Source organism: Corynebacterium macclintockiae (genome assembly GCF_027570165.1).
GTDB lineage: Bacteria > Actinomycetota > Actinomycetes > Mycobacteriales > Mycobacteriaceae > Corynebacterium > Corynebacterium macclintockiae.
This window is the reverse complement of the sequence record NZ_JAKMUV010000003.1, coordinates 57,549-115,219: the sequence shown is the minus strand read 5'-3', so window position 1 is coordinate 115,219 and position 57,671 is coordinate 57,549. Positions and strand designations below refer to the sequence as shown.

47 protein-coding genes and 1 tRNA gene (2 of these 48 cut by a window edge) are annotated in these 57,671 nt (G+C 61.2%); 14 read left to right on the top strand and 34 right to left on the bottom strand.

What is annotated here, in order from left to right; genetic code table 11:
- Positions 1–283 carry the start of a Ppx/GppA family phosphatase gene (locus tag L8U58_RS03990; RefSeq protein ID WP_034971016.1) on the bottom strand. The gene continues 653 nt to the left of window position 1, outside the view, so the window shows 283 of its 936 coding nt (coding positions 1–283); the start codon lies at positions 281–283; its stop codon lies off the left edge, out of view.
- A 33-nt stretch (positions 284–316) separates the two neighbouring features.
- Between L8U58_RS03990 and L8U58_RS03985 the strand changes: the two genes are divergently transcribed.
- Complete coding sequence (locus L8U58_RS03985; RefSeq protein ID WP_269954744.1) at positions 317–1,273, top strand: DUF3109 family protein; 957 nt, start codon at positions 317–319, stop codon at positions 1,271–1,273.
- Here the strand turns inward: L8U58_RS03985 and L8U58_RS03980 are convergent.
- The 5 genes from L8U58_RS03980 to mshA form a co-directional block, all read right to left on the bottom strand.
- Complete coding sequence (locus L8U58_RS03980) at positions 1,270–1,962, bottom strand: response regulator (protein ID WP_269954743.1); 693 nt, start codon at positions 1,960–1,962, stop codon at positions 1,270–1,272. The two genes, L8U58_RS03985 and L8U58_RS03980, sit on opposite strands and share 4 nt — an antisense overlap.
- Positions 1,963–2,050: 88 nt before the next feature.
- A complete protein-coding gene (locus L8U58_RS03975; protein WP_051873829.1) occupies positions 2,051–3,211 on the bottom strand; it encodes a sensor histidine kinase in 1,161 nt (386 codons plus the stop codon).
- A gap of 83 nt (positions 3,212–3,294) precedes the next feature.
- Positions 3,295–4,059, bottom strand: coding sequence for a phosphoglyceromutase (locus L8U58_RS03970; protein WP_034980216.1), 765 nt, complete (start codon positions 4,057–4,059; stop codon positions 3,295–3,297).
- 57 nt (positions 4,060–4,116) lie between these two features.
- Positions 4,117–4,710, bottom strand: coding sequence for a type III secretion system chaperone family protein (locus L8U58_RS03965; RefSeq protein WP_034980214.1), 594 nt, complete (start codon positions 4,708–4,710; stop codon positions 4,117–4,119).
- Positions 4,711–4,816: 106 nt separating this feature from the next.
- Positions 4,817–6,076, bottom strand: a complete 1,260-nt coding sequence (gene mshA / locus L8U58_RS03960) for a D-inositol-3-phosphate glycosyltransferase (protein WP_034972532.1) — start codon at positions 6,074–6,076, stop codon at positions 4,817–4,819.
- 159 nt (positions 6,077–6,235) lie between these two features.
- On the opposite strand from mshA, the gene L8U58_RS03955 reads away from it, so the two are divergent.
- Positions 6,236–7,969 carry a long-chain-fatty-acid--CoA ligase gene (locus L8U58_RS03955; RefSeq protein WP_034971010.1) on the top strand — a complete coding sequence of 578 codons (1,734 nt, stop codon included), beginning with the start codon at positions 6,236–6,238 and terminating at the stop codon, positions 7,967–7,969.
- 70 nt (positions 7,970–8,039) lie between these two features.
- Here the strand turns inward: L8U58_RS03955 and L8U58_RS03950 are convergent, their stop codons facing one another.
- Together L8U58_RS03950 and L8U58_RS03945 are read right to left on the bottom strand one after the other, a co-directional pair.
- Positions 8,040–8,267: a YdeI/OmpD-associated family protein gene (locus tag L8U58_RS03950; protein WP_269954810.1), complete on the bottom strand. Its 228-nt coding sequence runs from the start codon at positions 8,265–8,267 to the stop codon at positions 8,040–8,042.
- A 323-nt stretch (positions 8,268–8,590) separates the two neighbouring features.
- Complete coding sequence (locus tag L8U58_RS03945) at positions 8,591–9,949, bottom strand: UDP-N-acetylmuramate dehydrogenase (RefSeq protein ID WP_420839827.1); 1,359 nt, start codon at positions 9,947–9,949, stop codon at positions 8,591–8,593.
- A 23-nt stretch (positions 9,950–9,972) separates the two neighbouring features.
- Here L8U58_RS03945 and L8U58_RS03940 point away from each other — a divergent pair, with 23 nt between their 5' ends.
- The 3 genes from L8U58_RS03940 to L8U58_RS03930 all read left to right on the top strand — a co-directional run bounded on the left by L8U58_RS03940 (position 9,973) and on the right by L8U58_RS03930 (position 12,645).
- Positions 9,973–10,470 carry a DUF2505 domain-containing protein gene (locus L8U58_RS03940; RefSeq protein ID WP_034971009.1) on the top strand — a complete coding sequence of 166 codons (498 nt, stop codon included), beginning with the start codon at positions 9,973–9,975 and terminating at the stop codon, positions 10,468–10,470.
- 50 nt (positions 10,471–10,520) lie between these two features.
- Complete coding sequence (locus L8U58_RS03935) at positions 10,521–11,369, top strand: class I SAM-dependent methyltransferase (RefSeq protein WP_269954742.1); 849 nt, start codon at positions 10,521–10,523, stop codon at positions 11,367–11,369.
- A 109-nt stretch (positions 11,370–11,478) separates the two neighbouring features.
- The gene (locus L8U58_RS03930) at positions 11,479–12,645 is read left to right on the top strand and encodes an LmeA family phospholipid-binding protein (RefSeq protein ID WP_269954741.1); all 1,167 of its coding nucleotides are present in this window, start codon (positions 11,479–11,481) and stop codon (positions 12,643–12,645) included.
- Between the two features lie 53 nt (positions 12,646–12,698).
- On the opposite strand, the gene deoC is transcribed toward L8U58_RS03930, so the two are convergent.
- The 14 genes from deoC to L8U58_RS03860 form a co-directional block, all read right to left on the bottom strand.
- Positions 12,699–13,430, bottom strand: coding sequence for a deoxyribose-phosphate aldolase (gene deoC, locus L8U58_RS03925; protein ID WP_034992855.1), 732 nt, complete (start codon positions 13,428–13,430; stop codon positions 12,699–12,701).
- Between the two features lie 5 nt (positions 13,431–13,435).
- Positions 13,436–13,750 carry a DUF2516 family protein gene (locus L8U58_RS03920; protein WP_034972538.1) on the bottom strand — a complete coding sequence of 105 codons (315 nt, stop codon included), beginning with the start codon at positions 13,748–13,750 and terminating at the stop codon, positions 13,436–13,438.
- A 5-nt stretch (positions 13,751–13,755) separates the two neighbouring features.
- Positions 13,756–15,060 (bottom strand): DUF445 domain-containing protein, encoded by a 1,305-nt coding sequence (locus L8U58_RS03915; protein ID WP_269954740.1) that lies wholly within the window; start codon positions 15,058–15,060, stop codon positions 13,756–13,758.
- 635 nt (positions 15,061–15,695) lie between these two features.
- A complete protein-coding gene (locus L8U58_RS03910) occupies positions 15,696–16,016 on the bottom strand; it encodes a hypothetical protein (protein ID WP_034971003.1) in 321 nt (106 codons plus the stop codon).
- A 40-nt stretch (positions 16,017–16,056) separates the two neighbouring features.
- Positions 16,057–16,806: a succinate dehydrogenase/fumarate reductase iron-sulfur subunit gene (locus L8U58_RS03905; protein ID WP_034971002.1), complete on the bottom strand. Its 750-nt coding sequence runs from the start codon at positions 16,804–16,806 to the stop codon at positions 16,057–16,059.
- Positions 16,806–18,839, bottom strand: coding sequence for a fumarate reductase/succinate dehydrogenase flavoprotein subunit (locus L8U58_RS03900; protein ID WP_034971001.1), 2,034 nt, complete (start codon positions 18,837–18,839; stop codon positions 16,806–16,808). The genes L8U58_RS03905 and L8U58_RS03900 overlap by 1 nt, the downstream gene beginning before the upstream one ends.
- 33 nt (positions 18,840–18,872) lie before the next feature.
- Positions 18,873–19,658, bottom strand: coding sequence for a succinate dehydrogenase cytochrome b subunit (locus tag L8U58_RS03895; RefSeq protein ID WP_034971000.1), 786 nt, complete (start codon positions 19,656–19,658; stop codon positions 18,873–18,875).
- 333 nt (positions 19,659–19,991) lie between these two features.
- The gene (locus tag L8U58_RS03890; RefSeq protein WP_269954739.1) at positions 19,992–22,643 is read right to left on the bottom strand and encodes a glycoside hydrolase family 65 protein; all 2,652 of its coding nucleotides are present in this window, start codon (positions 22,641–22,643) and stop codon (positions 19,992–19,994) included.
- A 90-nt stretch (positions 22,644–22,733) separates the two neighbouring features.
- The gene (locus tag L8U58_RS03885; protein WP_269954738.1) at positions 22,734–23,492 is read right to left on the bottom strand and encodes an HAD family hydrolase; all 759 of its coding nucleotides are present in this window, start codon (positions 23,490–23,492) and stop codon (positions 22,734–22,736) included.
- 204 nt (positions 23,493–23,696) lie between these two features.
- Positions 23,697–25,913 (bottom strand): malate synthase G, encoded by a 2,217-nt coding sequence (locus L8U58_RS03880; RefSeq protein ID WP_269954737.1) that lies wholly within the window; start codon positions 25,911–25,913, stop codon positions 23,697–23,699.
- A gap of 27 nt (positions 25,914–25,940) precedes the next feature.
- Positions 25,941–27,083, bottom strand: coding sequence for an acyl-CoA dehydrogenase family protein (locus L8U58_RS10235; RefSeq protein WP_269954736.1), 1,143 nt, complete (start codon positions 27,081–27,083; stop codon positions 25,941–25,943).
- 5 nt (positions 27,084–27,088) lie between these two features.
- Positions 27,089–27,469, bottom strand: coding sequence for a PaaI family thioesterase (locus tag L8U58_RS03870; protein ID WP_269954808.1), 381 nt, complete (start codon positions 27,467–27,469; stop codon positions 27,089–27,091).
- Between the two features lie 72 nt (positions 27,470–27,541).
- The gene (locus L8U58_RS03865; RefSeq protein WP_269954735.1) at positions 27,542–28,669 is read right to left on the bottom strand and encodes an FAD-dependent oxidoreductase; all 1,128 of its coding nucleotides are present in this window, start codon (positions 28,667–28,669) and stop codon (positions 27,542–27,544) included.
- A 2-nt stretch (positions 28,670–28,671) separates the two neighbouring features.
- The gene (locus tag L8U58_RS03860; protein ID WP_269954734.1) at positions 28,672–29,850 is read right to left on the bottom strand and encodes an MFS transporter; all 1,179 of its coding nucleotides are present in this window, start codon (positions 29,848–29,850) and stop codon (positions 28,672–28,674) included.
- A gap of 54 nt (positions 29,851–29,904) precedes the next feature.
- Here L8U58_RS03860 and L8U58_RS03855 point away from each other — a divergent pair, with 54 nt between their 5' ends.
- Complete coding sequence (locus L8U58_RS03855; RefSeq protein ID WP_269954733.1) at positions 29,905–30,558, top strand: CGNR zinc finger domain-containing protein; 654 nt, start codon at positions 29,905–29,907, stop codon at positions 30,556–30,558.
- Positions 30,559–30,692: 134 nt separating this feature from the next.
- Here L8U58_RS03855 and L8U58_RS03850 read toward each other — a convergent pair whose 3' ends face one another.
- Positions 30,693–32,888: a malate synthase G gene (locus L8U58_RS03850; RefSeq protein WP_269954732.1), complete on the bottom strand. Its 2,196-nt coding sequence runs from the start codon at positions 32,886–32,888 to the stop codon at positions 30,693–30,695.
- Between the two features lie 509 nt (positions 32,889–33,397).
- On the opposite strand from L8U58_RS03850, the gene aceA reads away from it, so the two are divergent.
- The gene (gene aceA, locus L8U58_RS03845; RefSeq protein WP_034980003.1) at positions 33,398–34,693 is read left to right on the top strand and encodes an isocitrate lyase; all 1,296 of its coding nucleotides are present in this window, start codon (positions 33,398–33,400) and stop codon (positions 34,691–34,693) included.
- A 157-nt stretch (positions 34,694–34,850) separates the two neighbouring features.
- On the opposite strand, the gene L8U58_RS03840 is transcribed toward aceA, so the two are convergent.
- The 3 genes from L8U58_RS03840 to L8U58_RS03830 all read right to left on the bottom strand — a co-directional run bounded on the left by L8U58_RS03840 (position 34,851) and on the right by L8U58_RS03830 (position 37,853).
- The gene (locus tag L8U58_RS03840) at positions 34,851–36,161 is read right to left on the bottom strand and encodes an Ig-like domain-containing protein (RefSeq protein WP_269954731.1); all 1,311 of its coding nucleotides are present in this window, start codon (positions 36,159–36,161) and stop codon (positions 34,851–34,853) included.
- 32 nt (positions 36,162–36,193) lie between these two features.
- Positions 36,194–36,985 carry a hypothetical protein gene (locus L8U58_RS03835; RefSeq protein ID WP_034968866.1) on the bottom strand — a complete coding sequence of 264 codons (792 nt, stop codon included), beginning with the start codon at positions 36,983–36,985 and terminating at the stop codon, positions 36,194–36,196.
- A 70-nt stretch (positions 36,986–37,055) separates the two neighbouring features.
- Positions 37,056–37,853: a hypothetical protein gene (locus L8U58_RS03830; RefSeq protein ID WP_269954730.1), complete on the bottom strand. Its 798-nt coding sequence runs from the start codon at positions 37,851–37,853 to the stop codon at positions 37,056–37,058.
- A gap of 219 nt (positions 37,854–38,072) precedes the next feature.
- On the opposite strand from L8U58_RS03830, the gene ramB reads away from it, so the two are divergent.
- Positions 38,073–39,602 carry an acetate metabolism transcriptional regulator RamB gene (gene ramB / locus L8U58_RS03825; RefSeq protein ID WP_051879557.1) on the top strand — a complete coding sequence of 510 codons (1,530 nt, stop codon included), beginning with the start codon at positions 38,073–38,075 and terminating at the stop codon, positions 39,600–39,602.
- A 51-nt stretch (positions 39,603–39,653) separates the two neighbouring features.
- Here the strand turns inward: ramB and L8U58_RS03820 are convergent, their stop codons facing one another.
- Positions 39,654–40,763, bottom strand: coding sequence for a hypothetical protein (locus L8U58_RS03820; RefSeq protein ID WP_230580257.1), 1,110 nt, complete (start codon positions 40,761–40,763; stop codon positions 39,654–39,656).
- A 66-nt stretch (positions 40,764–40,829) separates the two neighbouring features.
- Positions 40,830–42,260: a dihydrolipoyl dehydrogenase gene (lpdA, locus tag L8U58_RS03815; protein ID WP_034968854.1), complete on the bottom strand. Its 1,431-nt coding sequence runs from the start codon at positions 42,258–42,260 to the stop codon at positions 40,830–40,832.
- A gap of 367 nt (positions 42,261–42,627) precedes the next feature.
- On the opposite strand from lpdA, the gene L8U58_RS03810 reads away from it, so the two are divergent.
- The 3 genes from L8U58_RS03810 (at position 42,628) to L8U58_RS03800 (ending at position 46,878) form a co-directional block, all read left to right on the top strand.
- Positions 42,628–43,857, top strand: a complete 1,230-nt coding sequence (locus tag L8U58_RS03810; protein WP_034977890.1) for an alpha/beta hydrolase — start codon at positions 42,628–42,630, stop codon at positions 43,855–43,857.
- Positions 43,858–43,971: 114 nt separating this feature from the next.
- Positions 43,972–45,552 (top strand): M1 family metallopeptidase, encoded by a 1,581-nt coding sequence (locus L8U58_RS03805; RefSeq protein WP_269954729.1) that lies wholly within the window; start codon positions 43,972–43,974, stop codon positions 45,550–45,552.
- A 30-nt stretch (positions 45,553–45,582) separates the two neighbouring features.
- On the top strand, positions 45,583–46,878 hold the full coding sequence (locus tag L8U58_RS03800) for a hypothetical protein (protein WP_269954728.1): 1,296 nt from the start codon (positions 45,583–45,585) through the stop codon (positions 46,876–46,878).
- Here the strand turns inward: L8U58_RS03800 and L8U58_RS03795 are convergent.
- The gene (locus tag L8U58_RS03795) at positions 46,847–48,040 is read right to left on the bottom strand and encodes an MFS transporter (protein ID WP_420839832.1); all 1,194 of its coding nucleotides are present in this window, start codon (positions 48,038–48,040) and stop codon (positions 46,847–46,849) included. The two genes, L8U58_RS03800 and L8U58_RS03795, sit on opposite strands and share 32 nt — an antisense overlap.
- 279 nt (positions 48,041–48,319) lie before the next feature.
- Here L8U58_RS03795 and L8U58_RS03790 point away from each other — a divergent pair, with 279 nt between their 5' ends.
- Positions 48,320–50,485, top strand: a complete 2,166-nt coding sequence (locus tag L8U58_RS03790; RefSeq protein ID WP_269954726.1) for an acyl-CoA dehydrogenase family protein — start codon at positions 48,320–48,322, stop codon at positions 50,483–50,485.
- A gap of 54 nt (positions 50,486–50,539) precedes the next feature.
- Positions 50,540–52,003 (top strand): amino acid permease, encoded by a 1,464-nt coding sequence (locus tag L8U58_RS03785; RefSeq protein ID WP_269954725.1) that lies wholly within the window; start codon positions 50,540–50,542, stop codon positions 52,001–52,003.
- 55 nt (positions 52,004–52,058) lie between these two features.
- On the opposite strand, the gene L8U58_RS03780 is transcribed toward L8U58_RS03785, so the two are convergent.
- From L8U58_RS03780 to L8U58_RS03770, 3 genes are all read right to left on the bottom strand, one after another.
- Positions 52,059–52,346: a hypothetical protein gene (locus L8U58_RS03780; RefSeq protein ID WP_269954724.1), complete on the bottom strand. Its 288-nt coding sequence runs from the start codon at positions 52,344–52,346 to the stop codon at positions 52,059–52,061.
- A 138-nt stretch (positions 52,347–52,484) separates the two neighbouring features.
- Positions 52,485–52,560, bottom strand: a tRNA-Thr gene (locus L8U58_RS03775).
- A gap of 83 nt (positions 52,561–52,643) precedes the next feature.
- Positions 52,644–53,879, bottom strand: coding sequence for a DNA polymerase III subunit delta' (locus L8U58_RS03770; protein WP_269954723.1), 1,236 nt, complete (start codon positions 53,877–53,879; stop codon positions 52,644–52,646).
- A 71-nt stretch (positions 53,880–53,950) separates the two neighbouring features.
- On the opposite strand from L8U58_RS03770, the gene L8U58_RS03765 reads away from it, so the two are divergent.
- On the top strand, positions 53,951–55,483 hold the full coding sequence (locus tag L8U58_RS03765) for an adenylate/guanylate cyclase domain-containing protein (RefSeq protein ID WP_034980041.1): 1,533 nt from the start codon (positions 53,951–53,953) through the stop codon (positions 55,481–55,483).
- 40 nt (positions 55,484–55,523) lie between these two features.
- Here the strand turns inward: L8U58_RS03765 and L8U58_RS03760 are convergent, their stop codons facing one another.
- Positions 55,524–56,426 carry a CoA transferase gene (locus L8U58_RS03760; RefSeq protein WP_269954722.1) on the bottom strand — a complete coding sequence of 301 codons (903 nt, stop codon included), beginning with the start codon at positions 56,424–56,426 and terminating at the stop codon, positions 55,524–55,526.
- Positions 56,427–56,467: 41 nt separating this feature from the next.
- Positions 56,468–57,671, bottom strand: partial view of a type I DNA topoisomerase gene (topA, locus tag L8U58_RS03755; protein WP_269954721.1) — the final stretch only. The gene runs 1,802 nt beyond the window's last position; the window shows 1,204 of its 3,006 coding nt (coding positions 1,803–3,006); its start codon lies off the right edge, out of view; it ends in the stop codon at positions 56,468–56,470.

Below are 57,671 nucleotides of genomic sequence, written 5' to 3'. Positions count from 1 at the left end.
TGTCCAGCACCTTCTCCGAGTTTTCTGCGGAGCGGATGGCGGAGGTAGCGAAAGGCAGCATGCCCTCGCAGCGGAACTGCTCGGACATTTCTTTAGCCAGTGCCACGCCGTTGAGCAGCTTTTCTTGCCCCTTTGCGTTAATGGCACCCTTCTTGTCCAGATATTCCACCAAGCGCATGGGGGTTTTCCAATTACTCATCGGAGTCGGCGGCCCGCCACGCTGTGCATCGACGACCACCAGATGAACCGTATTGCTTCCTACGTCAAGCACACCTAATCGCACGCTCCCCAGCCTAATGCGTCTACGGTGGAACACGTGAATGAATCGTCCGCGGAGAAAGAATCGGAAGCCCCCGGCAGCCTGCTAGCCACCGGCTACCCAGAGGGCACACCTGCCGATCTTTCCATCCGCGCGGGCCGCGAAATGCCCGCTGATCATGCTCGCGAATGGCTGGAGTTCATCGACCCTGCCGATTCCGAGCACATTATTCAGGTGGATCTCACGTGGTTGCTGTCCACGTACCGTTGCCGGTTTGGCACCGAAGCGTGTTTGGGTATTGACGCCGAGAATCCGGACGTCGGCTGTTGCACCCACGGCGCATTCCTCACCGATGAAGACGACCGCGCGACCCTGCGGAAGGTCGCGGAAAAGCTTACGGCGGAAGACTGGCAGAACCGCCCTGCGGATATGGATGATTGGGAGGCGAAGGGGCGTCCACAAGAAAAGAACGGCGACGACATCGAGCCGTGGCTCGAATGGGACGAGCTAGAAAACGACGAGGGCGAGATGGAGCCCGCGCTAAAAACGGTGACCACCAACGGGGCGTGCATCTTCGCCAACCGCGAAGGCTTCCCAGGCGGCCGCGGGTGCGCGCTGCACGCGTGGGCACTGCGCAACGACGTGGAGATTACCGCCGCAAAACCGGAAGTGTGTTGGCAGGTGCCTCTGCGGCGACTCGAGGACTGGGAAACCCGGCCCGACGGGGTGGAGATGCTGCGGACGACCGTCACCGAATACAACCGGCGCGGGTGGGGCGACGGCGGGGAAGACTTCGACTGGTACTGCTCGTCAGACCCGAACTGCCACGCGGGTGGCGAGGCACTGTGGCGCACCGGGCGCGAGGAGCTGACGGAGCTGATCGGCGAGGCGGCCTACGAAGTGCTGGCCGCGCATTGCGAGCAGCGCGAAAATCTAGCGAAGGTCTCTCCTAGCGGGCTTCCTTTGCTGACGATCCACCCGGCGACGGCCGAGGCGCGACGGCGCGGAATCTAGGCCTCGAACTTGTAGCCCAGGCCGCGGACGGTCACCAGGATCTCCGGGCGGGAAGGATTACGCTCAATCTTGGAGCGCAGGCGCTTGATATGCACGTCCAGGGTCTTGGTGTCTCCGACGTAATCGACACCCCACACGCGATCGATCAGCTGACCGCGGGTGAGCACACGACCACTGTTGCGCATGAGGTATTCCAGCAGGTCGAACTCCTTCAGCGGCATCGGAACCTTCTGGCCATCGACGGTAACGATGTGACGTTCGACGTCCATCATCACGCGGTCTTCCTGCAGCACTAGGCCGTCTTCAGCGGGAGCCTCGACTTCGATCTCCCCACCGCGGCGCAGCACTGCGCGGATGCGGGCAATAAGCTCGCGGGCCAAGTAGGGCTTCGTCACGTAATCGTCAGCACCGAGCTCAAGGCCGACGACCTTGTCGATTTCACTGTCGCGGGCCGTCACCATGATCACCGGAACGCTGGAGGTCTGACGAAGCTGGCGGCAGACCTCTGTTCCAGACATGCCTGGCAACATCAGATCCAGCAGGATGATGTCAATATCCTCCGCAGCGAAGGTATCCAGTGCGGTTGGACCGTCCTGGGCCATGAAGATTTCAAAGCCTTCTTTTTTCAGCAGAAACGCTAGAGGTTCCGCCAAAGACTCTTCGTCTTCGACAATCAACACACTCGTCACAGCTGCTCAATGCCTTTCAAAAAACTATTTAAAGCTACAAGACCTATCGTAACGTGCTACTCCGCTTAAGGCTGTAGCAACCCTGGATTCACTTAGACTCTTCGTCGAGGCGGCGCGCATCCGGGATCACCGGGATTTCACCGCTCGGCAGATCCTTGTTCTTCCCCTCTTGATAGCGCGGGAGCTCCAGGGTAAACGTCGAGCCCGTCCCTACCCTGGACCACAAGGAAACGCTGCCACCGTGGTTGGCCATCACGTGCTTGACGATCGCCAGCCCCAGGCCCGTACCACCGGTGTTGCGGGAGCGCGCCTTGTCCACGCGGAAGAACCTTTCGAAGACTCGCTTTTGATCGTCCGGGGAGATACCAATACCGCGGTCGGTTACGCGGATGATCACCGTATCGTTCTGCACTTCACGGGAAATGGAGACCGGCGAGCCTTCCGGGGAGTAGTTAATCGCGTTGGTCAGCAGGTTGGACACACTGGTGACTAGCAGCCCCTTGTCCCCCTTCACCATCGCGGAGGACTTGGAGTCTTTCACCAGCTCGATATTTCGGGCTTCGGCGGCAAGTCGGCAGCGGTCGATGGCATCCTCGATGATCTTGTCTACGCTCAAGACCTCTAGGTCCGGCAGCGATTCCGCCCCCTGCAGCTTCGACAGGCTGATCAGCTCGGTGATCATCTGGTTCATTCGCCTTACCTCGACGATCAGCTTGGAGCCGAAGTACTCCACCGCTTCCTCGTCATCGCGCACGGACATCAGAGTCTCTACCAGCAGAGAGATCGCTCCGACCGGGGTCTTCAGTTCGTGGGAGACATTGGCCACGAAGTCACGGCGTGCTGATTCCATGCGCACCGTTTCGGAATCGTCGGCGGCGTACACCACGGCGAAGCGGTCATCCGCCAGCGACAGCGGTTTCACCTGGCCGGCCACCGCTATAACTGGCCTATTACTGCGCCGGGGCGGGGGGAGAAAGTTCAGTTGCCGTGGTTCCTGGTCGGCGAATACTCGTTCGACCATCTTCCACGCCTCGGAGTTCAAGTTCCGTTCATGCACCAGCCCGAGTTCGTGGGCGCGGGGGTTGGAAAGCACGACGTTGCGTTTGCGGTCCACCACTGCGACCGCATCGGGCGCGGATTGGATGGTGAAGTGCAGAACCTGGGCGACCGTAGACACACGATTGCCCTCGAGTTCCTTTTGGGTTCGGGTGTTACGCTGCGCCTTCACTCGCTTGCGGTACGCCCACATGCCGAATGCGCCCAGCGCAACGCCGACGATCAGCCCCAAAAGGATCCCGAGGGCAACTCCAGAGGTCAAGAATCGACCCGGCTCTACTTAGCCTGGCCCTGCGCGGCGACGGCTGCGGCACCAGCGGCAGCTGCCTCCGGATCCAGGTAGTCGCCGCCCTGGTTCAGAACCTTGCCGTCCGCGTCGATGCGGTACACCAGCGGGATGCCGGTTGGGATGTTCAGACCCGCGATGTCCTCGTCGGAGATCTGATCCAGGTGCTTCACCAGCGCACGCAGGGAGTTGCCGTGGGCTGCAACCAGCACGGTCTCGCCGTTCTTCACGCGCGGCTCGATCTCTTCCTCGTAGTAAGGAATGAAGCGCTTGACAACGTCCAGCAAGCACTCGGTGGCCGGAACCTCGGGCAGATCCGCATAGCGCGGGTCGTTGGTCTGCGCGTACTCGTTGTCAGCGTCGATGGCCGGCGGCGGGGTGTCGTAGGAACGGCGCCATGCCATGAACTGCTCTTCGCCGTACTTGTCCTTGGTCTCTGCCTTGTTCAGGCCCTGCAGCGCACCGTAGTGGCGTTCGTTCAGGCGCCAGTCGCGCACGACGGGGATCCAGTGGCGGTCCGCCGCATCCAGGGCGATGTTAGCGGTGGTGATGGCGCGGCGCAGCAGGGAGGTGTACAGGATGGTCGGCTCCAGACCGGCCTCCTTGATCATCGCGCCGCCGCGAACTGCCTCCTCGCGGCCCTTCTCGGTCAGTCGCACGTCGACCCAGCCGGTGAACTGGTTGGAGGCGTTCCATTCACTCTGGCCGTGACGCAGCAGGATCAGATTTCCGTGGGAGTTGTTTTGCTCGCTCATACTCCCAATTCTGCCATGATGTGCGCCCTTGTGCCCCCGTATTCGGCGCTACTGTACTTATTCCTGAGTGTCGTCGTCGCCCTCTAAGTCCGGGATGCTCGGGCTCTTTGCTTCGGACGCCAACTTGGAGCCCGGTGGTGGCGCCAGCAACTGCACCTCCTGTTCCGACGGCTTGAGGTGCGCGAAGGCCGCGAGGTTCATCGTAGGTTCGCCACGCGACAGGCGCCATGCCCACTCGTGGCGGATAGAAGAAGCAAAGCCGCGTTCCAAAATGCGGTTGAAGTCGGCGTCGGCCCTCTCCAGCACCTGTCCGAGTATGCGCTGAATGTCCTCACTGCTGGTGCTATCCGAAAACTGGCCGACTAGATAAATGTCGTTGTTGCGATCCAGCGTGTAGTGCACCCCGAAGCTGCGGCGGTTGGCGTGTAGCAGCAGCTTGTAGACCTCTTCCTGAGCCTCCTCAACTGCGCGGCAGACGAAGGCCTCTACGCGGAACATGCCGTCCTGCGGGATGAAAAGACAGTTCGTTTTCAGTCGCTTCTCCCCCGGCAGCACAACCACGACGGTGCCGTCGTCTCCGGCTGGCCCCTCAGGGAGGGTGTACTCGACTTCCGCTTCGTCCAGAAGCTCACAAATCCTTGCGCGATCCATAAGCCCCAAACTACATTTCCCACAGCGCCCGCGCAGTCACCTTGGCATTCAGCGACCATCCCCTTTGCCCCGCACCACGCGCCAACTAACCCGCACCGTATAGCAGCTATCCCGCGGGCTGGCGCTCCCCTCGGTGACCAGCGGGCGGCAGCTCTTCATACAACTTGTACAGAGCTTCCGCGGAAGCCTGCCAGGAGAACTTAGCGGCGTGGTTGGGAGCATATTCCCCCATCGCGATGCGCAGATCGTCGTCCAACACCAGCTTGCCCAGCGCATCGGCCCACGCATCCGTGTCGTGGCCATCCACCAGCAGGCCGGACTTCTCGTCCTCCACCGCGATCGGCAGGCCACCAGTGCGCGTAGCCACGACAGGCGTGCCACACGCCTGCGCCTCTAGCGCCACCAGCCCGAAAGACTCGTTGTAGCTGGGCACCGCCACAATGTCCGCGGCTTGGTACACACCCACCAGCTCCTCGGGTGGGCGCGGGGCTAGGAAGCGCACGCAGCGGCTAATCCCCAACTCTTCGGCCAGCAGCTGCAACCGCTCCAGCTCGTTGCCACCCGCGCCGGAAGATCCGCCGCAGATAACCACGGCCAACTGTTGCTGTGGGTGGCGGCGCCGCAATTCCGCCACGGCTCGCAGCAGCACCTGTGGCCCCTTCAACCTCTGCAACCGGCCGACAAACCCAATGACCTTCGCGCGGAAGGGAATGCCCAGCTCGCGGCGGGAACGCTCGGTCGCGCGATCCGATCCAGGCGTGAAGCGGTCGACGTCTGCCCCGGGCGGGACGACTTTGATCGCGCACGTCGTGGCGTCATAACCCTCAATAAGGTCCTGCACCTCCTGGTCGGTATTTACGATCAGCAGGTCCGCATTGTCCACGATCTGCTGTTCGCAGATGCGGCGCGATTCCGGCTCGCGCGAATCCCCCTCTGCCAGGGAATTGTTCTTCACCGCCGCCAGCGTGTGCGCCGTGTGCACCCAGGGGATCTGCCACAGGTCGCGCAGCAGCCACCCGACCTGGCCAGAGAGCCAATAGTGCGAATGAATCAGGTCATAACTCACCCCCTCCTCGCGGCAAAAGGCCAAGATGGACCCCGTAAAAGCCGCCAGTTGCGTGGGCAGCTCCTCCTTCGACAACCCTTCGTACGGCCCAGCCACGCAGTTGATCACCCGCAGGCCCGGCCGGACGTTCACTACCTCGCCCTGCAACGGACGGGTCGCTCGGGTAAATACATCGACGGTGACGCCCATACGTTCCAACTGCTCAGCAGTATTTTTCACGTACACATTCATCCCGCCGGCATCCCCCGTGCCGGGCTGTTCGAGAGGTGAGGTGTGCATGGAGATCATAGCGACGCGCATACTGCCCCAGCTTAGACAGATCGGGGCGGGGCTGGGGGCGCAGGTGGCGTCGATAAAATTTGCTTAATTCCACCAAAGAAAATGAGAAACTTAGCTAGGGTTCCAAAGTAACGTGCATCACGTTTTCAAAGACTGTTTCTAAAGACCAAAGGGATCTAGATGACCGACACCGAACGCCCAGAGGGAACGGCCTGGCAGGACAAGCCCTACCTGAAGTACTACGCGGAATGGACCCCGCACAGCCTGGAGTACACGGACGACACCATGGCTAAGCTTCTCGACCGTACCGTCGCCGCGCACGCCAACGACGACATTCTGGACTTCTTCGGCCAGACCATGACCTACGCAGAATTCCTGAAACAGGTTAAGAGCGTTGCCGCTGGCCTGCGGGAGCTGGGAGTGCGTTCCGGCGACCGCGTGGCAGTTACTCTGCCGAACTGCCCGCAGCACCTGATCACGATCTTCGCCGCCCACAAGCTGGGTGCGACCGTGGCAGAGCACAACCCGCTGTACACCGCCCGCGAGCTGGAGGGCCCCTGCAAGGATCACGCCGCGAAGGTCGCAGTGGTGTGGGACAAGATCGCCCCAATGTTCCAGGAACTGTCGCGCACCACGCCGATCGAGAAGGTCGTGAGCGTGAACATGATCGAGGCCATGCCGCTGGTTAAGCGCCTGGCGCTGAAGCTGCCGATCAAGTCGCTAAAGGAGAAGCGCGAGCAGCTGCACGGCGAGGCCCCGGGCACCATCCCATTCTCCCAGCTGCAGAGCGCCAAGTTCGGTGGCGACGGTGCAGACCTGGAAAACTGCCCGGAGACAAACCAGGACTCCCCTGCTTTCATCCTGTTCACCTCCGGCACGACCGGTAAGCCCAAGGGCGCGCAGCTGACGCACGGCAACGTCATGTCCAACGTTGTCCAGGGTCAGTCCTGGATCAGTGGCATCGGTGAGCGCGGCCAGGAGAAGTTCCTAGCCGCCCTGCCTCTGTTCCACATCTACGGCCTGACGCTGACCGCCGCGCTGGCCGTATCTACCGGTGGCAAGCTGCTACTTCTGCCCAAGCCGGAGATCCCGCTGATCGTGGATCAGCTGAAGCGCGAAACCCCGACCTACATGCCGGGCGTGCCGACCCTGTACGACAAGATCCTGACAGCAGCCGAGGAGCACAACCTGGACCTCAGTGGCATCGCCAATGCGCTGTCCGGCGCAGCACCGCTGCCCGTACACACCACGCTGGAGTGGGAGAAGAAGACCGGCGGCAAGATCGTCGAAGGTTACGGCCTGACCGAATCCGGCCCGATCCTGGTGGCGAACCCTGTCACCCCGGAACGCCGCGCAGGTTACATCGGCATTCCATTCCCCGATACGGAGCTGCGAGTGGCTGACCCGGATGACTTCAGCAAGACCATGCCGGATGGCGAGCCAGGCGAGCTGCTGGCCCGCGGTCGCCAGGTCTTCAAGGGCTACATCAACATCCCGGACGAGGATCAGCCTTTCCACGAGGATTGGTTCTGCACCGGCGACATGGCCGTGATGGAGCCGGATGGGTTCATCAAGATCGTCTCGCGCATCAAGGAAATGATCATCACCGGCGGGTTCAACGTCTACCCGGCGGAAGTGGAAGAGTTCCTGGAAGAGCACGAGCAGATCCAGAAGGCCGGCGTGGTTGGCCTGCCGCAGGATGACGGCTCCGAGGAGGTCGTCGCCGCAGTTGTCCTGGCAGACGGCGTGAACAAGGCAAACTTCAACGAAGAGGCTGTGCGCGAGTGGGCCCGCGAAGGCCTGACCCGCTACAAGGTGCCACGCCGTTTCTTCATCATCGATGAGATGCCGGCCGACCTGATCGGCAAAATCCGGCGCCGCGAGGTGAAGGATCTAGTTCTGACGATGGTTTAGTGGGGGCGTGTGGGCGTCAATAGATAGATAGAAGGTTAAGAAGGGCGGCCGCAACCGCCGAGCCTTCCTTTTAGGCGTGGCCTGTGCGCTCGCGGTGCTTGCACCCGGGCCAGCAGCACGGGCGGCGCTTGCCTTCTTCGAGCTCTTCCCGAGTTCGGCGAATACGCCGGGCTCGGGTTTCGTCTTTCTTGGCGTCCGTGACCCAGCAGATGAACTCGTTACGGCCGAGCGGGGTGAGGCTTTCCCACAGGTCGAGGGTGTGCGCGTCTGCGCCTGCGGGGGCGATGGGCTGCGGCAGCGGGCGGTGCTGGGCGGCTGCGGGCGGCGGGCGGCTGCAGGGCGACCTAGGCCGGCCTACACCGGCCAAATGTCGTTAGATCGGGAATTAGTTAAAGGAAATCCTTTCCACTTACGCAAAAGCCCTGGTCAGAGAGTTGCGAAAATCTGAAAGCGCGTCCACCCGATCACGGAATCCCGTTTTAGCGACATTTAGCCGCTCACGCACTCGAAAACCCGTGCCACGCACTCCAAAAACCGCGCCAGGCAACCCGCCAAAACCGCGCCAAGCAACCCGCCAGCTGGCCGATGCTCCAGGCTCAGCTGGCCGATGCCCAGGTCCAGCTAATCGATGCTTACGCCGACCCAGATCGGTTCCGGCTCCAACACCACTCCGAAGGCTTCGCTCACTCCGGCGCGCACCGCACGCGCCAACTCCACCACATCTTCGCTGGTCGCAGACCCGCGGTTAGTCAACGCAAGAGTGTGCTTCGTGGACAGGGAGGCACGGTCATTGCCCGGAACGTGCCAGCCCTTGGCAAACCCGGCACGCTCGATCAGCCACGCCGCCGAGAATTTAAACTGCGGCTCGCCAACTCCAGCAGCTCCAGCTCCAGCACCGCCAGCAGCACCAGCAGCTCCAGCGCCAGCACCGCCAGCAGCGCCAGCACCGCCACCCTTTACCGGGTACAGCGGCATGGACTCCGCCTCGGCATCTCCGCACTTCTCGCGCACAGCCGCCACGACCGCGTCGCGCGCCTCCTCACCAGTGACAATCGGGTTGGTAAAGAAGGACCCCGCCGACCACGTATCGTGGTCCGCCGCGTCCAGAACCATGCCCTTGCCTGCGCGTAGCTCCAGCACGGCCTGGCGCACATCAGCAGCGGGCCGGCGAATGTCCCCGGCGGCAGCCTCGTCCGCATCCACGCCCAGTCGCCGTGCCAGCTCGCCATAGCGCAGAGGCACACTCAGCCCATCGGTGGTCAGCTGAAACTCCACCGCCGTCACCACTGCCCGCGAGGTGAACTTCAAGTTCGAGTACCGATACCCCAGGTCCAGCGCAGACGGCTCAACCCATTCCAGTTCCCCGCTCGCCCGGTCGAACAGCTGCACGCGCCGCAGCACCTGCGCAACCTCCGCACCGTATGCCCCGACGTTCTGCACCGGCGTAGCACCCACGGACCCGGGAATTCCGCTCAGGCATTCCAGCCCGCCCAGCCCCGCCTCGACGGTCGTGGCCACCAACTGATCCCATTCGACCCCCGCGAATGCCCGCACCACGCCGGTCTCGCGGTCGATCATCACGTCAACTTCGGCCCTCTCGCCTTCGGCGCTCTTTACCTCGGCGCCCTTTTTATCGACGCCACCTTCCCCACCGCCAGCACTCAACAGCACTACGACCAATTGGGATACTTCATCCCCCTCGCCGACCACGAGGTTCGACCCTCCGCCGACGACAAGCAGCGGCTGAGTGTGGGCGTCCAGAAAAGAAACAACCTGGGCGACAGCCTCCGCCGACGAGCACTCCACAACCCCCGCGGGCGCGGCGCCGATGCGCAGGGTGGTCATTTCGGCGAAGGATCGGCTGGTCACGCGGGCGCCGGGGATGGCGACAGGGTCGGCGCCATTGCCACGCAAGCGTTCCAAAAGATGCTGCGCGCGTTCTTCGGACGTGAAATGTGCGTTATTAGTCGTATCAGTCACATCACTAAAGGTAGTCTGTTGGCATGACTACTCACAGCGAGAACACTGCAACGATTAACTTCCCTATTGAAAAGGTCTACGAGGCACTCTCCTCCGCGAACTACTGGGCATACGAGGTCGAGAACATCGGCGACGAGCCGGGCGAGGTAAACTCCTTCACCCCCGAGCCGATCGAGGCCGTTCTGTTTGAACTGCTGCCGAAGTCCGCTCTGCCGGAGGCTGTGCGCGGCATGGTTTCCCAGGACCTGAAGCTCAAGCGCGTGGTCGAGTTCGGCCCGCTGGCAAACGATGCCACCACCGGCAAGGTCAACGCTGAGGTCAAGGGCGCTCCGGTTTCCTTCTCCGCAGACGTCACCCTGACCGGCACCGGCGAGGCCACCGAGCTGAAGGCCGACTGCGCCGTGGACGTGAAGATCCCGATGATGGGCGCCGTCCTGGAGCCGAAGGTTGCCGAGTGGGTAGAGGAGTTCCTGACCCGCGAAGCCGCCCTGATCCAGAAGTGGATCAGCGACAACGCTTAAGCGCCCCCTGACCTAACTCACTCACAACAAAGTATGCTCAGCTGATTCGCGTGGCTGATCACGCCCACAACCTCAAGGCCCGTTCGTGGAACACGGACGGGCCTGTTGGCGTACCTACCCGCGGAACAACTGGCTACAACCGGCTACGGAAATCCGACCGGTGGCTGGTGGCGCAGCCGCGGGTGCAGGCGCAACTGCGGAGTGCTGTGCTCCACGAACACCGCAACCCCGTAGCTGTGGACGTGGGCTATGGTGCCTCCCATACCACCACCTGCGAATGGGCACGCTGGCTGCGCACGGTCGCGCCGACGGTGGAAGTCACCGGCCTGGAGATCGAGCCTTCCCGCGTGCTGCCCGACCGTGAGGGCGTGCATTTTGCCCTCGGCGGTTTCGAACTCGCTGGCTTGCAGTCGGACGTGGTGCGCGCATTCAACGTTCTGCGCCAGTACGACGTGGATCAGGTGCAGGCCGCCTGGGACGTTATGCGCGCTAACCTGCGCCCCGGTGGCGTGATTATTGAGGGCACGTGCGACGAGGTCGGCCGCCGTTCCTGCTGGGTCTTGCTAGACGAGGACGGTCCGCAGTCGCTGACCCTCGCCTGGGATCCGCATGACATTCAGACCCCTTCCGACCTGGCCGAACGCCTGCCGAAGATCCTGATCCACCGGAACACCCCCGGACATCGCATCCACGACGTCCTCGCCGAACTCGACCGTTGCTGGGAGCGCGCCGCACCCCTGGCCGTCTTTGGCCCGCGGGTGCGGTGGCGTTCGGCGAAGCGGGAGTTCTTGGGTTCTCTTGGTGACGCCCACGCTGCCGCGGCGCGGCTCAACCCGCGCCGCCGCTTGGCGGACAACTCAATTACGCTGCCGTGGTCCGTGGTGTGCGAACCTGATTGAACTACCCACATGAGCAAACCTGTGCGTTAGTTGTACGTTGCCTGCGAACAACGGGCAAAAGCTAAGCTACGGGTTGGCATAAACCAAACGATAAGGAACACTGATACGGGTGACTAACCCACAAAACCCTTCCCAGAATCCGAACCCGTTCTCGGGTAATGGCAACGGCGGTGCTCAGCACACCCAGCCGGGTCATTACGGTCAGCAACCGGGTCAGTACGGTCAGCGGCCAGGCCAGGCAGGCCAGCAACCGGGCCAGGCAGGCCAGTACGGTCAGCGGCCGCTGTTCGGCCAGCCAGGTCAGTACGGCCAGGGCATGTACCAGAAGCCGAAGAAGAAGGGCAACCTCGGCCTGAAAATCTTCACCGGCATTGTTTTGGTCATCGTTTTGCTGCTGGTACTCGCCGAATTCGGTCTTCGCTGGTACCTCAAGGATGAGCTCAAGGCTGCACTCAAGGATCAGATCCAGGAATCCGGAGTTTCCTCCTCCGTTGATCCCAAGGTCTCTTTGGGTGCTTCCCCGGTTCTTCTGGGCATGGCGCAGGGCAAGATTCCGCAGATGACCCTTGACGTTCCGTCCACGCTGGATATTTCTTACGAGGATAACGATCAGTCCAAGCCTAAGGTCAGTGGCCAGCCCGCCATGCACATAGACATGCGGGACCTGAAGATGGATGGCGACGATCCCAACAACGCCACTGTCGGCGAGGTCACCCTTCGGACAACGCTCCCCAAGGAAATGCTGAAGGCTCAGGCTGCGGAGAGCGCAGACGACGATAAATCCGGAGGCGCCGAAGATAACCCTCTGGGTGGCATGATGAAGATCTCCGACGTACGCCCGAACCCGGACAAGCAGACCCTCAGCTTCGACATCAGTGGCGGTCTGGCCACCTTCGAGGTCAAGCCCACCGTCCAGGATGGGAAGATGAAGATGGAGATGGACAACGTCTCCCTGTTGGGTTTCCAGCTCCCGGAATCCTTCACTCAGCAGATGGAGTCGCAACTGCAGGATTCCGTACCTGCGGATCCCCAGGGCGGTCTGGAATTCCAGGGCATCAACGTCACTGAGGAAGGTCTCGAGGTCACCATGCACGGCACGGACGTTCGCGTGAACGACCTGGACACCAGCACGGGCAGCAGCACGGGCACCGGCACGGGCAGTGGTGGTTCCAACAGCAACGGTGGCTCCGGTAGCTCCGATAATTCCGGAAACGCAGACGTCACCCGCCCATGGAAGAACGACGGCCCGGTGGGCTCCTCCGCCCTCGCCGCCTAGGCGCCCCTGCACAAGGTGCCCAGCGCTAAGCGCCCAGCACTAAGCGCCCTGTACTAGGCGCCCAGCACCTTCGCGGCAGCGGAAACGCCCAGTCGCGTCGCCCCCGCCTCAATCATTGCCACGGCCGCATCCCAATCCCGGATGCCGCCCGAGGCCTTAATCCCCACCAGGCCTGCTGCAATGCGCTCCTCCTCCCCCATGCCGAAGGGCGCCAGCTTACCCAGCTTCCGCAGTTCGTCGGCCATGATCTCTACAGCCTCCACGCTCGCTCCGCCCGCCGGGTGGAAGCCCGTGGAGGTTTTTACGTAGTCCGCCCCCGCCTGCACACACGCGCGGACAGCAGCACGCAGCTGCTCCTCGTCCAGCAGTGCGGATTCCACAATCACCTTCAACACCAGCGGATGCGGCACGGCCTCCCGCACAGTGATCAGCTCTGCGAGCAGCGCATTCTGATCCTTGGCCAGAGCCGCCGCCACGTCGATCACCACATCAATCTCATCCGCCCCCAACTGGGCGGCATAACGCGCCTCGGTGGCCTTCACCAGGGATGCATGCTTGCCGCTAGGGAACCCTGCGACGGTGGCGATGCGCAGCGTGGCGTCATCACCCAAAGAACCAACAGGCAACATCGACGGCGAGACGCACACCGCGCCGCAACCCAACTCGGTGGCCTCGCGGACCAGGGCGGCCACGTCATCGCGCGTCGCCTCGGGCTTCAGCACCGTCGCGTCGAGGATGGCGGCAACGGCCTCGCGCGACAGCTCAGAACGATCCACGGAACTCACAGAACTCACCAGGAACCACCCGCGTTGCCCAGCACGTCGCGGATCGCGGGACGCACGTCCTGCCAGTAAATGCCGACGATGACGGCCGCGATGATCCACAGCAGCTCAATGGCAACAAAAAAGCTCAAGACGGACAGCGCCACGGCACCACCCATCAGCATCAGCCAATTCTGCTTCTCGCGATCGATCACCATGAAGGCATCGTCGCGGGTAGTAACCAGCTGCACCAGTCCAATAGCCGCCAGCACGAAAATCGCGACTGCCAACGTCAAGCTGATGCCCGAGTAGGCGTAGTACATCGCCTTGAAGACTGCTTCCATGCTCCTTAGCCTAACGCAAAGATCAGCTCAGTCAGGGAGTAAATCGCCAGCCCCGCCAACGCGCCCACGATCGTTCCGTTCACGCGGATGAACTGCAGATCCTTCCCGACCATCAGCTCAATCTTGTCGGAGGCCTCCTGCGCGTCCCACCGCTCGACCGTCTCGCCGATGATGCCGGTGACCTCGCCTGCGTAGTTATCGGCAAGGTAGCTGGCCGCTCCGACGATGCGGCGTTCAAGCTCTTCGCGCAGCTCTGGTTCTTCTTGGACTCGACGCCCATAGTCCTCCACCCATTGCGCTATCCTTCGGCGCAACAGGGAATCTGGGTCGCGGGACCAGGTGGTGAGTGTCGCACGGACGGATTCCCACAGGCGGCCGGGCATTGCCGTGACAGGCCCCGAGGTCATGATGTCGTTCTTGAACCCCTCCACCCGGGCGATCATCTTCTCGTCGTGCTGCAGGTCCTGCGAGAGCTGGTAGATGAACGAGCGCAGTTGGCGGCGGGCATCGTGGTCGGGGTCGCAGCGGACGTCGCCGGTGAATTCCACCAGCTCGCGGTACACGCGGGAGCCTACGAGTTCGCGGACGAAGCGTGGCGCCCAGGATGGGGTGCGCTCGTCGATGAGTCGAACCACGAAGTCCTCGGAGGTGCGGGCCTTGTCGTCCATCCAGATGACAATTGCCTCGACGGCGGGTTCCGTGCGGCCTTCCTGGATGAGCTGTTCCAGGCCGCGGCCTAGCGGCGGTCCCCAGGTGGGTTCGCTGAGCTTGTCGATGACGAGGGCGCGGAGGACGTGTTCGGCTTCCTCGGGGTTGATGCCATTGACGGTGAGGTCGATGACCTTGCCGACTTCCTGCGAGACTCGGTGGGCGCCGCCGCCGTCGACTACCCAGTCACTGGCGCGCTCCGGGATGCGTGCCTTGCGGAGTTTGTCGCTGATGAGGGCGGCGTTGAGGAAGTTTTCGCCCACGAACTCGCTGAGCGCGTGGCCGACCTGGTCCTTCTTCCGCTTGATGATGGCCGTGTGCGGGATAGGGATATGCAGCGGATGGCGGAACAGGGCAGTGACAGCGAACCAGTCGGCCAGGGCGCCGACCATGCCGGCCTCGCTGGCTGCACGGACGTAGCCGATCCACGCGCCCGGGTTGCCCTGGTATTCGAGCCAACGCATGGTCACGTAGATGAGGGTGGCAATGGCCAGCAGGCCGGTGGCGATGGTCTTGTGCTTTCTTAACTCGGCTCGGCGAGCAGCTTCGGTGGCGGGATCTGGCCCGGGCACTTGGGATAGTGATGCGTCAGAAGCAGTCATTGTTCAATTATGGCACCACTTGGGGCGTCAATAAGGGCTCCGCAGGCACCACAGGCACCACAAGCGCCACAGCTTCACCTAGCGGGCGCCGCAACAGCGCCACAGCTTCACCTGCATGGGGTGCAGCATCACCGCAATTGCCACAGTTGCAGCTGGGATTCCGTTCTGCGCATCCTGCAGGAGCTTCGGGCCGGAGAAATGTCGCTAGAGCGAGAGTTTGCGGGTCAGCAGGTGTGCAAATGTCGTTAGAACGGGAATTGGCTAATGCTAATAGTTTTCATGTGGGCAAACATACTGGTCAGAGCGTTGCGAAAATTTCCAGGCCAAAATCCGCAGTCACAGATTCCCGTTCTAGCGACATTGGCGCGACATTGGGACGGCATGGGGTGGCATTGGGTGTCATTGGGGGACATAGGACGATGCTGGGTGGCATTGAGCACCGCCAGAGCCAGTGAGAACCACGAGCCGGCCCGAGTATAGGCAGTTAGGAAGCCGCGCAGGCAAAGCAAAACCGCGCCACCAGAAGTGGTGGCGCGGTTTATGCAGATGGAGGTGCTATCTGGCCAAAGGCTAAGTACTAGCCAAAGCCATCAGCTAGCAAAAGCTAGCAGCTAAGCGCTAGCCGAAGCTAGCAACTAGATGATGCGACCGGAACGGCCCTTGTAGTCGCGGTAGTTCTTGCGACCTGCGTGAATGCACGCAGAGCCCGCAACAACAGAAACCACGGAAATTACTACACCGGTGATCAGGTACATCATGGCCTTGTCCTGAGTACCGGACATGTTGGTAGCCAGACCGAACACGATGGTGCCCAGACCCGGCATCAGCAGCAGCCAGAAGCCCATGCCGATCCAAGTGAGGGAGCGCTGCAGCGAAGAGTGCGGCGCATCAAAGCTGGACGGCTGGTAGCCATCAACGTAGTAACGCTCCATGTGCAGGTTCTCACTGAGTGCCATGGTTCTCTCCTACTTTCTGAAACTTGTCTTGGAGTTGATCTTAGTCATCCTTGCCGCGGAAAGCGGCACGGGTGCGTTCCTTTGTGATAGCTGCCACAGCCGTCAGCGGGATACCCGCCGGGCAAACGTCGGCACACTCGCCGTACAGCGAGCAAGGACCGAAGGTACCCTCGACCTCGTCAACCATGTTGCGAGCGCGCTTGCCGCGCTCCTCGCGTCCCAGCGGAGACAGCGTCAGGTGAACCAGCTTCGCACCGGTGAACAGGTGGGCTGCACCATTCGGGCAAGCAGCAACACATGCACCACAGCCGATGCAGGCTGCGTGGTCCAGAGCCTTCTCCGCGTCGGAGTGGTTGACCAGCAGAGAGTCGGCATCCGGGGCGGTGCCGGCCATGACGGACACGAAGCCGCCCTTTTCCATCACGCGATCCAGTGCGGAACGGTCGACGACCATGTCTTTGATCACCGGGTACGCAGCAGAGCGCAGCGGCTCCAGCTTGATGGTGTCGCCGTCGTTGAAGGACAGCAGTCGCTGCTGGCAGGCCGGCTTGTTCTTGTCCGGACCGTGCGGGCGGTCGTTGACCATCAGGCCACAGGTACCGCAGATGCCCTCGCGGCAGTCGGAAGCGAAGGCGAAGGGCTCCTTGCCCGCTTCAACGTACTTGTTGTTTACGTGGTCGAGCAGCTCCAGGATGGACATCTGCTCTGCAGCGTCGTCAACGTCAACAGACTCGAAGTGGCCTTCGGCATTCGGGCCCGCCTGACGCCAGATTTCAAGATGCAGTTTCATTACTTGTAATTCCTTGTCATCAGCGGGATACGGTCGAAGTACAGGGGCTCGGAGTGGCGGATGAACTTGTTCTCGCCATTCGGCTCCCAGGCGGAGACGAAGCACCAGTTGTCATCGTCACGCTCTGCCTCGCCGTCTTCGGACAGGTGGTCATCGCGGTAGTGGGCACCACAGGACTCGTCGCGGTCCAGAGCGTCCACGCACATCAGCTCGCCCAGATCCAGGTAGTCGGCAACGCGGGTTGCGTACTCCAGGGTCTGGTTCATCTCCTCGGTACCGCCCGGGATGTGGACGTTGGCCCAGAAGTCCTTGCGCAGTGCGCGGATCTTCTCGATGCCGTCCTTCATGTCCTTCACATTGCGGGACACGCCGCAGGAGAAGTACAGGATCTCGCCCAGCTGGCGGTGGTAGTACTCCGGACCGTGCGGGTTGTCGCCTTTGATGGTGGTCAGACGCTCGATGCGATCCTTTGCACGCTGCAGAGCCTCCTGCGCAGCCGGGGAATCGGCGGCCGGGATTTCCTCACCCAGGTGCGGCGCCAGGTAGTTCGGGATGGTGAACGGCAAGGTGAACCAGCCCTCCACGGAGGAGGACAGCAGGGAGTTAGCACCCAGGCGGTTCGCGCCGTGGTACATCCAGGAGGACTCACCGGAGCAGAACAGACCGTCGATGGACGTCATCTCGTTGAAGTCGGTCCACAGGCCACCCATGGTGTAGTGGCAGGTCGGGGCGATGCGCATCGGGGTCTCGTAGGCGGACTCGCCGATGGCCTCTTCGTACATCTGAATCAGGTTCGAGTAGCGCTCGCGGATCGTGTCCTTGCCCAGGCGCTGGATAGCGTCGCCCAGATCCAGGTACACGGAGTTCTTCATCGGACCCACGCCGTAGCCAGCGTTGATCTGCTGAGCGTTGGCACGGGAAGCAATGTCACGCGGAACCAGGTTGCCGAAGGCCGGGTAGCGGCGCTCCAAGAAGTAGTCGCGCTCGTCCTCCGGGATGTCGTTCGGCTTGCGGTCGTCGCCCTTCTTCTTCGGAGTCCAGATGCGGCCGTCGTTACGCAGCGACTCGGACATCAGGATCGTCTTGGACTGCCAGGTAGAGTTCACCGGCAGGCCCGTCGGGTGGAACTGCACGAAGGACGGGGACGCCATGTAGGCGCCCAGCTCGTAGGCGCGCATGATGGCCGAGGCGTTGGAGTTCTTGGCCAGCGTGGACATGTGATACACGTTGCCGTAACCGCCGGTGGCCAGCACGGTTGCGTGGCCGGTGTGAGCCTTCAGCTCGCCGGTCAGCAGATTGCGCATGATCACACCTTCACAGCGGCCGTCCTTGACGATCAGGTCAACGAGGTCGTTGTGGGTGAAGATCTCCACGTGGCCAGCGCCGATCTGACGGTACAGCGCGGAGGTGGTGGCCAGCTGCAGCTGCTGACCCGTTTGGCCACGGGTGTAGTACGTACGGGAGACCTGAACGCCACCGAAGGAACGGGTTGCCAGGGTGCCGCCGTACTCGCGGGAGAACGGTGCGCCAACAGCGTTCATGTGGTCGATGACCTTCGGGGACTCCATAGCCAGTCGCCAGCAGTCGTTCTCGCGGCAGCGGTAGTCGCCACCCTTAACGGTGTCCTTGGCGTGCAGGTAGGTGGAGTCGTTATCCAGCTTCTTACCGCGGGAGGAGTTCACACCGCCCTGCGCAGCGATGGAGTGCGCACGGCGCGGGGAGTCGTGGTAGGTGAACACCTTCACGTCGTAGCCCAGCTCGCCCAGTGCGGCAGCTGCGGCGCCACCGGCCAGGCCGGTACCGACAATGAGGATGCGGAACTTGTTGCGGTTCAGCGGAGACACCATGCCAAAGTGCTCCTTGGCGTACTGCCACTGCTTGTCCTGGCTCACCACGTGGGGTGCGTTGTCCTTCAGGACCTTACCGACGGTCACGCCCTCGACGACGGATTCCGGAGCCGTGAAAGCGGCGACGGCCTTGTCGTAGTCGAAGTCCGCGGTCTGATTGTGCGGGTGGTTAGTTACTTCGCTCATTTAACTCTCTTCTCCTTGAAACCAGACTCGCCGTTAATGCCCAACCGGGACGAAGGAGGCCTGATCAACCAGCCCAAACATCACAGCCAGCGGGATGGAGATGTTGCCGATCATCACGATCGCAGGCAGCAGGTAGGCGATCCACAGCATGACCTTGCGGGTGCGGTGGCCGGTGATGCCCAGGTCCGAGGTGGCAGTCCAGATGCCGTGGGACAGGTGCATGAACAGGATCAGCATCGCCAGGATGTAGAAGATGGCCACAGCCGGGCGCTCGAAGGATGCGACCAGGTTCTGGAAGGCAGCGTGTGCGCCATCAACCGGACCCTGGAAGTCGTCGGAGGCGACGGGCTTTACACCCATCGTCAGGTCCAGGATGTGGAAGATAATGAACAGCAGCAGCACGATGCCGGTGACGATCATGCTGCGGGCGGTAAAGGTGTTCCAGCTGCTGACCATGCCCTTGCGGCGGTAACGGCCACGGGACTGGTGAGCACGACCGGTCAACGCGAATGCGCACCACACGTGCAGGATCAGGGAAACCAGCAGCACGATGCGAGCAACCCACAGGAAGGACTCGTGCGGCAGCAGCGGGTAGCCGAATTCACGCAGGAAGTCGGCGTAGGTGTTGAAGGATTCGGCCCCCATGTAAACCTTCAGGTTTCCAACCATGTGAACCAGGACGAACAGCGCGAAGATGATGCCCGTGATGGCCATCGTCAGCTTCATCGCCCACGAAGGGAAGCCTGGCTTCTCGCGCAGGCTCGAAGTTCTCAGTTTTCCGTGAGCGATTGCCTCACGGTCGTCATATTTAACAGTCATGGCACCTCCAGTGTCATAGACACTGTATGTGCTAAAGCCCCCCTCGGACTACTTGTGTACCTGCATGTTCCCGGTTCTACACCCCGTTATGGGGTACACCATTTCCGCAATACAAACCTTGCAAAAATACAGCTAACGGTACAGCCGTACTGTTAAATATGTGATGAGAGGCCGTCAACCCTCGGCGTCACACTGGTCACACGGTTTTCGCGGTACCCTTTGTCGCTTTCTTATTGACGCCACACTCCCCACCCCTGCCGCTCGCTACCCACCTCGCAGGGGTTACGGGGGTAACGACACACGCTGGCGGTGGGCGTCAATAAAGATATATTTTTATAGCTTCACTCGGTGGTCCGGAGCGACGGGCGACACATCGCCATCTTCACCGTCGGCGCGATGCTCGCTGAGCAGCGTCGGCCCCTTTACAATGACGGGCTCGCGGCCGACAACGACCTCCTCGCCCATGACCCAGATCGGGCCGACCTTGCGGTCGCCCTCCTCCAGCACCAGCTCGACCTCGCCGGGGCGGACCTCCACGCGCAGGCGCTCGCCGTACAGGGTGATGTGGTAGGTCAGGGACTCCCACTCGTCCGGAAGGCGCGGGTCGATGGTGAACTGCCCATAGAAATCGCGGAAGCCACCGAAGCCGTTGGTCAGCGCCGTCCACGCGCCGCCACACGAGGCGATGTGCACGCCATCCGAGGCGTTGTGGTGCAGGTCGCCCATGTCCACGAACAGGCCGCGGTAAAAGAACTCCTCGGCCTTCTCCTTATAGCCGAGCTCCGCGGCGATGATGGACTGCACGACGGCCGAGAGGGTGGAATCGCCCGTGGTCAGAATGTCGTAGTAGTTGTAGTCCGCGCGCTTGACCTCGGTGGAGAAGCGCTGCCCCTGCAGGAATAGCGCCAGCACCACGTCGGCCTGCTTCAAGATCTGGTAGCGGTAAATCGTCAGCGGGTGGTAGTGCAGCAGCAACGGGCGCTTCGGTCCGACCTCCGGGTCGTCCAGGTCCCAGATGCGACGGTGTAGGAACTGGTCGTCCTGCGGGTTGACCTTCAGCTCCTCGTTGTAGGGGATGTACATGCAGTCGGCAGCCTTGCGCCACAGATCGACCTCGGCCTCCGTGACGTGCTTCAGGTGCTGCAAGTTGCGGTATTCCTCCGGGCGCTCTTCCTCCATTTGGCGCACCACGGCCGCCGCGACCTCCAGGTTGTACTGGGCCATGACGTTTGTGTACAGGTTGTTGTTCACCACGGTCGTGTACTCGTCCGGGCCGGTCACGGAGTGGATCTCGAACTTGTCCTGATTGCTGTTGAAGAAGCCGATGGACATCCAGAACCGCGCGGTCTCCACCAGCAGGCTGATGCCCTGCTGTAGCAGGAACTCCGTGTCGCCGGTCGCGTAGACGTACTTCATCAGCGAAAACGCAATGTCGGCATCGATGTGGTACTGCGCCGTACCCGCCGCGTAGTAGGCCGAGGATTCCTGACCGTTGATCGTGCGCCATGGGAACAGGGCGCCGTCGTGCGAAAGCTCCAGCGCACGCTGCTTGGCCGCGGGCAACATGTCGTAGCGGAAGCGCAGGGCGTTCCGAGCCAGGTTGGGGTTGGTGTAGCACAGGAACGGCATCACATAGATTTCCGTGTCCCAGAAGTAGTGTCCGCCGTAGCCGGAGCCGGTCATGCCCTTTGCCGGTACGCCGTTGGTCTCCGCGCGGGCGGAGGCCTGGATCAGCTGGAAGATATTCCAGCGCACCGCCTGCTGCAGCGCGGGCTGGCCGGCGATGCGCACGTCGGAGCGCTCCCAGAAGCGGGCCAGCCACTCGGCCTGGTTATCCATCAGGTTGCTAAAGCCCACCTGCTTCGCGCGGTTGATGGTGCGCGCGCAACGGAATGCGAGCTCCTGCGGGGCGACGTGGCGGGAGGAGTGGTACGCCGTGAACTTCTCCAGGCGCATCTTCATTCCCTTCTTGCCGTTCAGGTGGTACGTCACGCGGGCGACGTCCTCTTCCACCTCCGTGGAGACCTCCACGCCGGTGTCCACGCCCGTGTCCGTCTCATCCGAGGGGTTGTCGATGTCCAAGATGTGGTCCATGGAGACTGTCACGGTCATGCCCGAGTGGTTGATCTGGTAGCCCAGCGTTGCACGTTCCGGCTCGGTGCTGGACTGGTACTTCGGGATGAACACGCGGTCCTGGAACTGCTCGCCCTTGCGCGGGTCGAAGCCTTCCTCGCCCGCCACGCGGGCGTTGTTATCTGGGAACTCGCCCTGGCCGTCCTCGCGGTTCAAAAGCTGGGAGGAGACCACGACGGCGGCCGGCGCATCCAGCAGCTCGACTTCCAGGGACTGCAGCGCCAGATGGCGCTCCTGGAAACTCACCATGCGCTCGGAGGTCACGCGCACGTGCTTGCCGCCCGGAGTGCGCCAGACCAGGCTGCGACGAAGCACGCCCTCGCGGAAGTCCAGGCTGCGGTTGTATTCCATGACCTCCGCGTTGCCCAGACGCAACGGCTCGTCGTCGATGTACAGTCGCATAGCCTTCGCATCCGGTACCGAGACGATACTCTGCCCCGTGCGCGCCAAGCCGTAGGCATCCTCCGCGTGCTCGATGTCCCAGGTTTCGTGCACGCCGTTGATGAACGTGCCGTGAGTGTGGGAATCGCGCCCTTCCTCTGGGTTTCCGCGCAGCCCCAGGTAGCCGTTGGACAGCGCGAACAGGGTCTCGGATACTCCCAGGTCCATGGAGTTCGGGCGGGTTTCAATCAGAGCCCATTCGTCAACCGGGTTGTTGTCGCGATCCACCGACTCTAGCGGATTCACCGCACTGTGTTTCATGTCCGCGCGGAAGCCCTCCGCGCGCAAGTCGCCGCCGTCGATAGGGCGCTTAAAGCCGGTCTCTGCGCCTTCGCGCCGAGTAGCAAGGTAATCCTTTAGACGCTGGTCAGCAGGGGTGCGCTTGGTCTTTCTTTGGGCGTTGATTCCCATAGTGTTTCCGGTCTCCCCGAGTCGTTCTGTGCTTATTGTCAGCTGTTCGTTCGTCTAAAAATCCTGCGGCCAGCCTCCTGGCCGCACGCTCTAACCCAGCAGGTCCGCCAGGTCATCGACCACGATGTCCGCGCCGTGCTCATGCAGCGCCTCCGCCCCGGCCCCGCGATCCACGCCGATGACCAGCCCAAACTTTCCGGCCTTACCGCTGGCCACGCCACTGGTGGCATCCTCCACCACCACAGCATTCTCCGCACTGGCGCCGAGCTGCTGCGCGCCATACAGGTACGTATCTGGTGCGGGCTTACCCGGCAGATTCTTTTCGGACGCCACCTTCCCATCGACTACAACCTCAAACCGATCGAGCAGCCCCGCCGCCTTGAGCACCGGGCGGGCGTTCTTCGAGGAGGAGACGATAGCGATCTGCGGCGACTTCTCCGCCGCTGCGGCGCGGTCCCGGATGGCATCCAGCAACTGCACGGAGCCCTCGTAGGCCTGCACGCCTTCCTCCACCAACTTCAGGAAGTCCTCGTTCTTGCGAGCCCCCAGGCCGTGGATCGTGTCCTGATCAGCCCGATCGTCCGCGTTGCCCTCTGGAACCTCAATGTCACGGCTGGCCAGCAGAGCGGCCACGCCCTCGTCGCGACGGCGGCCGTCCAGGTAGTCGAAGTAATCCTGTTCGGTGTAGGGCTCGGCACCCTTGGCCTCCAGGAAAGCACTGAACATCCGCGCCCACGCCTGGCGGTGGAGCTCTGCGGTCGGGGTGATCACACCGTCGAGGTCGAAAAGTACGGCGTCAAAATCAAAGAAAGATCGGGCAGGCGGGGTGCCAAAGGTGGTGACGGACAAAGTCGGGCTCCTTCCGGGGGCGACTTGGTGCATGTGCGTTCGTACGTGCGTGATCGTGTGTCCACCAGTCTAACCAGGGGTCGAACAACTGTCCGTGCAAGGAAGTTGCGCGGAAGTGAGCATAGGAAAACCGCCGGGTGAGGCGGGCTCACACCGGCGGTTAGATCCTCAACGCTTTAGACAGCGTTAGCTTCGCGCGAGGCTTTAGGCGATGCCGTTTTTAGCCTTGAACTCCAAACGACGGGCGTGCAGAATCGGCTCAGTATAACCAGCCGGCTGCTCCAGACCCTTAAACACCAAATCCTTCGCAGCCTGGAAAGCCACAGACTCATCAAAGTTCGGCGCCATGTTCCGGTAGTTCGCATCACCAGCGTTCTGCTCATCCACCTTCGCAGCCATACGCTGCAAAGACTCCAGAACCTGCTCCTCGTTCACCACACCGTGCTTCAACCAGTTAGCCAGGTGCTGGGAGTTAATACGGCAGGTAGCACGATCCTCCATCAGATCAATGTCGTGAATATCCGGGATCTTGGAGCAACCAACACCCTGCTCCACCCAGCGGACCACATAGCCCAGAATGGACTGGGAGTTGTTGTCAATCTCCTCGGCGATCTCCTCAGCAGACCAGTCAGCAGACTCCGCCACCGGGATGGTCAGAATGTCACCCAGCGTCTCACGACGACCCTCGGTGCGCAGCTTGTCCTGTACCTCGAACACATCCACCTCGTGGTAGTGAGTTGCGTGCAGCGTCGCACCCGTCGGGGACGGAACCCACGCAGTAGACGCGCCCTCCTTCGGCTGGCCAATCTTCTGCGCCAGCATGTCAGCCATCAACTCGGTCTTGGCCCACATACCCTTACCGATCTGCGCCTTACCCGGCAGACCGTGGGCTAGGCCAGCATCCACGTTGTTGTCCTCGTAAGCCAGCTTCCACGGCGCGGTCTGCAGCTCCGCCTTACGCACCATCGGACCAGCCAGCATAGAGGTGTGGATCTCATCACCAGTGCGATCCAGGAAGCCAGTGTTAATAAACGCCAGACGCTCCTTAACCTGCGCAATGCAGGCATCCAAGTTAGCGGTGGTACGACGCTCCTCGTCCATCACACCAACCTTCAGGGTGAAACGCTCCAGCCCCAGCAGATCCTCCACAGCACCAAACAGATCGTTTGTGAACGCAACCTCCTCCGGGCCGTGCTGCTTCGGCTTCACAATGTAGATCGAACCATTACGGGAGTTACGACGCGGGTTGTTCTCATCCAGACCCGGGATCGCAGCAGCCGAAGTAATAACGGCATCCATGATGCCCTCGAAAATCTCCTCACCGTTCTGGTCCAGGATCGCCGGGTTCTGCATCAGGTGGCCAACATTACGCACGAACAGCAGAGAACGACCGTGCAGACGCAGCTCCTCACCATCACGGGAGGTAAACACACGATCCTCGTTGAGCTTACGGGTGAAGGTTCGCCCCGACTTGGTAATAGTTTTTGTCAGATTACCAACATTCAGACCAAGCCAGTTGCGATAACCCAGAGTTTTATCCTCTGCATCCACAGCTGCCACTGAGTCTTCAAAATCGATAATTGTCGTCACCGCGGATTCGAGGTTCAGGTCCTTCACACCGGCCTTGTCGGTCTTGCCGATCGGGGACTCCGGGTCGATCTGGATGTCGATGTGCAGGCCGTTGTTGTACAGCAGGATGTCGGTCGGGTTGGCCTTGTCGCCGCCGAAGCCTGCGTAGACCTCCGGGTTGCGCAGGTGCACGTCGTTGCCGTCGATGGTGGCGGTCAGCTGGCCGGACTCGACGGCGTACTTGGTGACGTCCTTGTGGGAGCCGGACTCCAGCGGCACAACGCGGTCCAGGAACTCGCGACCCCACTCGATGACCTTGTCACCGCGAACCTTGTTGTAACCAGTGCCCTTCTCCTGGCCGTTTTCCTCAGAGATAGCGTCGGTGCCGTACAGCGCGTCGTACAGGGAACCCCAGCGGGCATTCGCCGCGTTCAGCGCGAAGCGGGCGTTCAACGCCGAAATAACCAGCTGCGGGCCGGCGGTCTCTGCGATCTCGCTATCGATGTTCTGGGTGGTGATCTCGAAATCGCCCGGTTCGTCGACCAGGTAGCCGATCTCCTTCAGGAAGGCCTTGTACTCCTCTGGATCCTGAGCGCCCTTGTGGTCGGCGTACCAGGCGTCCATCTTCTTCTGCAGCTCGTCGCGAGTGTTCAGCAGTTCACGGTTACGCGGGGTGTACTCCTCGACGATCTTGCCGAAGCCATCCCAGAACTTCTCCTGCTCCTCGGCGGAATCCTTGCCAATGACAGGAAGTACCTCGGTGTTAACGAAATCGTAGAGAGTCTTGGCAACCTGAAGGCCGCCAGCGGTTACGCGCTCGGCACCTTGAGAAATAGTAGAACCAGAAATCATTGTAAAATACTCCTTTTCAAAACACATCTAGTAGGATCGGCGCATACCGAGAATATTGTTGGCTACATAATTCAGAATCATTTCCTCACTGACAGGTGCCGTTCGAAACAAACGGGCCGGCCAAAATAATTCTGAGACGCGATAGTCCTTCGCAAATCCATTGCCACCATGGGTCTGGATCGCCCGATCAACACTCTTTACCGCAGCCCTAGCTGCAGCAAATTTGGAGTAATTCGCGCTAGCGCCACAGTCTCCGCCAGAATCGAAATCTGAAGCCGCACGAAAAGTCATGTTCCGAGCCAACTCAATATCTATTTTGACCTCTGCGAGTGGATGCGAAATGGCCTGATGGGTGGATATAGGAGCACCCCAAACCTCGCGAGACTCTGCGTAGGCAACAGCTAAATCAAGCGCACGAAGGGCAATGCCGTTACAAAAAGAAGCCATAAGGATGCGTTCCGGGTTGAGGCCATAGAACAGTGCTTTCAAACCCGAATGAACACCACCAATTACACTCGATTGATCCACTTCGACTCGATCAAAATTGAGCAGCCACTGACTATCGTCGCTAAATTTCTCAGTTTCAATCTTGGACATTGTTAAACCTTCGGCGCCACAAGGCACCAGACAACACCCGAGTTTCGGATCTTCGCCATCTTGCATTATTTTTGTCACAACGAGGATCATATGAGCTTCATCGACTCCGGAAATGAAGCACTTAGTTCCAGACAGACTATACTTTCCATCACTCAAAGGCGTTAATGAAGTATTCGTCCGATGAGTGTTACTTCCTGCATTCGGTTCCGTAATAGCAAAAGCACATTTGAGGTCACCAGTGGCAATTTTTGGCAGGAGTTCCTCTTTTTGATCAATACTTCCGCCATGAAGAAGGATGGATCCCACTATCCCCGGCGACATCACTAGCAGGACAGGCAAGTGAGCCTGTCGAGCAAGCTCTTCTGCGACGACGCTAAGGGCGAATAAGCCTTGACCGCCACCTCCATACTTGCAAGGAAGTCCGACACCAATTAGTCCGTGATGGCCCAGCTCACCCCATAAATCGTGCTGACCAAGCCCATCGCAGTCAGAGCTTTGATCAAACGCATTCCCCTGCCTTGCGACGATATCCCTGACCAGAGCGCGAAGCTCATTTTCAAGCTTGTATGGCACCTATCTCACCCTCTACTAATGTTCTGCCCGCGGAGCGTCCCACGGGCAACCAATATGTCCCCATCAAAGACCTCAACCGACCAAACCTGCGTTCGTCTCCCCTGATGTAGAGGACGACCGATAGCGGTCAACCCACCTTCCCGCACGCTTCGGAAAAAGTCGGTGGTGTTAGCAATCCCAACGAAAGCGCACTCCTGACTATTTTCTAGAACCCAGGCTGTTGCGCCGGCTGAAGCAACTGATTCGACAATGGAGCAGAGAACTCCTCCGTGGACAATCCCCGCTGGCTGCAATAGTGTCGAATCAATAGTTACCTCTGCGCGGACTTCATCTTGCTGAACCGAGGAATAGTCCAGGTTTATATTTGAATCGAACCCGTTTTCCACACTCGCTTCAAGTAAAGCTTTAAGTTTATCCTGCTGCCCCACTTTATACAACCTCCCGTATAAAACACTCGTTTAGTTGCGACGCAGTTCAGTTAACAGCTGATTGACTCTAGAGACCTTTAGATCCCTATCGCCACCAAACTCTTGCTTGAATAAGTCGCCTGCCCGGCGAGAAAACTGCTGCGATTTTTCTGCGGAGGGTTTTCTACCCTTTTCGTAACGCTCTAATGAGTTTTTCGCTGATATATAATCGTTTGCTTGATTCAAAGCCTTCGACAACTCGATAGCATCAACCAAAGACTGGTTGGCGCCTTGACCTAGGTAGGGCAACATGGCATGAGCGGCATCACCTATCAGCACTGAACCTTCCCTATGCCAGGTGGACAAAGGATTTAGGTCCGCCAGTTTCCAACTGAATGCATCTACTGAACGGGCAATGAGGTCCTGCAATCTCGTATCCCAACCGTGAAACTCTTTTGCCAGCCACTTCAAATCAACTGGCTGTGACCAAGATGAACTTGCGGTGTTTCCGCCAGTCAGATAGAAGGCTAAGTTTAGTTTCGTCCCGCCCTTAACGGGATATGCAAGCACAACTTTCCCCCTCCCCATCCAGGCTTGGAAATTTTGATACTTTTGGTCATTTTCCGTTCTAGGAACGATTGTTCTCACTGCGATACCGTTGCCATTAGTGAGGCTTCCCGACGGATCAACAAACTTACGAACTACACTCTTAATTCCGTCTGCCCCAACTATTAGATCAAACTTTTCTATCTGCCCATTCTCATATTGGATTCTCATATTACCGACAGTGGAACCAGCATCGACGCATTCTACTCGGCGCGACGTATATAGACTGATTTTCCTATCGAGGTTCCTCAGTAGAGCAGAATGAATATCTCCTCGATGAATAGAATAGGAATTGTTGGTGGCGCTGAGCTCGCCCATAATATCGATAGGTAATTGCTCGCCTTGCGAATCATAGATTGTCGACGTGCTTACCAGCGCTGCTTCCCTGAAGGGCTTATCGTCTTGAAATATTCTTCTTAACACTTCGAGCCCGTTCGGCTGCAAAGTGAAACCAGCGCCAATCGGCTCCAGCGATTCCGCACTGTCAATCAGTTGGATCTCGTATCTTGCATGATCCAAAAGATTAGCCAGCGCAAGGCCAGCAATTCCTGCGCCTACAATGCCAATCTTCATTTTTAGGCACTCCTTGTTTGGTCAATATAGCTCTGCCGGGCAAACACAGACCCCACCGCAACCATTAGAACCACTCCTAACGCCATGCATAGGCTTGCAATCGGCAATCCGGTTAGATCGATGAGGTACCCACCTGCCAGAGGAACAACACTCGCAGCGGCATACGTACCCAAACTCAAAAGTGCTGTTGCTCCAGGCACCGAATCTTCGTCAACCTCTTGATGGATCAGTCCAAAGCTGCCCAAATTACTAATCCCTTGCCCTGCACCTATAAGTACCGCACTCAGAATCAGGAACCATAAGCTCTGTTGCGTCATTGCTGTGCCAAAGATGCACATCGCCAACCCGATCAGCACCATAGAGAATCTGATGTGCGCAAGGCTGTGGAGTCGACGGACTAGACTCTGCGCGATCGGGCTAACCGCATACATGCCTCCTGCAATCAGGCCAGCACCCAGGGGCCCGCTCGTTTCACTAATTCCGTTGAGAAGTGTTGGAGACAGTGCCAAAACAATTCCAGCAGCTGTCATTCCCGGGCCAAAAGCGCCTAGACCAGCAAGAACAACACGCTTGTCTTTCTTCCCCAGCCCCTTGTGAGGCAACAGGTCTCGCGTGGGCTTACGCTCCGTCTCCGACTCTGTTCCGACCACTACCAGCGATATTGCGAGAAGGAGAGCCATAAGAACGAAAACCGTCTTAGTCGGCCATGGAACCAACTGCGCAACCACGCCTGCAAACAAGGGTCCGCCTGCCAGCCCTATTGCGATACCTAACGTAGCCGTGAGCGTAGCTTTAGAGGATTCATCCTCACTAGCCATACTTTGCACAGCCGATGGCCCTAGCACCAAGAGAGCTCCGGAGCACAGACCGGTAAGGATCCGAGCCAGTAGAAGTATTGGAATACTGTCCGCTAAGACGTAAAAGAGACACGAAACAATACCGAGCACCACAGCCACTTGCTGCGTACGCTTCCTTCCCCAACTATCACTGAGCCCCGGTGCCAGCAAGAAGGCTGGCGCGAGCCCCCCAAGGTACATGATGAAGATGAGCGTCAGCGTCCCTGCAGAGAAGCCAATATCCGAACGCCACAGTTCCATCAGCGGGGTCGCGAGGTTCGGCAGCATGAATCCAGCCACCAACGGAAACGCATACAAAGCCAGAGGAAGTGTGCGACGTGTCATACTCCATGACACTAACCCCCTGAGGGGGTTAGTTCAAGAGGTACTGTAGATTTTATGAATACTTCATCCACAAACCAGCTTCGCCAGCTTTCTTTTGTGTTTTATGGCGAGCGGCCTGCTCTTGACTTTGCGAATACCCTTCGGCGCCGTAAAGATCCGCTGCATCCTACGGTCGACCTTCTCGGCGATCGTTCTGACTTCGCCAGCTGGCTTAACCAAGCTCGCCGAGCAACGTCTTGGGCCCGCGAACTTCCTGAGCTTGTGGAAACTCCAATGCCGATTGATCAGGAAAGCGTTACGGCGCTTCGCGAGGCAGTTCTACTCTTGGCAGAGCATAGCCTCGGCATAAATACGCTCTCCTCATTCGAATTAAATTCCACAATCGATGTACTCAACGAATGGTCCACCAGGCGGCCTTTACTTCAGTTGGACGCTCAGTCCTTCTCTCCGCATCCGCTTAACAGCGAAGAGTCTGATCTTAGGAAGACACTGGCAAAGAATCTTGAGCTGGAGCAGGCATTAGGTTTTGTCGCTGCCGACGCGGTTGCACTTTTCGGAACTAATGACCGGCAGCGATTGAAGATATGCGGCCACGAGCGTTGTGGAATTCTCTTCGAGGATCGCTCTAACGGCCTGCGGAGGCAGTGGTGCTCGATGAAGGACTGTGGCAATCGGGCTAAAGCCCGTCGCTACTCTCATAACAAGTAACCCGGGCTCTTAACCAGCATCTATTCTGCACCAGTCAAAGAGAAAAACCCCGCCCCAAGGCTCCGTTAACAGCCTCAGAGACGGGATCTAACTTGCAGGGGAGTGGAGAACGAACACCCCCTAGATGTAGCTAATTAGGCGATGCCGTTTTTAGCCTTGAACTCCAAACGACGGGCGTGCAGAATCGGCTCAGTGTAACCAGCCGGCTGCTCCAGACCCTTAAACACCAAATCCTTCGCAGCCTGGAAAGCCACAGACTCATCAAAGTTCGGCGCCATGTTGCGGTAGTTCGCATCACCAGCGTTCTGCTCATCCACCTTCGCAGCCATACGCTGCAAAGACTCCAGAACCTGCTCCTCGGTCACCACACCGTGCTTCAACCAGTTAGCCAGGTGCTGGGAGTTAATACGGCAGGTAGCACGATCCTCCATCAGATCAATGTCGTGAATATCCGGGATCTTGGAGCAACCAACACCCTGCTCCACCCAGCGGACCACATAGCCCAGAATGGACTGGGAGTTGTTGTCAATCTCCTCGGCGATCTCCTCAGCAGACCAGTCAGCAGACTCCGCCACCGGGATGGTCAGAATGTCACCCAGCGTCTCACGACGACCCTCGGTGCGCAGCTTGTCCTGTACCTCGAACACATCCACCTCGTGGTAGTGAGTTGCGTGCAGCGTCGCACCCGTCGGGGACGGAACCCACGCAGTAGACGCGCCCTCCTTCGGCTGGCCAATCTTCTGCGCCAGCATGTCAGCCATCAACTCGGTCTTGGCCCACATACCCTTACCGATCTGCGCCTTACCCGGCAGACCGTGGGCTAGGCCAGCATCCACGTTGTTGTCCTCGTAAGCCAGCTTCCACGGCGCGGTCTGCAGCTCCGCCTTACGCACCATCGGACCAGCCAGCATAGAGGTGTGGATCTCATCACCAGTGCGATCCAGGAAGCCAGTGTTAATAAACGCCAGACGCTCCTTAACCTGCGCAATGCAGGCATCCAAGTTAGCGGTGGTACGACGCTCCTCGTCCATCACACCAACCTTCAGGGTGAAACGCTCCAGCCCCAGCAGATCCTCCACAGCACCAAACAGATCGTTTGTGAACGCAACCTCCTCCGGGCCGTGCTGCTTCGGCTTCACGATGTAGATCGAACCGTTGCGGGAGTTACGCAGCGGGTTGTTCTCATCCAGACCCGGGATCGCAGCAGCAGAGGTGATGACGGCATCCATGATGCCCTCGAAGATCTCCTCGCCGTTCTGGTCCAGGATCGCCGGGTTCTGCATCAGGTGGCCAACGTTACGCACGAACAGCAGGGAACGGCCGTGCAGACGCAGCTCCTCACCATCACGGGAGGTAAACACGCGGTCCTCGTTCAGCTTACGAGTGAAGGTCTTGCCGCCCTTCTCCACTTCCTCGGTGAGGTTGCCGGTGTTCAGACCCAGCCAGTTGCGGTAGCCCAGGGTCTTGTCGGTTGCGTCGACAGCGGCGACGGAGTCCTCGAAGTCCATGATGGTGGAGATTGCGGACTCAAGGTTCAGATCCTTGACGCCGGCCTTGTCGGTCTTGCCGATCGGGGATTCCGGGTCGATCTGAATGTCAATGTACAGACCGTTGTTGTACAGCAGAATGTCGGTCGGGTTAGCCTTGTCGCCGCCGAAGCCTGCGTAGACCTCCGGGTTGCGCAGGTGCACATCATTACCGTCAATGGTGGCAGTCAGCTGGCCGGACTCCACGGCGTACTTGGTGACGTCCTTGTGGGAGCCGGACTCCAGCGGCACAACGCGGTCCAGGAACTCGCGGCCCCACTCGATGACCTTGTCACCGCGGACCTTGTTGTAGCCGGTGCCCTTCTCCTGGCCGTTCTCCTCAGAGATGGCGTCGGTGCCGTAGAGGGCATCGTACAGGGAACCCCAGCGAGCGTTCGCCGCGTTCAACGCGAAGCGGGCGTTCAGGATCGGCACCACCAGCTGCGGACCGCCGGTCGTGCCGACCTCCGGGTCGATGTTCTGGGTCGTAATCTCGAAGTCGCCCGGCTCGTCGACCAGGTAGCCGATCTCCTTCAGGAACGCGGTGTACTCCTCCGGGTTCTGTGCACCCTTGTGGTCGGCGTACCAGGCATCCATCTTCTCCTGCAGCTCGTCACGGAAAGCCAGCAGCTCGCGGTTGCGCGGGGTGTACTCCTCGACGATCTTGCCGAAGCCATCCCAGAACTTCTCCTGCTCCTCGGCGGAATCCTTGCCAATGACAGGAAGTACCTCGGTGTTCACGAAGTCGTAAAGGGTCTTGGCAACCTGAAGGCCGCCGGCGGTTACACGCTCGGTCTGGGTCATGGTGACTCCTCACTTATTGGTCGATCTACCTATTCAAAGGTCTCTACTCACAAAGACTAGGTGACTTCCCTCACCATGGGCACGAAGTTGGTTATAGATCGCACTTTTCTCACCCCCACAGACGGGGACTTTCGGGCATGACTATTTCTCTTTTTCTTTTTGACGCCGCGTCTCATCCCGTGGCGCACCACACCTATAAGTCCAGCAAGAGAGCCAGATCACGTTCTAACCCTGGGGCGTCATTAAGAAACAGTAGGGAGAAAAACTTCACAAAATTAACAAAAAGAGTGACCACCCCCACACATAAATATCCCCCTGACCGGCATTGACGCGGTTATTTGGGTTGGTACTCTCGTAGGCAGAGACACGGGACGCAGACTTCACCTGAACAGTGCCGAACAACATTGCTAAGGATTAGTAGTGTGCGGTTCAGTGTCCCCCCGCCAGGAACCCCCGGGCAGGGACCATGACATAACTCTCCCCTTAATTAGTAAGGAAGTGACCCCTACATGTCGAACGTCGGCAAGGCACGTACCGCTGAAGAAATCCAGAAGGACTGGGACGAGAACCCCCGCTGGGCTAACGTCGAGCGCGATTACACCGCAGAGCAGGTCGCTGAGCTGCAGGGCACCGTTGTTGAAGAGCACACCCTGGCACGCCGCGGCGCTGAGATCCTGTGGGAAGCAGTCAACAAGGATGACGACTCCTACATCAACGCCCTGGGCGCCCTGACCGGTAACCAGGCCGTTCAGCAGGTCCGCGCAGGCCTGAAGGCTGTTTACCTGTCCGGTTGGCAGGTTGCAGGTGACGCTAACCTGTCCGGCCACACCTACCCCGACCAGTCCCTGTACCCGGCGAACTCCGTTCCGTCGGTCGTTCAGCGCATCAACAACGCGCTGTCCCGCGCAGACGAGATCGCTCGCGTTGAGGGCGACACCTCCGTTGACAACTGGCTGGTTCCGATCGTTGCCGACGGCGAGGCTGGCTTCGGCGGCGCACTGAACGTTTACGAGCTGCAGAAGGCCATGATCAAGGCCGGCGCTGCAGGTACCCACTGGGAGGACCAGCTGGCCTCCGAGAAGAAGTGTGGCCACCTGGGCGGCAAGGTACTGATCCCGACCCAGCAACACATCCGCACCCTGAACTCTGCACGTCTGGCAGCTGACGTTGCCAACACCCCGACCCTGGTTGTTGCTCGTACCGACGCTGAGGCCGCTACCCTGCTGACCTCCGACGTTGACGATCGCGACAAGCCGTTCCTGACCGGCGGCCGCACCGCTGAGGGCTTCTACAACGTGCAGAACGGCATCGAGCCCTGCATCGCCCGTGCGAAGGCATACGCTCCGTACGCTGACCTGATCTGGATGGAGACCGGCACCCCGGATCTGGAGCTGGCTAAGAAGTTCGCTGAGGCTGTTCGCTCCGAGTTCCCGGACCAGCTGCTGGCTTACAACTGCTCCCCGTCCTTCAACTGGTCTGCACACCTGGACGACGACACCATCGCCAAGTTCCAGAACGAGCTGGGCGCAATGGGCTTCAAGTTCCAGTTCATCACCCTGGCAGGCTTCCACGCTCTGAACCACTCCATGTTCGACCTGGCTTACGGCTACGCCCGCAACCAGATGACCGCTTTCGTGGAGCTGCAGAACCGCGAGTTCGCTTCCGCCAAGGAGCGCGGCTTCACCGCTGTGAAGCACCAGCGCGAGGTCGGTGCAGGCTACTTCGACAAGATCGCCACCACCGTCGACCCGAACTCCTCCACCACCGCCCTGAAGGGCTCCACCGAGGAGGGCCAGTTCCACTAAGCCGCTTGCTTTCAAGCGCTAGGAACTAGCTGCGCGGGTCATTAGACCCGCACACCGCTAGAGCCCGGTCAGCACGAATGTGCTGGCCGGGCTCTTTGCTAACTAACTCTTTACTAACTAGGCGCTAGCCACCCTGCGGCGCTAGCACCATATGGCGCTAGCTACTGGAGGAAAGAGATCCGGTAGAACCGTTGGAGCCGCCACCGAAGAGCGCGGCGAGGCGCGCACCCAGGGACTTAAAGAACTCCACGATGCGCTCCCACACGGTCAGAGTCTTGCCCTCCACATCCACCGTCACGATTGCGGCCGGGGACTTCACCCCCTCCTGGCTGGCATTCACCGTGATCTGGTGCCCCTTGCCCGCCGGCAGGTAGCCCAGTTCGCAGGCGAAGGAGCCTTCGGCGTCCGCAGTTGCCACACATCGAGTATCCGCCGGACACGTAACCTCTACGAACTGCCCCGCCGCAGCCTTGCCGCTGACACGAGCCACGTCCGTGCTCCGCAGCGGGGTGGGCTCGACGCGCACCTCGGTCGGCGCCTTCGGCAAAGCGGTGACGACGCGCGTCTTCGCCGGTGCGGAAGTCGCGCCCAGCAGGTTATCCACCGGGGCGAAGCGGGCGACGATCGACGCCTCCCCCGTGGCCTCCGGGGTCCAGTCACAGGTAGCCACGCCGTCCTCGTTGGCCTCCGCGGTGCAGAGAACCTGGCCGTTAGAAACGAACTCGACGTTGCGACCGGCCACAGTGGCTGCCTCACCGTTTGCCGGCGGCTGCGTAATCGCCAACTTGGCCTCCAGCTTCAGCGGCGCGGCCTTCTCTACAACTTCCGGCAGCGCGCTGAGCTCCAGGGAAGTCTGCGCCTTGGCGGCCTCCTGCACCTTGACAGCGGGGCCGCCGTTGAATTTGCTCGGCGCGTAATCCTTCGAAGACTTCCCGATCCAGCCCCTGTAGGTGTAGGCGAAACCGGACTGCAAAGGCTTTTCCGTAGAGCACTCTTCCGAGACCTCGTAGTCCAACGTGAAGGTGTGAGGGTTCGTGGCACTGAACTCCCAGTACCCCTTCGCCTCGGTAGAGGTGATCGTGGTGACGCCCGGCTCAGTGCTAACCGCGCTGTTCGGCAGCGGGATCGCCCCACCATCACCGATCTGCAAGGTTGCGGAACCCGGAACGTACTTCAGGCAGGCATCGACCTTGTTCTGCCAGTTGTAGATACTGTCGGTGCTCCGCTTCGTCGTAAACGTCTGCGTGTAGGTGATCTTCTGTCCCACGGAAGGCTCGGTATTGCTGACAGTACGGGTGTAGACCGACGACGAATCGGTGTACGACTCGGAGGCTGTTGCAGCCGAAGCGCTGGATACCACTGCGGAAGCCAACACTGTTGCCACGGCCACGCCGGGAGCGCCAGCGATAGAGCCCGCGCGGGCGATGCGGACGATGCTGTGCCGCTGCACGCGGCGAGAATTATTCATTTCTTTTCTTCTTCTCTCACATCACACTGAAACTAGCTGGAAGACAGCACGCCACGGGACGAGCCCTGCATCGCAGAGGACCCCTTAGCGGAACCCTTAGAGGACCCCTGGGCCGAACGGGAAGGCTTGACGGTGCCCTCCTCGTAGCCCGTGAACACGTAGGCTCCCTCGTTGTTGCCATCCTTAGTGCACATAATGAACGCCGCAGCGTCGAAGTCAGTGCGCGCGCCGGAGCTCGGAGCCGGCAGTGCAGCCTTAACATCCACCGTGGACTGCGGGGCAACGGTGAACTTAGCGATCTGACCAGCGTGGCCCGCTACGCGGGCAGCGCTGTACTCGCCGGAAATGTCATTGCGATCCTTGTTGGCCTTACCCAGCAGCGAGCCCAGCCCCTGCAGCAGACCGGCGGAAGAACCAAGGTTCAAAGTGCCCAGGTTAAGCTGGCCGATGAGCGGCAGCGAAGGGGTCTTCACATCTACATTCGGAGCAACGTAGTGCAGGTTGTTGCGGTAGTACTCGACCGACTTTGCAACCAGGTCGCTGGTAGTCACGTCTCCGGCAGACGTGTCCTTGCCCTGAACACCCGCACAGGTAAAGGCCGAATCAGTGTGGTTGGTTACGGTGCCGGTAATAGCGGTAGCGGTGGCGTCCGCAGCATTAACCTTGACGCTCAGATCCTGCTTGTCCGTAAAAACAACAACGCCAGTCGTATCCGCACCGGGAACAACATTGGCTGCGCTAGCGACCGCGCCATTAGACAGCGCCGCCACCACGGTGGTCGACAGCGCTACAGCCAGCAGGGACTTCGAAAATGTCTTTGACATGGGGAATTCCTCTCGAGGACGAATGAATCGAGGAGTAATGAAACTTGGAACTTTGGGGAAGCACTAAGCGCTAGCGGGAGGAAGAACCCAGCAGGCTAGACGGTGCGGAACCGGCCGGACGGGAAGATCCAGCGGTTGCGGGAGCCGGCTTGGCACCCGGCTGGTAACCGGCGAAGATGTAAGACTGCTTCGGGTCTGCGGTGACATCGGTGCAGTAGAGCAGGGCGCCAGCGGCGAATTCGGTGCGCTCCCCGTTGCCCGGCGCGTTCAGCTTGACGGTGAACTCCTGGGTAGCGAGGGGCTCCAGATCAAAAGGAGCCAATTCTGCGGTGTGACCAGCCAGTCGTGCCGAATCCCACTGGCGTGCCAGAGAAGCGCGGGTAGCAATATCCTTGCCGAACAGGCGGCCCAGGCTGCCAGCGGGAACGTACTTCAGGAAAGGAGTCGTGGGAACTACGCCCAGGATGGGGGCAGCTACACCGTCCTTTGGGGAAAATGGCTGCTCGCGGTAGTAATTCACAGCCTGGGAGACGATGTCGGAGGTGGCTACCGCATTGGGCAGCTCGGCGGGCTTGGAATCCTTCGGTGCAGCGCCCGGGGCTGCGCAGCGGAACTTGTGGTCATAGGTGTTCTTTACCGTGACCTTGACGGTGCCGCTGGCGGCATCGGCTGCTTCTACGTCAACCTTGACGCGGGGACTATCAGTAACCACGACGGTGCCGTCGGCCGACGCGCCTGGCAGCTGGCTCACCAGGGTATCTGCAGAGGCAGGGGTCAGCGCCACAGTGCCGCAGGCTGCCACGGCGGCTACGCTAGCAACGCCGATGCGGGTTACTCGGCGGGAAATGGAAAGGGGGAAACGGATCATTCGGACGGGCTCTCTTTCAAGTCAGTCTTACTGCATCACACCGACGGATACAGTCGAGGACATATTACCCACACAAGGTCAAATACGCAGTGCTCAGCAGGGGGGTAAAAGCGCCGATAAAACCCCCTTTTCGATATAAAGCATAAGAAAAGACAGTCATAAAGCTAAATATATCCAGCAGACTTCCCTCTGAAAGCCATGAATATACTGATGGGCACCATGGGCAAACGGATTGAACACACACAGGGAACGGAGCACGCAGCCAGCCCTGCAGGCAATACAGAACGCAATGCAGAGCGCCCCTTCGTCGGCTCCCGCTTGCGCCAACTACGCAAAGAGCGCGGAATCTCCCAGGCTCGCCTGGCCGAAATCCTGGATCTTTCCGCCAGCTACGTCAACCAGATCGAACACGACGGGCGCCCACTGACCGTCGCCGTCCTCGAGCGCATCACCGCAGCCTTCGGCATCGACCCGACCTTCTTCGCCGATCAAGATTCCACCCGCCTTCTCGCGGAAATCCAGGACGTGACCCTGGACCCGGAAATCAGCCCCACCCCGGCGGACGTTACCGAACTGGCAGCGCTTGTGAAGAACCACCCGGACCTCGCCCGCGCCTTCGTGGATCTGCACTCCCGCTACCGCAACGTTTCGGACACCCTGTCGCTGCTCACAGAAGAACGCGTGCAGGGCTCCGCCATCCTCTCCATCACGCCCAAGGGCGAACTCTTCGGTCGCGCCTCCGGCCCCGAGGCGTTCTCTATGCCCCACGAGGAAGTCCGTGACTTTTTCTACGCCAGGCAGAACTACATCGATGTTCTAGATGTGGCGGCGGAAAAGTTGGCGTCCAGAATAAACATCGGGGCGAACCAGATACACCACACAGAACAGATCCTCGCCGAGCGCCTGCAGCAAGTGCACAAGGTGGAGGTGATTTACTCGCGCGACCTGGGCGATACGCAGCACAAGTTCGATCCGAAACGAAAGACTCTGCACGTGTCGGCGAAGATGCGCCCCGGGCAGATCGCGTTCCGGCTGGCGACGGAGCTGGCGTACCTGGAAGCCGGAACGACAATCGACTCGCTAGTGGAGCTGGGACACTTCCAATCCGAAGAAACCCGCGCGCTCGCCCGGCGCGGTCTGGCCAGCTACTATGCCGCCGCACTACTGCTGCCCTACCGGCAGTTCCACAGCTCCGCGGAGGAATCGCGCTACGACCTGGAGTTCCTCATGCGCGAATACGGCGTGGGGTACGAGACGGTCTGCCACCGCCTGTCCACCCTGCAGCGCCCCAGCCTGCGCGGCGTGCCCTGGACCTTCGTGCGCGTGGATCGCGCGGGCAACATGTCCAAACGTCAGTCTGCGACGGGGCTGCACCTATCGAACTCCGGCGGCACGTGCCCGCTGTGGAATGTGTACGAGACGTTTAGCTACCCCGGCAAGATCATGCGCCAGATCGCGCAGATGCCCGACGGGCGGACGTACCTGTGGATCGCCCGCACAGTGAACCACCACCGCGCGGCGTGGGGGCAGCCGGGGAAGATGTTCGCCATCGGACTGGGCTGCGAGCTGCGGCACGCCGACCGCACAGTGTACTCGGACGGGCTGGATCTGAAGGACACGTCCGCGGCGGTGCCGATTGGCTCTGGCTGCCGATTGTGCCCGCGCGAGAACTGCCCGCAGCGCGCCTTCCCGCCGATCAACCGCACGGTGGAAATCGACCCGCACCGTTCGAGCGTGTCGCCGTATTAGTGCTGGTTCCTGCGGCGCTGGTTCCTATGGCGCTGGTTCCTGCAGTGGGCGCTAGTCGCCGTCGAAGAGCCCGACGATCTGCCTGCGCTGCAGCTCACGGCGGTTGTATGTAGCTTCGCGCACCGATTCGTCGGTATCGAAGCTCGATCCGAGCGCCCCGCCGAGGGTACCTAGGGACGCCGCGAACCACGCCAACGTCAGATAATCCACCGGCGTGATGTCCGCATTGACCCGGCTTTCGAAGAAGGGAACCGGCACGACGGCGGCACTGACCAGCAGCATCGTGAGGTAAATCAGGATATAAACCCCAGTCGCGGAGATCAGCACCGTACCGGTGGTGGCCAAGTTATCCATCCGCGCACGCCACCATGCGGCACTATCCGCGGCGGGCTGGGCAGCGCCACCAGTGGCTACATTCACCGTAGTGGGTTCCGGGTTGCGGCTATACGCCCCGTTCCACAGGCCGTTTTTGTAGATCAGCCAGAAGGTCAACAGGGTGATCGACAGGATGGTGATCATGATCTGCCGCCAGGAGCTGATCAGGTAGGACATCTCCCACACCGAACCGTAGAAGATGCCGAAGCCACCGGTGGCCACGCCCGTGGCTAGGCAGCTGGACAGCACCCTTATGAGTTGCCCGGGGCGGTTGCCGCGGATCATTCCCAGCAGCAGGCGTAGGGTTCGGCCGCGACCTTCCAGCACGCGGGTCGTATCGGCTTCCACGTCGCCGCCTTCGATGTCGTCCACGCCTTTTTCGCGCTGGCCGGCTCCGGCGGGTTTGCCGCAGACCAGGCGCGATAGCTCCTGGCGCAGGCCCTCTTTGGCCCGCAGCAGTCCGAAGGCCGGCAGGCACAGCATGGTGGCCCTGCCGTGTTCGACGGTCTGGCTAATGACCGGTCGCCGGGTGGTGAGGGGCAGGTCAGTGACGTACACCAGCCGATCCCAGCCGTAATCGCGCAGAATACCGGGGGCGGAATCGGCCAGGCGGACGTTGCCGAACTCATCCATGGGCAGCGTTCCGGTGCGGAATTCGAGGATCGGCTTGTCCCCGGAAACGTGCTTCTGTGAGACCTCGTCTAGCTCCTTGAGCAGCGCTCGCACGCGCACCGCTGGCAGGCCGCGGTCTGCCAGCAGGCCAATCTTCTCAGGCAATCGTTGCACCAATCATGGCGGTGGGATGACGACGCACGCCCGGCTCCATCGAAAGGAGCCGGGCGCTACAACCTTTTACAGGTTGATCATGTGCCCGCCGGCGATGCCGTGGGCGGCTTCCTTCATGGCCTCCGACAGGGTCGGGTGCGTGTGGACGTTGCGGGAGATCTCTTCGGCCGTCAGGTCGAAGCGCTGCGCCAGGGTCAGCTCCGGCAGCAGCTCGGACACGTCCGGGCCGACCATGTGGGCGCCCAGCAGTTCGCCGTACTCTGCGTCTGCCACCAGCTTCACAAAGCCCACTGCGTGGCCTAGGCCCTGGGCCTTGCCGTTTGCGGTGTAGGGGAAGGTGGCGACCTTCACTTCGCGACCTTCTTCCTCTGCCTTCTTCTTGGCGGCTTCCTCGGTGTAGCCGAAGGATGCAACCTGCGGGGAGCAGAAGGTGGCGCGCGGCATCATCATGTAGTCGCCCAGCAGCTCGGTCTCTTCGCCGGCGATGATCTCGGCAGCGACCACGCCCTGTGCCTCGGCAACGTGGGCCAGCTGCAGCTTGGCGGTGACGTCACCAATGGCGTAGATGTGCGGAACACTGGTGCGCATCTCGTCGTCGATATCAATGGCGCCGCGCTCGGTCAGCTTCACGCCGGTGTTCTCCAGGCCATAGCCCTCCACGCGGGGTGCGAAGCCGATGGAGACCATCACGCGGTCGGCCTTCAGGGTCTCGCTCTTGGAGCCGTCGGCGGACTCGATGTCCACCTCCACGCCCTTGCCTTCGCCCAGGTCACGGACGGCGGTGGTCTTGTGGCCGGTCTTCAGGTTTACGCCCAGCTTCTTGTACTGCTTGGCGATTTCCTTGGACACATCCTTGTCCTCGTTCGGCAGAACGCGGTCCATGAATTCAACGACGGTGATGTCCACACCGAAGTTGGACAGCACGTAGGCGAACTCCATGCCGATGGCGCCTGCGCCGATGATGACCATGGAGTCCGGCTTGTTCTCGTCCAGGATCTGCTCTTCGTAGGAGACGATGTTGCCGCCCAACTCCACGCCCGGCAGGGACCTCACAACGGAGCCGGTGGCGATGATGCAGTTATCGAAGGTGATGGTCTTGCCTGCATCGTCACCGTCGGAGACCTCGATGGTCTTGTCGTCGACGAAGTTGCCGCGTCCGTGGATTTCCTGAATCTTGTTCTTCTTCATCAGGAAGTGGACACCCTTGACGATGTTGCCGGAGACCTTGCGGGAGCGCTGGTGCGCAACCTTGAAGTCCATCGAGATGTTGTCGCCGGTAATGCCGTAGGTCTTGGCTTCCTTGGTGATGGTGTGCGCAAGTTCGGCGTTGCGGATCAGCGCCTTCGAGGGGATGCAGCCCACGTTGAGGCATACGCCGCCCCAGTACTGCTTTTCGATAACGGCGGTCTTCAGACCCAACTGAGCGGCACGAATCGCCGCCACGTATCCGCCAGGGCCTGCTCCGAGTACTACTACGTCAAAATGTTCTTTAGCCACAAGTCCCAAGGGTACTTAATGTTCTTCGCTCGTGTTTGTCGGGCTTGGCTTTGTTCACCTCGACACTCTTTATGACGCCTCACGCCCCAACCAGCGGTCGCTCCAGAAAAACTTTTAGCTTTAGTAACATTAGACCCACTAGCCATATTCATAACACCCCTGTTTGGGTTCCCCGCGGAAACTTTTCCCTCCTCGGGTTCCTATAACCGCACTAAATTGGGTAAACTCCCCCTTGCCTTAGAGATTCGCTGAGAATTCCTTGAGACTCCTCGGTGAAGCCTCCCCCGTTCACAATGATCACTCACGCCTCGGGCTCTTAAAATTCTGACCTTTCCCCAGGTGTGACTCCCACAGAAGGATCAACTTTATGAAGCGAAGCATCGTCCGCACTCTGGCCGCCGTCACGGCAGCGATCGCTCCCTTTGCCACCGTTTCTGCTGTCGCGCCAGCCGCCCAGGCCGCAAGCGTTTCTGCTGCACAGAAGGCCGACGGCATCGCTCCGGCAAAGATCAGCCTGAACACCGAGACCCAGGGACTGTCGGAGGACACCACCACCTGGCGCAGCATCATCAAGAGTTGGAACGACAAGGGCTTCGACAACATCCAGGAAGTTTCTGCCTACTCTCCTTCGATGAAGCGCCACATCCCGTTGGTCGTTATCCAGCCGAAGGACAAGGAAAAGCGCGATAACGCGCCGACCCTGTACATGTTGAACGGCGCAGATGGCGGCCAGGGCATCGCTAACTGGATCCGCCAGACCGACATCGTCACCTACTACGGCGGCAACAGCGATCCTTCCAAGGGCACCGTCAGCCCGGGCATCGGTGCGAACATCGTTATCCCGATGACCGGAGCGTATTCCTACTACACCGACTGGGTCACCGAGCCGAACACTTCGGAGATCAAGGGCCCGCAGAAGTGGGAGACGTTCCTTACCCGCGAGCTGCCACAGGCCATTGAGCCGGCTCTGAAGGCTAACGACAAGCGCGCTATCGCCGGCATGTCCATGACCGGCACCACCTCTCTGCTGTACGCCCAGCACCACCCGGGCTTCTACGACTCCGTCGGCTCCTTCTCCGGCTGCGCTGCAACCACCACCGGCCTGACCCCGAAGTTCATCGACCTGGTTCTGAACCGCGGCGGCACGGACTTCACCAAGATGTGGGGCCCAGTAAACGGTGAGGTTGCCCGCAACAACGATGCTCTGATCAACGCTGAGAAGCTGCGTGGCCAGAAGAACATCTACGTTTCCACCAGCTCCGGCTTCCCGGGCGAGCACGATATGCCGTGGTCCGAGCGCGTGAATGGCCAGCTGTCCTCCGCAGCTCCAGTCATCTTCGAGGGTGCTGTTATCGAGGGCGCCACCAACGCCTGCACCCGCGACCTGGCCCGCAAGACCAACGCGCTGGGCATCCCGGTGAAATACAACTTCCGCCCGGCAGGCACGCACCAGTGGGGCTACTGGCAGGACGACCTGCGTGGCTACTGGAATGACCTGGTTAACGGCCTGGGTACCGGTGCCGAGCGTCCGAAGCTGCAGCCGACCAAGCCGATCTCTCCGGAAGACTACTGGGCAGGCTCCACCTCGGGCTCCTAAAAGAAGTTCCGACTAGCGCCTGCGATCACTTGCAATAGCTAAAGACCACTTCCCCCGCCACTGAGAGCACCTCCGTGGCGGGGGTTGTCCTATGCAGATAGTAATGTGCCATTCATGAAACGAACCGAACCTCAGCCTCGACCGTTCCGTAGCACCCCCATCGCCGGAGCCCGGGATGCCTACACGGGTGTGGACTTCAACCTCGGGTTCCACGTGCTGAGCTACGACCTGCAGCTGCACTACGACGTCGAGCCAAATAACCTGCGTGGTGTGGCTCGCCTGGCGGTAGAAAACTACCGGCCATTGAAGACGATGACGTTGGACCTGGCCAGCAACCTGGCGGTCAACCGAGTGGAAGTCTCCGGCCACGGGGTGGCAGCCACCAACGGGGCAATCAAGATCCGTCGGTTCCGCCACAACGGCAACAAGCTGACGATCACCTTCGTGGAGGAAGTCGCGGAGGACCAGTCGTTCGACCTGACCATCAAGTACGGTGGCTTCCCGCGCCCGCTGCGCTCCAAGTGGGGCGAGGTCGGCTGGGAAGAAACCGATAACGGGGCCCTGGTTGCAGGCCAGCCCAACGGCGCTCCCAGCTGGTTCCCCTGCGACGATACGCCGGACGAAAAGGCAACGTTCCGCATTGCCATCACCGCCCACCGGGACGTCACCGCCATCGCTCACGGCACCCTGGTGGAGCAATTCAACAAGGGCAACAACACCACGCGGGTATTCGAAACCAACTACCCCATGGCCACTTACCTGGCTGCGGTGTACGTGGGCTCCTACCAGCGGGTGGATTTCCGCAGCGCAGAACTGGGCCGCAAAACTGTGCCGGTTTTCGGATGGCTACCCCAGGGAACCGAACACGCCAAGCGGGTACGCGAACTGGTCAACGAGGACTTCGGCCAGCAGACGGAGATGGTCGAGGTCTACTCGGAGCTCTTCGGCACCTACCCCTTCCCGGAGTACTCCGTGGTGGTCACGGACGAGGAGATGGAGATCCCCCTCGAAGCCCAGGGAATGAGCATGTTCGGCTGCAACCACGCCGACGGCAAGCACACGTGGGAGCGCCTGATCGCCCACGAGTTGTCCCACCAGTGGTTCGGCAACTCTGTGGGCCTTGTCGAGTGGCGGGATATTTGGCTGAACGAGGGCTTCGCCTGCTACTCCGAGTGGCTGTGGTTTGAAAAGTCGCAGGGCATCCCCGCCGCCCACCATGCGTGGGCACACCACCAGGCACTCGCAGACAAGCCACAGGACATTCTGCTGATCGACCCCGGTGCCGACGACATGTTCGACGACCGGCTCTACAAGCGCGGAGCCGTCACCGTACACGCCCTGCGCGTGCTGCTGGGCGACGACGCCTTCTTCGACATGGTCAAGCGCTGGACCACCCAGCACCGCATGGGCTTGGTGGAAACCCGCGACCTGGAAAACCTGGCAAACACCGTCGCCGAGGAAAACGGTGTGGCCCGAAGTGAGGTGCAGGGGCTTTTCGACCGCTGGTTGCGTCATGAAGAACTGCCCGACTTCCCCGGCGGCGAGGGCACCGAGCTCAGCAGCGAACAGCTCCGTGCCCTCCCCGCAGGCCCGGCGGCGGAGATGGTCGATGCTTCCGGACCCGCGCGAGCAGTAGATGCGTTGAAGCGCGTTGGACAGAAGCTCGGTGAGCTCGGCGACAGGCTGCAGGACTAACCCCAGGGTCTCGCCCAAGAAGGTTCACCGATGCGCGCCATTTCGCTCGCCACCGTATTAGTGGCAATAGCCGGCTACCTGGTCATTTGGGTGGCCAACAAGGGGCTCAGCACGGCCGGGTACGAGGACTTCATGGTCTACTGGTCGCTGTTCTTCGCGATGACGGGCGTGCTGGACGGGTTGATGCAGGAAACCACTCGCGCGGTTTCCACCCAGCGTGCACAGCCGACGGCACCTCGGACGGCGACCCGAAAGGCAACTCGAACGGCAAAGCGAAATCCGACGGAGCAGACTCCCCGCCCCTTCGCCCTCACGGGCTACATCGCCGTGGCCGTGGGTGTGCTCGCTCTGGCCACCGGACCGCTATGGATCGGGGAACTCGTGCCTAGCCAGACAGGGTGGGGCCTACTCCTTTTGGCGGTCGGTCTGGCTTGCTATACCTTCCAGGCGACGGTCTGCGGATTACTGTCCGCCAACCACTCGTGGCCTAGTTTCGCCTGGTTGATGGCCATCGATTCGGGCGTGCGGCTGGCGCTGGCCGTCGTCGCGTGGGCCCTGGGGTGGCAGCTGCTGGCCTACCTGTTTGTCACTGTCATCGGCGCGGCCACGTGGTTGCTGATCCTGGCGTGCTCGCGCTCTGCGCGGGCTACTCTGCGCGATCGGGCGGATGTGGCTGCGCGTCCTTTCCTCTCGCGCACGCTCAAGGCAATGGTCGCCTCGGGAGCAAACGCGGTGATGATCACCGGCTTCAGCGTGCTGCTGCGCTACACCTCCGGGGCGGAGGTTGGCCCCGGCGCGCTTGCTGCCACTATCACGGCCATTACGCTCACGCGCGCGCCGATCCTGGTGCCTCTCCAGCGTTTCCAACCCGCGCTGATCGTGCATTTCACGAAGCATCGCGAGCGAGTTCTGCGCGCCGCTGCCCTTCCCATCACCGCGGTGGGTGCCGTCGCAGCCATCGGAGGTGTTGCCGCCTTCTTCCTCGCCGCGCCACTGATGGGGCTATTTTTTGACGCCGCCGTGATCTCCTCCCCTTCCACCCTCGGGTGGCTCACACTGGTCTCCGGGGCGACGGCCATCCTGATGATCAGTGGGTCGGCTGCACTCGCCGCGGATCGCCACAACCTCTACACCGCCGGGTGGCTGATCGCGATTGCACTGTCTACAGCGGTGCTGATGCTGGGCTTCTCCCCCGATACGCGCGCGATCTTGGCACTGGCGATCGGCCCGAGTGTCGGCGCTGCGGTGCAGCTCGGCGTGCTTGCACTTGCAGCTGCCGAAGGGAAACCGAAAGCTAGTTCCCCGGCTCCTGCGGGACTGGAATGAACTTCTTGGAAGTCAGCGTCACCACGATAAGACCAATAAGGGCAACCACCGCACCGAAGCCCAACATCTCGGTGTAGGTGAACCAGTCCTTCAAACGCGACAGGATCATCGGGAAGAAGAAACCGATGTAGGTGATCGTGTAGAAGAAGGCGGTCAAGCCACCCAGATCGTCGGGGCTAGCGATGCGCTGGACCTCCGTGAGGCCAGAGATCAGGCACACACCGTAGCCGGTGCCAAGGATGAGGCCGACGACGACCGTGCCAACCAGCGAGCCGACGTGGGCGGTCCAGGCGGCCACCACCATGCCAATGATCACCAGTACTAGACCGATCTGCTGGGCCTGGGAGTTATTCGGGTTGATGTACTTGCTGGAGACCTGCTGGATACCGAAGCCACAGGCCAGGGCGACGGCAGTAATGCCGGCGGAGAAGGCGATGGGATAAGAGACCTCGTCCTGCGCCAGGCTAGGCATAATCGCGTAGGCAACACCAGCGCAGCCGAAGACCCACGGGGCGATCGGGATCACGGCAGTCAGGAAACGCGGGTGCCGGAGGGAGGGAACGTTGAGGTCCGACCAGAAAGAGCCCTTGACCTTGAGGTGCGCGTTCTGGCGGGTCTCTGGGACTCCGAGGATGCCGACCATCGACAGGGCACACAGCAAGATACTGAGGATATAAGGGGTCTGGCCCGGGGCAGGCCCCCACTCCGCAAGCACGCCCGCAAACGCCGCACCCACGGCAAAGCCCAAGGTCAGGGACATCGTCGCACGGCGGGCACCGGCGCCCTCTTGAGCGTTGGGATCGAACGACGGTGTGGACAGCTCCTTGATCCAAGCTCCACCGGCGGTCATCACCATGCCAACGGCGAAGCCGCTGAGGAGTCGGCCGGTAAAGATCAGCGGTTCATTCATCTCGCCCGCTGCAATGAGGACGCTGCCGACCAAGCTGATGATCGGGGCAGGCAGCATGACGATCCGGCGACCGTAGCGGTCCGATAGCGGGCCACACAGTAACAGGCCCGCAGCAATCCCGGCTGCATAACAAGCCAGGAGGGCATCGACGAAGACGGAACCAAAGACGTTCTCGCCCCGGTAAAACACCATCATCGGGGTGAACTCGTTGCCCGCATAGGCCACCGCCAACACGGCGAAAGCCACCAGCATCCAGTACTTCTTCTCCGCGCGGCTTGCAGCCCCGCGCGTGGAGGGGGCAACCCTGCGACTGCGCAACTCGCGATCTTGTACAGCGCCGTCTTGCAGGGCGCCGTTCACGTCCCGGTGGTTTTCGTCAATTGTGCCCTCAGTCATAGGGGCAAGCCTAGTCACCTGCTCGACGGCCACAAATGCAACACCGAGGTCGGAGCGTTGGCCACGACAATTTAGACATGGAATTATTAGTAAATCTTAGAGATATAGGTCACACACTTGCGTATCCTTAACTTCATGTCACCAAACAACCCGGAAAACAGCACCGAAAGCACCACGCAGACTGATAAGTCGGTCACACCGGACTCAGGCAATGGAATTGCTGACAAGTCGGAGGCCACGCTTCGCCGTTCCACAGGAGCACCCCAAACCTTGTCCACGACGGTGGACGCTGAGCAGCGGGCGTCCATAGCACAAGAGCTACAGACCGTGCTCGACGGCGACTTCCCAGAAGCGCGCGAGGCAACCCGCAAGATCCTGGCCAACCCCGACATCCTGCCGCGCGCGGACCTCGACCTCGAGCAATCCCGCGCCCGCACGACCGAACAGCTGCAACAGGTGCGGGAATCCGGAATGCCTTATGACGCCTTCCGCGCAGACCAGGGCGGCACGGGAGAGACCGGCCGCTGCCTGACCTCCATCGAAATGCTGGGGCATGCCGACCTTTCGCTCATGGTGAAATCCGGCGTGCAGTGGGGCCTATTCGGCGGTGCCGTCGGCAACCTGGGCACGGAGCGGCACCAGGAGATGGTGCAGAAGCTGATGGATCTTGACGCCCTCGGCTGCTTCGCTATGACGGAGCGCGGACACGGCTCCGACGTTCAGCAGCTGGAAACTACCGCCACCTACGACGCGGAAACACAGGAGTTCATCATTAACTCCCCCACCGCATCCGCCGAGAAGTGGTTCATCGGCAATGCCGCCCGCGACGGACGGTGGGCCGCCGTGTTTGCACAGCTCATCGTGCCCGGATCCCACAACAGCACGAATGACCAGTCCAGCGAATCGCAGGGCGTGCACTGCCTGCTAGTGCGCATCCGCGAGGACGACGGCTCCGCCATCGACGGCGTGCGCGTCGGCGACCACGGCCACAAGGGCGGACTGAAGGGCGTGGACAACGGCACCATTAGCTTCGTTAACCACCGCGTGCCCCGCGAGGCCCTGCTGAACCGCTTCGCCGATGTCGACGAGGCCGGCAACTACACCTCCCCTATCGAAAACCCGAACCGGCGCTTCTTCACGATGCTCGGAGCCCTGGTGCGCGGGCGCGTGACCGTGGGAGCCGCCGCCGGCGCTGCCGCCCGCACCGCGCTAGACATCGGCGTGACGTACGCGAACCTGCGGCGTCAATTCGCTCCCGACGACGCGCTACCCGAAAAGCGCCTGATAGAGCACCGGTGGCACCGCCTGCGCCTCATCCCACGCCTGGCCCGCGCCTACGGCCTACAGTTTGCGACGAACAAGCTGATCGCGCGCGTGCACGAACTGGATCAGCTCGGGTTGGATCCCACACAGCACACCAAGGAACAGCAGGCGGATCAGCGAGAAGTCGAGGCACACGCCGCTGCACTGAAAGCTGCCAACACCGCGCACGCAACCGACACGATCCAGGAAGTCCGCGAGGCCTGCGGAGGTGCCGGCTACATGGCGGAGAACCTGCTGACCACGCTGAAGGCAGACTCGGATGTGTTCACTACTTTCGAGGGCGACAACGTTGTGATGATGCAGCTGGCCGCAAAGGAACTGATGACAGGTTTTGCCCGGGAGCTCGGCGGATTGAAGCCCATGGAGATGGTGCGCTTCGGCCTGGATAGCTTCGGCACCCTGCTGCGGCGCCGCACCGCCGCAGATGCGCTGATCCAGAACCTGGTGGATACCTTCAGCGACTCCGAGGAGACCTCTCTGTTCGACCCTGCTTACCAGATCAACCTGCTGAGCGAGCGGGAAGATCGCCTCATGCGCGCTCTTGCCCGGCGCCTGCGCCCAGCGCGCAAGATGGACGTAGACGAAGCTGCGAAGGTCGTAGACCACGCACAAGATCACCTGCTGGCCGTCGGCTGGGCGCACGTGGATCGCATCGTCTTCGAGGCCTTCGTGGAGGCCGAATCGGAGTTGAAATCCGACGATGCCCGGCGCGTACTGGAACAAGTCCGCGACGTGTACTTCCTCAGCTGCATCGTGGATAACGCCAGCTGGTACCTGGAACAGAACCTGCTGACCGGCACCCGCACCAAGGCCGCCCGCGCCGCACTGAACGACCTGGTGGATTCGCTGGGTCCCTGGTCGCAGACGCTGGTGGACGCCTTCGGTATCCCGAACAACATTACGAACCTGAAGCTGATGGAGAACTACGAGGCGATGGTGCCGAAGTATGAGTCGAATCCGGCGGCCGGGTTGGGCTAGGCACTACCGCGCCCTGGGTGCTCCGCGTCAAACCACACATCGTATTCTTAGAGAATGAGTTCAACCCCTTCCACCTCCTCAGATAACCCCAGTTCGCACGTCGACTCGAACGCTGCCGAGGCTAAGCTGGGAAGTGGTCTGAAGGTTCGCCACCTCACGATGATGGGCTTAGGCTCCACGATCGGCGCCGGGCTATTCCTGGGCACTGGCGTGGGTATCGAGGCCGCCGGCCCTGCCGTATTGCTGGCTTACATCGTCGCGGGCCTCATCGCCATCCTCGTGATGCAGATGTTGGGCGAGATGGGCACCGTCATCCCTGCCTCCGGCTCGTTCTCTGAATACGCGGAGCACGGCATCGGGCGCTGGGCTGGCTTCACGCAAGGGTGGATTTACTGGCTAGCCACGGTGGCGGTGCTTGGCGCCGAAATTACTGGTGCGGCGAGTTTTATGGGGGCGTGGTTCGGTATTGACGCCTGGATCCCCGCCGCCGTATGCGTGATTATCTTCGGAGTGGTGAACCTCCTGCAGATCCGCGCCTTCGGCGAGTTCGAGTTCTGGTTCGCCTTCATCAAGGTGGCCGTGCTGGTGGCTTTCCTGGTCATCGGCTTCCTACTGGTCTTCGGTCTCCTGCCAGGACACACTTTTATTGGCACGGAGGTCTTCACCGCCGACGGCTTCATGCCCAACGGCGTGGGCGGTGTGGCCACGGCGATTCTGGCTGTGGCATTCGCCTTCGGCGGCATCGAGGTCGTGGCCATCGCCTCTGCAGAATCCGAGAATCCCCAGCGCTCGCTGATCAACGCGGTGCGCTCCACCATCACCCGCATCTCGCTGTTCTACCTGGGTTCGGTGCTAGTGATTACGTTCCTGCTCCCCCACTCTTCCCTGGGGCAGGCGGAAAGCGCAGCCGATAGTCCCTTCACTCGGGTGCTGAACCTCGCTGGCATTCCGGGCGTGGTCGGCTTCATGGAAGCCATTATTGTTCTGGCGCTACTGTCTGCCTTCAATGCGCAGATCTATGCCTCCAGCCGCATGATGTTCTCCCTAGCTAATCGTCATGAGGCACCCCAAATTTTCACCCGCGTCGACGGTCGAGGTGTGCCCGTCGCCGCGATTGTTCTCTCGGTGTGTTTGTCCATCGTGATGGTGGTTCTGAACTACCTGGATACGGGCTGGTTGCTGACATTCATGCTGAACTCCGCGGGAGCTTCGCTGCTGATCGTCTGGACGTTCATCGCCGTGTCTGAGCTGCGCCTGCGCCGCCGTCTGGAGCAGCATGCGGGCGAAGCGTTGCCGATCCGCATGTGGGGTTTCCCCTTGTTAACCATCGCCACGCTGGTTGTCCTGGCGGGGCTGGCTTTGCTGATGCTGACGGATCCGGGTTCCCGAGTGCAGCTGTTCTCTGCGGCGACGATGTTCGCGATCCTGGTGGTGGCCAGCTTCGCCAACTCCGCTATCCGTGGGCTGAGCCCCTTCGAGAAGCTGCCCCTGCCGGAAGTTTCCCCACAGTTTCGCTAACCCGGTCTCTCCGTCAGCCTCCTGCCCCCAGCTTTAGGAGAGCCATGCTGTCGCCTTAGGAAGAAAGACTGCCGTAGTATGGCGCGTCGGAGTTCTGAGCGCCAACTAGGTTGTAAATAACGGCCCAGATGATTCCCAGCGGTGCAAAGAGGGGGAAGCGCAGCCAAGCCGGGGTGTTTTCCCAGATGGTGTTCACTGAGCCGAGCGGGGACTTGGTGTTCGGGTTTTCTGCAGCCTGTACTTGAGTGGTGGGGGTGTGGCTTTCGGCCTGGGCAGGTGTGGCAACACCCGCGGTGACGGTTGCGGCGGTAACGCCGGCGATGAGCGACTTGCGAATCTTCATTGGGGAAGAATCCTTTCTGAAGGGGTTTGGTTGGAAGTGCTTTGTTTAGCCAAACGCTTATGGGTGGCGAAACGTTAGCAGTCGCTAGCAATCAAAATGTCCCACAGCAAACTTGCAAGAATGCTGTGGGACATCACATGGAGCCGCTTGCGAGAATCGAACTCGCGACCTTTTCATTACGAGTGAAACGCTCTGCCGACTGAGCTAAAGCGGCGCGTACATTAAGTACGAAGCGTTATCCTAGCCGACGCTAACCCCGAGCACCAAAACGCCACCTGGGGTTCGCCAGGAAACTCGCTAGGCAACCCCGCAGCACTGTTGTAGGCGCCCGGCCATCGCATCCAGCGCAACCTCGGGGCGCACGTTGTACCCCAGCACTTCGCGGCATTCCATCACCGCATCGATGCAGCTCATCAGCGCAGACGCACTGTTGCGGCGCGCCAGTTCCTTCGACGTCGCCGCCATGTCCGGGTGCTGGTGGCCGCCGACCAGCACGCCATCGCCATCCACCGCGCCCGCGGCCTGCAGCATCGCATCGCGGTACAGCCCGGCGATGTCGATCAGCGCCAGGTCAAGCGAGTCGCGGGTTCTTCTGGTGCGCCTGTTCTTCTGTTCTTTCTCTAGCTCTTTCATTCTTCCGGACGCCCCCCGCTGGGCCTTTGCAGCACCCTTACCTTTCGCGCCAACGCCGAGGCTGCTCTCCAGCTCCTCGCGCTCCCGCTGATCCAGCTTTTCCAGCTCGCTGGCGGCCTCTTCCTCCGCCTTTTTCACCAGCTCGGCGGTGAAACGGTAAAGCGCATTGGGTTCGTACACCAGCTGTGGCAGCTTCAGCGCGGTGGCCCGCTTCACTCGCGCAGCTTCGTCGCTGGCCAGGTGGCGCGCCCTACCAATGTGACCGGCCGAAACGTCGGCGGCCCATTGGGCTTGGGTTTCGTTGAGGCCGAGGTTGGCGTCACTAAGCAAAACACCCTTAACCGCCGCCGGCGAGGGAGTGGGCACATAAACGTGGCGGCAGCGCGACCGTAGGGTGATCGCAATATCCGAAGGGTCGGTCGAGGGCGCGCAGAGCAGGAAGACGGTGCGGGCGGGCGGCTCCTCAACGGACTTCAGCAAAGCGTTGGCGGCGGCATCGTTCAGACGGTCGGCATCTTCCACAACCACCACGCGCCAGCGGGCGACGGTAGGCATGTTTGCGGCCTCGTGGATGGCGCCGCGGATCTCGTCGACCGTCAGCACCACGCCCGTCGTGGATACCCACAGGATGTCCGGATGCGTGCCCGCGGCGGCGCTACGGCACTGGTCGCACTCCCCGCAGCCGCCGTGCGGGCAGACCAACGCGGTGGCAAAGACCTTCGCCGCGATCGAACGACCCGACCCGGGCGGGCCGGTGAATAGCCACGAATGGGTCATCGCCTGTGAATCCTCCACGGCCCGCTGCAGGGGACGGCGGACAGACTCTGCAGTGATGCGCCCAAAGACCCCCGGTGCGTCTTCGGGGGCAGCTGCAGCGCCTGCCATGGTGGTTTCCGTCATGGTTACTCAGTGTAGCTACCCACCCGGACAGGGCGCGCCACGGCGAGACGCGGTGCGATAGTCTGAAGGGCATGAAACAACTGCTGCGATACCTTTCCTGGGCCTGGGGAACCTCTTGGCCCTTGTACGCAGCAACTGTCCTGGCCACGAACGTTATTGGCGCCACCGCTGTGGCAACGTTCCTGCGCTTTTTGATCCCCCTGCCTTCCGCCCGCGAACTGACGAGCCTGAACACCACCACCGCCACGCTGTACCTGAGCTACTTCGGGGTGGCCGTGGTCGCCGGCATCGCGATGACGTTGTACTTTTTTGCGCCCGTGCTGCGCTGGCAACGCAACCCGCAAGCCTATGACCCGAACATGGTGCGCGACCTGGTGCTGCGCATTCCGCTGCTGCAGACCATCACGGGCATCGTCTTGTGGGGCATCGGTGTGGTGCTGTTTACCGTTGTGGCCTGGCGGTATAGCACCGAATGGGGTGTGACCGTCGCCGTGACGGCCACGTTGGGCGGCATGATGGTGAGCCTGATGACGTACATGGAGGCCGAGCGTTTGGTGCGCCCCGTCGCCGCCAAGGCCTTGGCTAAGGGCGCGCCGGATCATTCGCGACTATCGCCCCTGTCCCACCGGTTGATGACGACGTGGGCGTTGACCTCCGCCGTGCCAGTGCTGGGAATGGTGCTGCTGCTATTCGCCGTCGCGACTGACTTCTACCCCGAAGATTCCCGCGGCATCATTCCGGCGTTGTTGGCGTTGGCGATCACCACCCTGCTGACCGGTTTCATGGGCACCACCTTGTTCTCTATGGCGGTGGCCGACCCGATCCGGGAGCTGCAGTACGCCATCAACCGCGTGCGCCGCGGCCAGGTGAACACGGACGTGCGGATCTACGACTCTTCGGAGATCGGCGTGCTGCAGGCGGGCTTCAACGAGATGATGCGTGGCCTACAGGAGCGCCAGCGGGTCTCGGATCTTTTCGGCCGCTACGTCGGCGCCGAGGTCGCCCGCCGCGCGCTGGAGGAAAAGCCGGAACTCGGCGGCGAAACCCGGCACGTGGCCGTGCTTTTCGTGGACGTGATCGGCTCGACCGGCTTCGCCACGGAGAAGGAACCGCAGCACGTGGTGAAAGCTCTCAACGAGTTCTTCGACCGCGTGGTGGAGGTCGTGCACGCCAACAAGGGCATCATCAACAAGTTCGAGGGCGATGCCGCGCTGGCCGTATTCGGAGCTCCCCTGCCCCTGGACGATGTGGCTGGCCACGCCCTGGCCGCCGCGCGCGAGCTAAAGGCGAAGTTGCAGGGGCTGGAGTTCGTTGCGGGTATCGGCGTGGCCGCCGGATCCGTCGTGGCCGGGCACATCGGTGCAAAGGATCGCTTTGAGTACACCGTCATCGGCGATGCCGTGAACCAGGCCGCGCGCCTGACGGATCTGGCTAAGAAGACCCCCGGCCAGGTGTTGACCAGCGCTGCGACCCTGCGTGCAGCCAACGAGGCCGAGCAGGCTCGCTGGACCATGATGAAGTCCGTGGAGCTGCGCGGCCGACGCGAGATGACGCAGATCGCCCGCCCCATCCGCCCCACCCTGGCCGACCGCGCGGGTTCTTAGGCGCCACTTAGGCGCAGGCTCTCAGGCGCAGCGCTGTTGCTTAAGCCCCGCGCCGTACCGAGGCAATGGGCAGGTTTCTTTTTGACGCCACCTCGTCCCACCACGCCGCCGTTTTCTGCTCTACTGCCGCGGCCAGCTGCTCTGCGGTAATTCCCGCGGACTGCAGCTGGTCGGACGTCGTGCCCTCCGGCAGCAGGTCTTCGGCGTGCAACGCCTCGATGAGGCCAACGAAGAAGTGCGGTTCCAGCGCGGCGATCGCCACCCAGCCGCCACATTCCGCCCGGTAGAGGCCGTAGCCAGGTAGCAGGCCGCCCAGCAAGGTATCGGATCCCGTGAGTCGGAAGCGCGCTGGCGTGGCGAATTCCTCGGCCATATCTGCCAACCCGACTTCGTGGTAACTGCCCTCGCCGGTGGCGCTAGCCTGCCACAGGGCGGCCAGCGCTTGGGATACGGCGCGTTCCGCGCCTGCCAGGTCCGCAATGGGAACCACCGGCATCGCGGGGGTATCGCCGTGGAAGGACAGGGTGCCGGCGTGCGCCTCGTAGGTGAGGTCATGGCCCGCCACGTCGGCGTGCTCGCCGGAGTGGCCGACGATCGCCACCTGCGATAACGCGGGGAAGCGCGCGTGCAGGTCCTCCCACCCCAGTCCCAGGCGCTGAAGCGAGGCTGGGCGGGAGCTCGTGAGCAGCAGATCGGTCTTCTCCAGCAACTCGTGCAGTTCCCGCAGGCCGGACTCTTCCTTCAGGTCTATGCTGAGCACCTGCTGCCCCTCCACCAGGTGCTGGTAGTAAGGCTCGCAGTACAGGCGCATGGGGTCGGCGGCTTTGCCGGGGCCTTCCACCTTGATGACGGTGCCACCCAATTCCTGCAGACGCTTCGCGGCGACGGGGCCGGGGAGGTTCGGGGCGAGGGAGACGACGGTGAAGTTCGGGAGCTGATTCATGCTCCCGAACGTATCAGTTCATACCCAAAAGTATGGGGGAATTAGCGAGACTTCTTCACCGTGCGCTTCGTCAGTGTCGGGGGCTTCTTGGTGCTCTTCTTGGCCGACTTCTTCGAGGCTTTCTTCGTCGCCTTCTTCGCAGCCTTCTTGGTCGACTTCTTGGTGGCCTTGCGGCTCGACTTCGCAGGTGCCGAGCCCTCGGCTGCCTGCTTGGCGCGCCGCTCCGACAGCAGCTCATTCGCGCGGGCGTCCGTCATCGTCTCCGGGGTATCGCCCTTGCGCAGGGAGGCATTGGTGGTGCCGTCCGTGACATAGGCGCCGAAGCGGCCCTCCTTGACGGACATCGGCTTTCCGGAGACGTCGTTATCGCCCAGCTGCTTCAGCGGCGGCTGCGCGGCTGCGCGACCACGGCGCTTCGGCTCGGCGTAGATGCGCCGGGCCTCGTCGAGGGTGATCGTGAAAATCTGCTCCTCGTTGGCCAGCGAACGGGAGTCCTTGCCCTTCTTGAGGTAGGGGCCGTAGCGGCCGTTCTGGGCGGTGATCACTTCGTTGTCGCTCGGGTCGACGCCCACCTCGCGCGGCAGGCTCATGAGCTTCAGGGCCTCTTCCAGCGTCACGCTGGCTGGCTCCATGCCGCTGAACAGGCTGGCGGTCTTGGGCTTCAGCGTCTCCTCGACGATCTGCTTGACGCGCTTTTCCTTCTGCGCCTGCGCGGTCTTGGTCTCGCGGCTCAGCGGCTTCTTGCCCTCTGCCTCGCGCTCGCGATCCTGCTCATCGCGCTCGGCCTCCCAGACCTTTACGGCCTCCTCGGCCACGCGGGATTCCTCGTCCTCGCCGAGCACCTCGGTGACGTAAGGGCCGTAGCGTCCCTCGCGGGCGACGATGGTGCGCCCGTTGGCGGGGTTGGTTCCCAGCTCCCGACCGCCCTGCGGGGTGGCGAAGAGCTTCTCGGCAACCTCCAGGGTCAGCCCGTCCGGGGTCATGGATTCCGGCAGGTTGGCGCGCTGTACCTCCGGCTCGGTGCCCTCCGGTGCCCCTTCCGGCACCGGCTTGATGCGCTCCAGGTAGGGGCCGTAGCGGCCCACGCGGACGACGATCGGCACGCCGTTCTCATCATCGAAGATGTGCAGGGAGTTCACCCGGCGGGCGTCGATCTGCTCCAGGTTGTCGCCCACGATGTGCTTCAAGCCACCCAGTCGGGGCACGACCGCACCCGGGGCATCCGGGCGGGAGCTATCGCCGAAG

Coding starts and splice junctions, on each gene's coding strand:
- L8U58_RS03975 (WP_051873829.1), bottom strand. CDS start 3,211: ATGTGGGCGTACCGCAAGCGAGTGAAGGCGCAGCGTAACACCCGAACC.
- L8U58_RS03970 (WP_034980216.1), bottom strand. CDS start 4,059: ATGAGCGAGCAAAACAACTCCCACGGAAATCTGATCCTGCTGCGTCAC.
- L8U58_RS03965 (WP_034980214.1), bottom strand. CDS start 4,710: ATGGATCGCGCAAGGATTTGTGAGCTTCTGGACGAAGCGGAAGTCGAG.
- mshA (WP_034972532.1), bottom strand. CDS start 6,076: ATGCGCGTCGCTATGATCTCCATGCACACCTCACCTCTCGAACAGCCC.
- L8U58_RS03955 (WP_034971010.1), top strand. CDS start 6,236: ATGACCGACACCGAACGCCCAGAGGGAACGGCCTGGCAGGACAAGCCC.
- L8U58_RS03940 (WP_034971009.1), top strand. CDS start 9,973: ATGACTACTCACAGCGAGAACACTGCAACGATTAACTTCCCTATTGAA.
- L8U58_RS03920 (WP_034972538.1), bottom strand. CDS start 13,750: ATGGAAGCAGTCTTCAAGGCGATGTACTACGCCTACTCGGGCATCAGC.
- L8U58_RS03915 (WP_269954740.1), bottom strand. CDS start 15,060: ATGACTGCTTCTGACGCATCACTATCCCAAGTGCCCGGGCCAGATCCC.
- L8U58_RS03910 (WP_034971003.1), bottom strand. CDS start 16,016: ATGGCACTCAGTGAGAACCTGCACATGGAGCGTTACTACGTTGATGGC.
- L8U58_RS03905 (WP_034971002.1), bottom strand. CDS start 16,806: ATGAAACTGCATCTTGAAATCTGGCGTCAGGCGGGCCCGAATGCCGAA.
- L8U58_RS03900 (WP_034971001.1), bottom strand. CDS start 18,839: ATGAGCGAAGTAACTAACCACCCGCACAATCAGACCGCGGACTTCGAC.
- L8U58_RS03895 (WP_034971000.1), bottom strand. CDS start 19,658: ATGACTGTTAAATATGACGACCGTGAGGCAATCGCTCACGGAAAACTG.
- L8U58_RS03890 (WP_269954739.1), bottom strand. CDS start 22,643: ATGGGAATCAACGCCCAAAGAAAGACCAAGCGCACCCCTGCTGACCAG.
- L8U58_RS03880 (WP_269954737.1), bottom strand. CDS start 25,913: ATGATTTCTGGTTCTACTATTTCTCAAGGTGCCGAGCGCGTAACCGCT.
- L8U58_RS03865 (WP_269954735.1), bottom strand. CDS start 28,669: ATGAAGATTGGCATTGTAGGCGCAGGAATTGCTGGCCTTGCGCTGGCT.
- L8U58_RS03860 (WP_269954734.1), bottom strand. CDS start 29,850: ATGACACGTCGCACACTTCCTCTGGCTTTGTATGCGTTTCCGTTGGTG.
- L8U58_RS03855 (WP_269954733.1), top strand. CDS start 29,905: ATGAATACTTCATCCACAAACCAGCTTCGCCAGCTTTCTTTTGTGTTT.
- L8U58_RS03850 (WP_269954732.1), bottom strand. CDS start 32,888: ATGACCCAGACCGAGCGTGTAACCGCCGGCGGCCTTCAGGTTGCCAAG.
- aceA (WP_034980003.1), top strand. CDS start 33,398: ATGTCGAACGTCGGCAAGGCACGTACCGCTGAAGAAATCCAGAAGGAC.
- L8U58_RS03840 (WP_269954731.1), bottom strand. CDS start 36,161: ATGAATAATTCTCGCCGCGTGCAGCGGCACAGCATCGTCCGCATCGCC.
- L8U58_RS03835 (WP_034968866.1), bottom strand. CDS start 36,985: ATGTCAAAGACATTTTCGAAGTCCCTGCTGGCTGTAGCGCTGTCGACC.
- L8U58_RS03830 (WP_269954730.1), bottom strand. CDS start 37,853: ATGATCCGTTTCCCCCTTTCCATTTCCCGCCGAGTAACCCGCATCGGC.
- ramB (WP_051879557.1), top strand. CDS start 38,073: ATGGGCAAACGGATTGAACACACACAGGGAACGGAGCACGCAGCCAGC.
- L8U58_RS03810 (WP_034977890.1), top strand. CDS start 42,628: ATGAAGCGAAGCATCGTCCGCACTCTGGCCGCCGTCACGGCAGCGATC.
- L8U58_RS03805 (WP_269954729.1), top strand. CDS start 43,972: ATGAAACGAACCGAACCTCAGCCTCGACCGTTCCGTAGCACCCCCATC.
- L8U58_RS03800 (WP_269954728.1), top strand. CDS start 45,583: ATGCGCGCCATTTCGCTCGCCACCGTATTAGTGGCAATAGCCGGCTAC.
- L8U58_RS03795 (WP_420839832.1), bottom strand. CDS start 48,040: ATGCTGGTGGCTTTCGCCGTGTTGGCGGTGGCCTATGCGGGCAACGAG.
- L8U58_RS03790 (WP_269954726.1), top strand. CDS start 48,320: ATGTCACCAAACAACCCGGAAAACAGCACCGAAAGCACCACGCAGACT.
- L8U58_RS03785 (WP_269954725.1), top strand. CDS start 50,540: ATGAGTTCAACCCCTTCCACCTCCTCAGATAACCCCAGTTCGCACGTC.
- L8U58_RS03780 (WP_269954724.1), bottom strand. CDS start 52,346: ATGAAGATTCGCAAGTCGCTCATCGCCGGCGTTACCGCCGCAACCGTC.
- L8U58_RS03770 (WP_269954723.1), bottom strand. CDS start 53,879: ATGACGGAAACCACCATGGCAGGCGCTGCAGCTGCCCCCGAAGACGCA.
- L8U58_RS03765 (WP_034980041.1), top strand. CDS start 53,951: ATGAAACAACTGCTGCGATACCTTTCCTGGGCCTGGGGAACCTCTTGG.
- L8U58_RS03760 (WP_269954722.1), bottom strand. CDS start 56,426: ATGAATCAGCTCCCGAACTTCACCGTCGTCTCCCTCGCCCCGAACCTC.